The following is a 57,671-nucleotide window of genomic DNA, read 5'->3' as shown; positions in this document are numbered from 1 at the left end:
AGGGCCAAGCCTGCTTCGCGCTGCTCATTGCCAACGCCGCGCAATGAATCTTCAACATTTCGCGTTAACAGTGGCAAGTTGAAAACCGTCAATGCCAGCGCACCCGACAAAATCGAAAATCCAAACTTAAACTGCAAAACAAAAATCAGGAAACCAAACAAACCGACAACAACTGATGGCAACGAACTCAGGATTTCAATGGAAGTCCGGATCACATCCGTCAACCAGTTTTTCTTTGCGTATTCACTCAAGTAAATGCCGGCCCCCAAGGAAATCGGCGTTGAAATCAACATGGCCAGCAGTAACAAATAAAACGAGTTGAACAGTTGAATGCCAATCCCACCGCCAGCCTCAAAGCTTTGCGCCGGACTTGTCAGAAAGTGCCAGGAAATATGGGGAACCCCTTGAAACAGAATATAACCAAGCAGGCTTGCCAAAATAATAATGATGATGCCTGAGATAATGTAAAGCACTGTGGTAGCTACTTTATCCGCAATTTTCGGATTCATTTGTTCAGCTCCCCTTTCTTCCCGATCCACCGAATCAACAGGTTAAAGGCCAATGACATCAGCAGCAATAGCAACGCCAAGGACCACAACGCGTTATTGTCAAGCGATCCCATGACGGTATTACCGATGCCGCTGGTTAAAACCGATGTCAGTGTCGAGGCCGGAGACACCAGATTCTTTGGCAACAAGGCCGCATTCCCGATGACCATCTGCACCGCCAAGGCTTCACCAAACGCCCGCGCCATGCCGAAAACGATCCCGGTCAAAATGCCGGGAATGGCTGCTCGCAGAACAACCCGATAAGTCGTCTGCCAGCGAGTCGCACCCAACGCCAACGATGCCTCACGATAATGGCGCGGCACTGCTTTTAGTGCATCAACCGTCATGGACGTCACGGTTGGTAAGATCATGACGAACAAAACAAATGTCCCGGCCAGAATCCCAAAGCCGGTGCCGCCAAAAATGTGACGAATGAACGGCACGATGACGGACAATCCGATAAAGCCATAAACCACTGACGGAATCCCAACCAGCAGCTCAATGACCGGTTGCAGAATCTTTTGCCCCCATTTACGGGAAATTTCAGTCATAAAAATGCCGGCACCAACCGCAAAAGGCGTCGCGATAATTGCCGAAAGGAACGTGACGCCAAACGAGCCGACAATCATCGGCAAAGCCCCGACTTCGGGATTCCCATGAGCATCCTTAATCGAAGGGTTCCAAACACTCTTAGTCAAAAACGACCAAGGATTGATTTTGTTTTGGAAAAAGGTTGCCAGTCCTTTAGATGCAACAAAGAAAAAGATGGCCACCACCACAATCACAATCAAGGTGATACAAAATAGGCTAATCATTTTGCCGCGCCGCTCTAACTTGGCTGAACGCGATTTTTTTAACATCGCTTCTCGAATTGGATCCATCATAATCCTCCTAAAATCTCATCACCGGGGCCGTGCATGTCAATAAATGGCGCTCCTTGGCAACGATCCACGTGCTTCGGTGCCGAGCGCCACATTCACAGCGCACTCGGCTGCAAAGTGCCCGTCAAAAAGCTGCCGTTGTGCAGTTATTGCTTGCTAACATGGCCACTGGCATCACGGACGACCTTCATCTGGGTCATCGGGATATAGCCCATTTTCTGCACCAGCTTTTTTTGAATCGGTGATGACATAATATAAGCCAAGAATTGCTTGGTTAGCCCGCGCGGTTGCCCCTTCGTGTACATGTGTTCATACGACCAGATCCGCCACCGGTTGGTTGTCACATTGGTATCAGTCGGCGCAACGCCATCTACCGACAGGCTCTGAACCGTTTTATCGATATAGGAAAAGGCAACGTACGAAATAGCCCCAGGCGTACTGCCGACAATCTGCCGAACCATCCCGGTCGAATCCTGTTCTTGCGCGGCAACCGGCTGCTTGCCTTGAAGCACCCACTTTTCAAATGTTGCGCGGGTACCGGATCCTTGCGCCCGGTTAACCAAGACGATTGGCACATTCTTGCCGCCCAACTGCTTCCAATTGGTGATCTGGCCTAGGAAGATCTGTTGCAATTGGGCCATCGTGACATTCTTGACCCCGACGTCCGGGTTAACAATCGGCGCAATGCCAACAACGGCAACTTTATGGTCCACAAGCTTTTTAGCGTTAATCCCCGGTTTTTCTTCAGCGAAAAGATCCGAATTGCCAATATCAACAGCCCCTTGCTGGATCTGGCTCAATCCGGTGCCGCTCCCGCCGCCTTGGACGTTGATAAAGACGCCGAGATGTTCCGTCTGATATTGTTCACCTGCTGCTTCAACCAATGGCTGCAACGCACTTGATCCAACTGCGGTGATGGATTCACCTGACTGTTTGCTATTACTGCTGCTGCCGCATGCACTTGCCATAAACGCCAGAAGCATGATCGTAAACAGGGTCACAATTTTTTTCACACGAAATCCTCCATTTCAAGCTCCAACCATCTTATCAGCTGTGTGTAAATGTTCATGCTGTTGAATGTAAAGGTTGTGTAAACATCGATGTTAAGCCGGACGATTATTTTGGCCGACCGGTAATGTTACGGTAAAGGTTGAACCAACCCCAACCTGACTATTGACCGCGACACGGCCATCCATACTTTTTACCAGCTCGGCTACAATGGCCAAGCCCAAGCCGGTGCCACCGTTGTGCCGGCTGCGCGCTTTATCGACCCGGTAGAAGCGTTCGAAAATACGGGCCTGTTCTTCTTCCGGAATCCCGATTCCCGTATCCGCCACCGCTAACGATAAATGATCGCCCACGACTTGCGCGGTAATCGTCACGTGACCGGCCAGACGATTGTAAAAGACGGCATTATTCAAAAGATTCCGCACGATCTGGGTCAGCTTACGTTCGTCGGTAACAATCTGTAAGTCTGGTGCAATCGCGACTTCAACCCGAATCTGTTTATCTTTAATCACTTTATCCAGATTGCGCAAGGCATCATCAACCAGTTTCTTGAGGGCAACTGTCGCCTGAACCGCCTGATTGGTTTCCGGCCGGCTCAGTGTCAGAATATCATTGATTAGCTGGGTGAGTCGCTTACTTTCATCGAAAATGATGCCTAAAAATTTATCCAGAGTCGCCGGATCATTTTTAGCCCCGTTCAACAAGGTTTCCGCAAACCCGGCAATCGCGGTAACCGGTGTCTTTAATTCGTGGCTGACGTTGCCAACAAAATCCAGCTGCATTTTTTCAACTTGGCGGAGGTAGGTGACATCATACAAAATGACCAGCACCTGTAAGCGGCTAATGCCTTGATTCAACGGAATAACGGAAGCATCCACCGATTTCTGCGTCGCTAAGACGGTCAGTTCCTGATGGTGAGTCTTTTCATGGCGGAATGTATGCTCGATCATCCGAGCCAGCGCGTAAGTCTTGACATCATCGAGGTAACTGTGACGCGGTTGGGGAATCTGGTGCCCTAAAAGCTGCGACATGGCATGATTGTGTAAGATCACATCTTTGTTGGTGTCAATTAACATGACGCCTAAAGGCAGGTTGTCGATTAAGCGATCAAAGCTTGACTGACGCACGGCAACTTTTTCCCGCAAATGTGCCTGCTCGGCTGCGAGTGCATTAATTCGCTGCGCCACAGGTACAAATGGCGATTTTGGCGGTAAAATCACCGGATCGGGTTCCTTTTTTTCGCGGATGCGATCCAGATTGTGGCTCATGACGCGGATGGCTTCTTGATACTGATGTTCCGAGCGGAAAAGCCAGAGTAGAATCAACGCAATTAAGGCTGCGAAGATCAGTGTCAGAATCCAAAACTGCTCTGGTGCCGTGGTCCATACACTTGACTTATAGCGGCTAACAGCAACCCATTGCCCGTGATCCCGAAACAGATAAGCCTGCTCCGTCCGTCCATAAACGTTGACTGATGTGACAAAAGCCTTGGCGCGGCGGCCACGCAACGCATCAGCCATTACCTTCTGTCTGGTGGTCTGAGGATTATCCGGAATGATCGTGATAAAAGCAGCTTCTGATTCAGCTAGCGCCTGGCGATCAACGCCATCATGATCAGACGTCACGTAAGTTCTGGCCACTCGGCGAAGATCACGCGCCTGTTGGTGAACGATTTGTTGATTCACTGTTGTCACAAGCACAAAAAAGCCTGCCAATGATAGCAGACTAATAACAAGTGCACGGCGAAAAACCCGTTTATTCATGTGGTGCCTCCATTTGATAACCAAATCCCCGAACTGTCTTTAAATAATCCGGATGTTTGGGATCTGTTTCAATCTTATCCCGTAAATGACTGACCTGAATATCGACCATGCGGGTTTCGGCTGGATAATCAAACCCCCAGACGCCATTTAACAAAGCGTCACGAGACAAGGTCTTACCTACTCGCTGGGCAAAATAAACCAGCAACTCAAATTCCTTAGGGGTCAGTTGCAGCCGGTGACCGGCTTTGCTAGCCTTATAGTTTTCCGGATCGATGGTGATTTGGCCAACGGTAATCTGATTGTCGTTACCGGAGCGCGCCGTGGTTTGCGGCTGGCTCTGACTACGCCGTTCGATGGCCTTGATCCGTGCGATGATCTCCCGTGGCGAAAACGGTTTGGTGACATAGTCGTCGGCACCCAATTCAAGTCCCACAATTTTGTCCGTTTCATTATCCTTCGCTGTCAGGATCATGATGGGTGTCTGAATCTTATCTTCACGAATCTTGCGGGTGACATCCAGTCCGCTCAGGCTTGGTAACATGAGGTCGAGAATAATAAAATCAAACGGTTCGCTACGTACCTTGTCTAAGGCTTCTTGCCCATCGGTTGCTGTCTCCACCTGATAGTGTTCGGTTTCTAAATTATATTGCAGCAACGTCAAGATGGCTGGCTCGTCATCAACAATCAAGATCTTCTTCATGCTGTCTCCTCCGGGAATAAAATCATACCAAGTTCATGCGGCGCACCTGAAAAAATAGCGGTTTCGGCAAGACGTAACTCGCCATCTGCCTGTTGAAGCCGCAAGCGACAATAAGTGGGTTCCTTTTGAATAGCATCGTACAATTCGCTGGCGCTATTCACCGCTATGTGGTTACAGGAAAGCACCCGATCTCCTGGTTGTAAATTCATTTGTGCTGCTGGGGTATCAGGGACAACCCCGATTAAAACAACCCCACGATCAGTGCGCGTCACTGTCAGGTACACCTTATGGCCTTGCCAGAGTAACCCGATTCCAAGAATAACACTGATACATGCAGGCACGATGGCGCTCACAAGTGCTGGAAGGAACAGTAATCGTGCAGCGACGCCGTATACAACTAATGCGCCTCCAGCTCCGGCAAACCACGGCCAGCTGCGTTGCCAATGCATCTTCGCCCGATCATGCTGTGCCGTAAATGAGGCACCTAAGATCAAAGGCAGGCCGACGATTGCAAATGCTTGAATGATCACAGTCAACACCGGTGAACCGGCAACCTGAGCGGGATCCACCGGTACCAGCAACGGTACCCAGTAAAATTGCCGCAAACGAAACGCCGCACTTTTTCGCTGGCGCCGATCTGCCAAAATAACCGGCGATTCAAGTTGGTCGCCACGATTCAGCCGCGCCAATACAGCCTGGGCAAGCCAAAGCAGCCCGATCAAAAGCGCCAAATTAGCTGCTAGCTGCCCATCTGTATCTGAATAATCTGGTTGAATAAACGTGGCCAAACTTGCAAGACCTAGCCACCATGGACTAAACGACCATGCAGACAATATCAAACCAATCACGGTCAAGCCGCTTAATGCCAATAACGCAGCTAAACTGACCTGAAGTCGTGCCAAAACCGAGATGGCGGATACCACAATACCGATCAGGATACCTACCCAAAAAAACCGGGCAATCTCAATATGTTTGGGGTGAATCGCCCGCAAGTACTGGTGGCGTTCACGGCTCGTGCGCCGAACCGCAAACAAAATCGTCAACCCTAAGGCTAGCCAAAAGGCCAAACCAACTGGGCTGATAAGTAAGGCAATGATCACTGCCATTCGTAACCCTCCACTATTCACTGTAAACAGTATAGCAGAAATCAACTGCTGCTCCTATAAGGTTTGAGCAATCGGGGATGGCTCAGTGATGCGGAGGCGGTATTGAAGTCTACAAAAAAGTTTAGGTAATAAGTTCCAAGCCGTGCCAAACTCCGCAATCTCCGGCCAGCTAGGGTGGCGACGCGAAGCTAGAGCAGTGGGCACGACTTCGAGCCCGCAAAGTACGCGGTCTCGAAGCTCGGCCTCATTGTAGGCGGTAAACCGCCAACAATGACTTCACTGCTGAGCCCCATCTGGCCTACGATTGCTCCGCTTTGGCACTGTTACCCTAATGCCCTTAACGAATTATACTTGGGAAACAAAAAAAACGAACATATCCCCTTTACTGAAGAATACGTCCGTTTATATACTGTGGTCGTGAATGATGACCAGTCTATTTTGTAAATTTGATTAGATTAACTTTCATAGACTAATTAATGCTCTAGAACTTAAGGAACCGCCGCATTGAGATGACCGATCCTAAGGCGCCGATGACGATCCCGATGCCGGCTAACATCAAGTCCAGCCAGAACAGGAATGGCATATTGGCATAAAGTGAATAGCCACTGGCGCCGTTAGCCATGCTAAAACTGTGGTAGACAACGGCATAGCCGACATCGACAACGACGATCGGCAGGATTGCCCCGAACAAGCCGGTCCATGCCCCTTCAAGTAAGAACGGCCACCGAATATAGGAATTGGTTGCGCCGACTAACCGCATAATTCTGATTTCGTCGGAACGCGATAAAATCGTAATTCGGATGGTGTTGTTGATCAGGAATACGGCGACAAATAGCAGCAGGATTGTAAAGCCAAGTCCCCACTTTTGGGCAAGATCGACAGAATTAAAGAGTTTCTTCGCCGTCCGGCCGCCGTAACTGGCATCAACAACATGATCCAGCTTCTGCGCCTCTTTAGACACGGTTATCGTTGCCTTGGGGCTGGTCGTCTTAACCATATAGACGTCGCTTAACGGATTCTGATCGCCGGAGAACATCCGCCACTGAGATCCGTAACCGCCAATAATCGTATCCAATTCCTGCTGACGGGAACGGTAAGTCACTTTATTGACGTGATCAAGTTTCTTCAGCTTGTTTTTTAACTCATCCCGCTGTTTGACTGTTGTTTTTTTATCAATATAAACTCGCACCTGAACATCATTTTCAACCTGTTGCGAAATATGGTGCAAGTTGAAGATTAATGCCATAAAAATGCCGACAAGTAACAAGGTTACCGTCACGGCACTGACGGCGGCAACTGACATCCAGCCGTTACGCCGCAAACTGCGCAGAGAATCTTTGACATGGCGGAAAAAGACTTTACTCTTCATTGCCGTATGTGCCTCCTTCTTCGTCACGAACTAAACGACCACCGGCAATTTCAAGCAGCCGGTGTTGCCGTTCATTGACAATATCCTTGTTATGCGTCGCCATAATAACGGTCGTACCGTTGGCATTGATCCGTTCGAGGATATCGACAATTTCATCGGAGGTTTGCGGATCCAGGTTACCGGTCGGTTCATCAGCAATCAACACCTTTGGCTTGTTCACAATCGCACGGGCAACTGACACCCGCTGTTGTTCACCACCAGATAATTCATCAGGAAAACGGCGCAACTTCTGCTCCAAGCCAACGAGCCCCAGTACTTCGAGCACCCGGTCTTTGATTTCATCATCCGGCGCTTCGATAACCTGCATCGCATAGGCAACATTTTCATACACGGTCAATCGCGGCAAGAGTTTAAAGTCTTGAAAGACAATGCCGATATGGCGACGCAAGAATGGTACCTCTGAAGGCTTCATGGTCGAAAAGTCAAAGTTATCAATTTTAATGGTGCCGCTGGTCGGCATCAATTCATGGTATAGCATTTTAACAAGCGTCGATTTTCCGGCACCACTAGGCCCGATGACGTAAACAAACTCACCATCTTGGATCTTAAGGTTCACATCCTTGATGGCGGTGACGCCGTTAGCGTATTGCTTCGTCACGTTTTCCATTTGAATCATGCATTTTGCTCCTTTTTCTAAGCTAGAGACAGTATAACAGGCGATTAAGTCAGCAAGGTTTCAGGCAGATTACAGTTTTAATCCGGATTTTTCTGCGAAAGTTCCCACTGTAAATAAGCGTTGATAAAAGGATTGAGGTCGCCATCCATGACGGCGTTACCGTTGCCGGTTTCGTAATTGGTTCGATGATCCTTCACCATCGTGTACGGATGGAAAACGTAAGACCGAATCTGGGAGCCAAACGCGACATCTTTTTGTTCGCCTTGAATCGCCTTGGCTTTGGCGCGTTTGGCCTCTTCTTCACGCTGATACAACTTGGCTTTTAACATCGCCATCGCGGTCGCTTTGTTTTGGAATTGTGACCGCTGTGCCTGACTTGAGGTGACAATACCAGTTGGAATATGAATCAGCCGAACCGCACTGGAGGTTTTATTAATGTGCTGACCACCGGCACCGCTAGACCGGAACACTTCCATTTTGACGTCTTCCGGACGAATGTCGACCTGAATCGAATTATCGAGCTCCGGCATCACATCGACGGAGGCAAAACTGGTATGACGACGGCCGGCGGAATCAAACGGTGATATCCGGACTAGCCGATGCACACCTTTTTCGCTTTTAAGCAATCCATAGGCATTTTCACCGTTAATAAGCAGCGTCACGCTTTTGATTCCGGCTTCGTCACCCGGCTGATAATCGGCCACTTCCACCTTGAAGCCATTCTGGTCGGCCCAGCGTTGATACATGCGCATCAACATGGAACCCCAGTCTTGCGATTCCGTACCACCAGCTCCGGGATGAATTTCCAAAATAGCATTATTGTGATCATACGGGCCGTTCAAAAGGAGCTGCATTTCGTACTGATCGAGCTTGTCTTGAAGATCCTTAATCTTGGTCTCTTCTTCATGCTGCAGATCTGGATCAGGTTCGTCCTGCAACAGCTCGAGACCAGCTTCAAGATCCTCTAACTCGTTTTCAAGTGCATAAAAACGATCATGCTTTTCCTTCAACGCATTGTTGGCATCAATCACTTTTTGCGCGGCTTCAGAGTCATCCCAAAAACCCGGCTCAGCCATTTTGCCTTCGTTTTCAGTAATCCGTTCGTTCAAGGCATCGAGGTCAAAGTGACCCCCTAAATTGATTTATTTTGGTCCGCATGGCGGCCAAGGTGTTGCGCATAACATTAAGTTCCATCGTCTAAATCCTTTCCCAAATAAGTGAGCGTGAGGTGGCGCGGTTAGAAGCCGGAGTGTAAGTGGCCTTGAGCGTAATGGCCAAAGACCGGGCCATTACGCTCAAGGTCCTTACACGCAGGCTTCTGCGCCACCGAACGCGTTATGGTGAGCCAGCACGGTTAAAAACCAACTGCTTGACTATCGTTTTTCTACCGCTATCCCCAAAACACCCCAGTACCGCAAGTCAAAATTGCAGTGCCGGGGCGTCTGTTCATTGTTAACGGCGAATATTTTGCCGGATTTCGGCTTTCATGAACAGCCGGGTAACGTCATCGTCAATTGAGGCAATCATTTCTTCAAACATCCGATAGCCTTCTTCTTGATATTCAACTAACGGATTCATTTGACCGTAACCACGCAAGCCAATGGACTGACGTAGCTGATCCATGGCATCAATGTGATCGGTCCAAGCCGAGTCAACCACCCGCAAGATAACAACCTTCTCAAACTCAAGCATCTGGGCGTCATCGCCGAGCTGCTTATTCTTTTGCTTGAAGTTTGTTTCTGCCAGATCTGCCAGCAAACCAATCAATTCATCCTGTGACTTGCCGTCCAGTTCGCTGCGCTTGAATTTCTCCGGATCAACCATGTTCGCGGTGATCCACGCATACAGCGCATCCAGATTCCAGTCTTTCTGCTCGCCTTGCGTGTGGGTCTGAACAATCCGGGTAATCGTACGATTGATCATCGCCATCAAGACTGGCTTCAGCGTCTCGTTTTCATCAATGATCTGCTGCCGTTGCTTGTAGATAACTTCGCGCTGTTCACGCATCACGTCATCGTATTGCAAGGTATTCTTGCGGGTATCGTAGTTGTTCCCTTCAACCCGCTTCTGGGCAGATTCGACTTGCCGGGAAATCATGCGGCTTTGGATGACCTGATCATCATCAGCCACTTTGAATCGATCCAGCATGGCTTTGATGCGTTCAGAACCAAAACGCTTCATCAAATCATCTTCAAGACTCAAATAAAACTGCGTTGAACCCGGATCACCTTGTCGACCGGAACGGCCACGCAACTGGTTGTCAATCCGGCGGCTTTCGTGGCGCTCAGTCCCGATGACAGCAAGCCCGCCTAATTTGGTCACGCCGGGTCCTAATTTAATATCGGTACCACGTCCGGCCATGTTGGTCGCGATCGTAACCGCGCCCCGCTGGCCGGCATTCATGATAATCTCTGCTTCTTTAAAATGGTTTTTCGCATTCAAAACAGTGTGCGGAATTTTGGCTTCATCAAGCTGCTTGCTCAACCGTTCGCTCGATTCAATCGCAACGGTCCCGACCAGAATTGGCTGGCCCTTCTTGTGGCGTTCTTTAATGTCTTCAACAACGGCATTGAACTTGGCATCCAATGTCGGGTAAAGAACATCAGGCGAATCAACCCGAATGACCGGCTTATTGGTCGGCACCGAAATAACTTCCATGTTGTAAATTTCACGGAATTCTTCTTGTTCGGTCTTCGCCGTCCCGGTCATCCCAGCCAGTTTGTTATACATCCGGAAGAAGTTTTGATAAGTGATGTTGGCCATCGTCTTATTTTCATCCTGAATCTGAACGCCTTCTTTAGCTTCAATCGCCTGATGCAGGCCATCAGAATAACGCCGGCCTTCCATCGCACGACCCGTAAACTGATCGACAATCAGAACTTCGCCGTTGGAAACCATATAATCGATATCCTTGAGCATAATATAATTAGCGCGCAAGGCTTGATCGATATGATGGGTCAACGCAGTATTTTCCGTGTCATACAAGTTATCCAAGCCGAAGTTCTTTTCGGCTTTGCGGATGCCACTTTCTGTCAGGGAAATGGTCTTGGTCGGCCAGTCGATCTTGTAATCGGTATCGGCTTTCAGCGTCTTCACAAACCGATCAGCCCGAATATAGAGCCCGGTTGTCTTTTCAGCACCACCGGAAATAATCAACGGTGTCCGCGCTTCATCGATCAAGATGGAATCCACCTCATCGACAATCGCAAAGTTCAACGGACGCTGAACCATTTGTTCCTTGTAAACAACCATGTTATCCCGCAGGTAATCAAACCCGAGTTCACTATTGGTCGAATAGGTAATGTCGCAATTGTAAGCTTCGCGCTTTTCATCGCTGTTCTTGGAGTTGAGATTCAGCCCAACACTCAAGCCAAGCCAGTTGTACAACTCGCCCATTTCCGTGGCATCACGGGTGGATAGGTACTCGTTAACCGTGACAACGTGCACGCCTTTACCAGTCAAGGCATTCAAATAAACGGGCATGGTAGCGGTCAAAGTTTTACCTTCACCGGTTTTCATCTCCGCAATATTACCTTCGTGTAACACGATGCCGCCGATAATCTGAACCCGAAACGGAAACAGTCCCAAAACCCGCTTGGCACCTTCGCGAGCAGTTGCAAAGGCTTCTGGTAAAATATCGTCCAGAGTCTCGCCTGCTGCAAGCCGATCTTTAAATTTCTGGGTATTTGCTTTTAATTGTTCATCAGATAATGCTGCATATTCATCTTCATAGCGCTGAACCTGATCAGCGATTTTGCCGAGGCGACCGATCTCTCGCTTATCGCTTTCGACCCATTTTCTAAGAATATTGGCCATAAATGGATTCCTCTCTGTCGAAACCTCGTGAATCTAACACACTTTAATCATTCTAACATTGATACATTGTAACATCTTAACATTTTCACGGGGAGATTGAAAATACCATGATGACATTTCCGGTTATTTAACTCAGTTATGATGCCCAGAACATGAATGCCACCAAACTTAATGCCAGCCAATGAAAGCAAATGGTTGCCGCGCTTACCAAACAAAAACAAGACTGCCGGCAAATCAGCAGCCTTGTTTTTGTTTAAAGGGTATTTATTTATTCGTTGGTTTCGATTAGGCCGTAACGTCCATCACGACGCTTGTAAACAATGCTCGTACCATTTGTATCGGCATCTTCGAAAATGAAGAAGTTGTGGCCCAGCATATCCATTTGCAAAATGGCTTCCTGCGAATCCATTGGCTTTAATGAAACTCGCTTTGTCCGTACCACCGTCAGATTATCATCATCTTCGGCTGGCTTTGGCTCAGCTGGTGCACTGGTGTCAACATCAATTTGGCCGAAGCCTTTTTCACGGGATTTACGATTGATCTTCGTCTTGAACTTGCGAACCTGCCGCTCCAGCTTATCAGTTACAAGATCAATGCTGGCGTATAAATCAGGACTGGTTTCTTCCGCACGCAGGGTCAAAAACGAGAGCGGGATCGTCACTTCGACTTTTGCGGTCTTATCCGGATAAACCTTCAAATTGACGTGCGCCGTCGCAGTGACTGAACCTCCGAAGAACTTGTTCAGTTTGCTAATTCGCTTCTCCACGTAATTTCTGATGGCTTCGGTGACTTCGATGTTTTCGCCACGAACATTGTATGTGAGCATAAAACTTCTCCCCTTTCCTGCGTGTAACCAAATGCTTACACGCTGATTGGCTGGGATAAAACCCTTCCAATCTTCAATTTCATTATACCCGAATGTTGCAGTCAGACACAACAAAAGCCACAATTCAGCGAATTAATGTAAACGCGTCAATTGTTCCTTTAAAACCGGCTGCCACCAATGCATCACGCGCATGGTATAAAGTCCGTCCGGTGGTATATAGATCATCGAGAAGCGTGATTTGCCGGACCTTGTTTAATGCCTGTTTTGACGCCAAAACGTGAAAACTTTGCGGCGTCTTCAGTCGTTCCTGTCGGGTTTTTTGGGCTTGTGGCCGCTCGGTGGCCGTTTTACGCAACCACGACCGCAATCGTAAGCAGCCAAATAAACCGAGAATCGGATCAAAGCCGCGCAGCTCAAAGTGCTTCGGCTCACTTGGAATCGGCACGAGTGCAGTAGCATGCCGCAAGCGTGCCGCTATCAGATCCTGAAACGCCACATGCATCCGGTAGTCGCCAAGCCCCTTATACTGGTAAATCCACGCTTTCATGCTGGCATCATATGCAAATAACGCCCGATTATGTAAAAGCGTTCCTTGGCGTTCCCACTTGCGGCAATCCGAACACAGTTGCTCGGTAGGCTGCATTCGCCCGCATCCGGCACAAGTCGCCCCGGTAATCAGGCAAAAGCGACTTAAACAACTGTGGCATAGTCTCGGCGCCAGCAGCGGTCCATGCGCAAATAAAGTCGTCAATTGCAAACTGCGGTCGGTGGGTCGATCACATCCGATGCAACGCATACCATCACCTTCCGTTCATCATCACAATCTGGCGTTTAGCGGCCAATAACGCCAGCGTATAACGATCCGTGAAGAACACGACCGGATCATCAGGGCTGTCCGCCGCCCGTCCGGCTCGCCCCGCAATCTGAATCAAAGCTGCAGCCGAAAATTCCCGATCTGCGGCCGCAATCACCCCCACCGCACACTGGGTGACTGTCACCCCTCTTTCCAAAATGGTGGTCGTGACCAAAACATCGAGTTGCCGTTGCCGAAATGCCATGACTTTTTCCGCTCGCTGTGGATCGGTACTGGCTACCCCAGCAGTTTTTAAACCCAGTTGGCGAAGCACGTCCGCGACTTGTTCTGCCCAGCTGATTTTTGGTACGAATAACAGACAAACCCGCTCCGTTGCAAGCACTTGGCGAATCCATGTGATCATGGCAGTCGGAAGTTGGCGTGGCACTTTTTGCAGATTCATCAATCGAATAGTCGGAACAGGTAAGGGATGCCCATGAAATCGGCGAAACAGCCTGCTAACACCCAGACCGTTGTGCAACGCTTTTTTTAACACCCGATCCGGCGTTGCGGTTAAATATGCCACTGATCCGCGGCGTGCCTGCTGAACGGCCTGATGCAGCATTGGCGTGCCATTCATGGGAAACGAATCAACCTCATCAACAACAATCAAATCAAACGCCTGATAAAATCGCAACAACTGGTGCACCGTCGCCAATAGCAAGTCACTATCCGTCTGATCAAAATGGCCGCCATAACGCACGGTAATCGGTGTCGTTGCAAATGCTGCCCGAAATCGTGGCGCCAGTTCTCGGATAACATCAATTCGCGGCGAAACGATCGCAACGCGTTGTTGTTGCTGGATCAGACGGGCCACAGTTGGAAATAGCATCTCGGTTTTCCCTGCACCGGTGACTGCCCAGATGAGATGATCGCGGCCAGTCGTCACACTTGCCATTAACGCATCCGAAGCCGCTTGCTGGTCAGGCGTGAGTGTACCATGCCAAGTCAGTCGACCGTCTCCAACTGGCTGATGTGGTTGGTCAAATCGATAAAGGCTATCCCGGTCAGTCAATCGTCCCAGCGTCACGCATTCCGGACAATAGAAGCGGCCATCCGGCAATGCCACAGGCAACTGGCTGCGACACCGCTGACAGCACCAATGACCCTTATCTTTAACCAATGCCGGTACCACGGTGGCCTGTGCTATATTAGAGACAGCCAACCGCGCCAGTTCAGCTTGGGTGAGTTGTGCCCCAGCAAGATCCATTTTTATCACCTCAAAAGGAGATTACGCATGACCAAGCCATATCTCACTATTAAAGAAACGGGAAATTACACCCGGATCATCAAAAAATCGCGCTTCATCACCCACTTAGCCCGCATCCAAAGCGAGGATGAAGCCAAAACCATCATTGACCAAATCAGCCACGAAAATGCCAAAGCCAATCACAATGTCTATGCGTATGTACTCGGCAATGAAAGTCAGATTCAGCGGGCAAGTGACAACGGCGAGCCTTCCGGAACCGCCGGAAGTCCTACGCTGGAGGGTTTGCTGAACCACGACATCCGCGACGTGGTAGCCGTCACGACCCGCTATTTTGGCGGCATCAAACTTGGTGCCGGCGGACTGATTCGCGCCTATGCCGGCAACGTCAACAACGCCATTGAAACCATTGGCATTGTGGCGCGCATCAAGCAAAAAACGGTTACATTCCAGATCCCTTACGCCGATCTTGAACCGCTACAACACTTTTTGACCACCCATCACCTCACCATTGCCAAAATTGATTACGGCGTGAAGGTCACCATGACGCTGTACTTGGATGAAGACCAACTAGAGGCTTCATTAGCGTTGATTAATGATTTTTTGAATGGTCAGTTTTCACCGACAATCGGTCAGAGTGAGTATCGCGAAGCACCATATCCATTTGCCCAAAATAGGGAATGACGGTCGCGGACAGATCGTGACTCAAAAAATCGTCAGCAAACCAGCCGTTAATCGGGGACAAAAAGATCCGCAAGACAAGCTCATCTTGCGGATCTTTTTGACGCGACACCCAGCATCCAATCACTAGCGTTGGCTCACCGCGTGTTTATTTAGCATATTCAACGGTTCGGGTTTCACGAATCACGGTAACTTTGATGTGACCCGGATACTCTAATTCTTTTTCGATTTCATTGCGAATGTCCCGTGCCAAAATCACACTCTGGTCATCAGAGAGCTTTTCCGGTTGAACAATCACGCGTACTTCGCGACCAGCCTGAATCGCAAAACTGTGATCAACGCCAGCATGACTGTTGGCAATGGCTTCCAGTTTTTCTAAGCGATGCAGGTAATTTTCAAGCGATTCCGACCGTGCGCCTGGGCGAGCGGCGGAAATAGCATCAGCGGCGGCGACCAGCACCGAAATGACACTGGTCGGCTCAACGTCACCATGATGGGATGCAATGGCGTTAATGACCGTCTTTGGTTCCTTGTACTTTGTTGCCAGCTCAACCCCGATTTCAACGTGAGATCCGTCTACCTCGTGATCGAGTGCCTTACCAATATCATGTAATAACCCCGCACGTTTTGCTAAGGTAACATCTTCTCCTAATTCAGCAGCCATGACACCGGCCAGCTTTGCAACCTGAATCGAATGATCCAGGACATTCTGGCCATAACTTGTCCGAAAATGCAACCGACCCAAAATCTTAATCAGATCAGGATGCATGTTATGAATGCCCACGTCAAAAATGGCTTGTTCACCAATTTCTCGGATACGGTCATCCATTTCTTTGCGTGCTTTATCAACCATTTCTTCAATGCGTGCCGGATGAATCCGACCATCTTGAATGAGCTTCTCCAAAGCGATCCGGGCGATCTCCCGCCGGATCGGATCAAAACCGCTCAAAACGACGGCTTGTGGGGTATCGTCAATAATCAAGTCGATACCCGTCAAAGTCTCAAGCGTCCGAATATTGCGACCTTCACGACCGATAATTCGGCCTTTCATGTCGTCATTAGGCAAGTTCACTACGGTAACCGTTGTTTCTGCAACGATATCCGAAGCACTGCGCTGGATAGCATCCGCGATCAGTACCTTGGCTTTCTTATCCGCAGCTTCCTTAGCTTCATCTTCACTTTCTTTGATCATAACAGCGCGTTCATGCGTCAATTCCGATTGCGTTTCATCAAGGATCTGAGTCCGAGCCTGTTCATGCGTTAACTCGGCAATTCGTTCAAGCTCCGTCTGTTGTTTGCTGATTTCTGAAGAGATATCTTGTTCACGTTCATCTAACTGTTGCTGCCGCTTGTTCAAATTTGCTTCTCGGTCAGCAAGACTCTGCTCTTTACGATCGAGCGTATCATCACGCCGATCCAGAGTATCTTCCCGCTGATTCAGTCGATGTTCCGACTTCTGGACTTCCGCCCGCCGATCTTTCAATTCATCTTCAAGTTGGGTTCGATAGCGATGATTCTCATCTTTTGCTTCTAGCAGTTTCTCTTTTTTTAAAGTCGCTGCTTCTTTTTTAGCGGCCTCAATGATACCTTCTGCTGTCTGCGTCGCTCGATCCAAACTGTTCTGGTGGAGCTTCTTTTGAAGTGCAAATCCGATCAATAAACCGACCGCTAAAGCGATGACTGCTGCGAGGGTTATTGAGACCAGTGTTACTGAACTCATCATTTCACCTCCGCATCATCTAAGCGATTCAATCATCTTGTTGATCAAAATCTTTGATGCTTTTTTAAATTATTACACCTCTATCAGTTTACGTGCTGGCAATGAAGGTGTCAACAGGGCAAGAGCGTGAGCTGGCGCGTTTAGGAGCTGGAGTGTAAGCGGCCTTGGGCGTGATGGCCGGTCTTTGGCCATTGCGACCAAGGTCCTTACACGCAGGCTTCTGCGCCAGCGAACGCGTTTCCATGCAGCATCGGCCAGTAGTTATCTTCTATAACAAGTCACGGATCGGGCTTTGGCCATTTAGGGCTGAAGTCCTTACACGCAGGTTTCTGGGCCTGTGAACGCGTTTCCGAGCAGTATCGGCCAATCATCGTCCTCTATAACAAATCATGAATCGGGCTTTGGCCATTTAGGCTTGAGGTCCTTACACGTAGATTTCTGCGCCAGCGAGCGCGTTTCGAAACCGGATTGCCCCACACTCCTTATTCCCCCAACTCCAACCTCAAATCAAACAGACACTAACCCAAAAATCGCCGGTTAGTGTCTGTACAACATGAATTTCACTATTCAATTTCCGAATCATTTAACAAGTCGATACTGTCATGAAGCTCGCGCCGATTCATCCGGATCTTCCATTTCAATCACCTGATTTAACGGCATCCCGTATGCCTCACGCACTTGCCCCTCAATCTTTTTACGCATTTCCTCATGAGTTTCAAGATAAGTCTTGGCATGCTCGCGTCCTTGGCCGATTCGCTCACCTTGGTAGGCATACCACGACCCGGACTTTTCAACGATGTCTTTTTCAACCGCCATATCGACGAGTTCACCGCTTTGCGAAATGCCACGGCCATACATAATGTCCACAATCGCCACTTTAAAAGGCGGCGCCACTTTATTTTTAACGACCTTGATTTTAGTGCGATTACCGATAATCTCAGTACCGTTTTTAATCTGTTCGGAACGGCGGATTTCCAGCCGCACTGTTGCATAAAACTTTAATGCCCGACCACCCGGGGTTATTTCTGGGTTGCCAAAAACGATGCCGACTTTCTCACGAATTTGGTTAATAAAGACGGCAATAGTTTTCGTCTTACTGATGTTGCCAGACAGCTTCCGCAGCGCTTGTGACATCAGTCGCGCCTGTAGGCCAACGTGCGCATCGCCCATATCGCCGTCAATCTCGGCTTGCGGAACCAGCGCGGCCACCGAATCAATCACCAGAATATCAATTGCTCCAGAGGCCACCAGCTCGTCAGCAATTTCCAGCCCTTGTTCTCCAGTATCCGGTTGAGAGAGCAACAGTTCATCAATATTGACGCCCAGCGCGGTCGCATACTTAGGATCCATGGCATTTTCCGCATCAATATACGCGGCGGTTCCGCCATGCTGCTGCACCATTGCCACCGCATGCAAGGCAACGGTGGTTTTCCCGGAGCTTTCAGGACCGTACATCTCAACAATCCGCCCGCGTGGCAACCCACCAACGCCAAGCACTTCGTCAATCGCAAGTGAGCCACTGGAAATGGCCGAAACCCGCGTATCAGCCTTGTCCCCCATTTTCATGATGGCACCTTTGCCAAAATTCTTTTCAATCTTTTTTAGTGCTGTTGCTAACGCTTCTTGTCGTTCTGTGTCTGCCACTTCCTGCCGCCCCCTGTCATTGCTACCTATCCAACTTTTCAATCGTTCCGAAAATTAATCCCGCAAGCTCTTCAATGCGATCATCATGCCGGTCATAACCGCGCGTTTGCGAACATCATTGCGGCCACCGGGAAAATGATAGATCTGTGCAACCGGCGCTTGGCCCATCCGCGCCAAGCCGATCCAAACTGTCCCGGCTGGCTGCCCTTCCAGTGTGTCGGGCCCGGCCACGCCGGTAAAACTGACTGCAATATCGGCCGCAGCCCGCTGACGGGCGTGCTCGGCCATCGCTTTGGCGGTAAATTCACTCACCACCCCATGAGCCGCTAACTCACGCGCATCAATATTCAAAAATGCTGCTTTAGTGGCTAATGCGTACGTCACAAAACCACCTTTGAAATAATCCGAGACGCCGGGAACATCCCCCAAAGCCGCCTGGAACGCACCGGCTGTCAAACTCTCCGCTGCTGTTATTTGCTTATCGGTCGCCGCTAATGCCTTGACCAACTCTTTAGCGAGGCTATTATCATCACCATAACCATAAAAGTAACGTCCCTCGCGATCCATAATAGCGCCAATCACCGGTTCCAATTTTGCTTCAGCGTCTGCTTGGGTCTCACCGCTGGCCGTCACCCGAATAGTCACCTCATGATCCTTGATGTAAGTGGCTAATGTCGGATTCGTTTGCTTGGCAATCAAGTCACCTAAATCTGTCACCAATTGTGATTCACCAACACCAAAGAAGCGCATGACGCGGCTGACAAAAGCTTCATGATGGCCGCTATACTTGGCCAAATGAGGCAATAGCTCATGATCAACCATTGGAATAAATTCCTTAGGCGGCCCAGGCAGTAGTACATAGGCATGTTGGTGTTGTTCGACCCAGGCACCGACTGCCAGCCCGACGCGATTAACCAATATATCAGCACCTTGCGGATACATCGCCTGTAACTTATTATTTGGCGTCATCGGCCGCTGCTGTTGTTTAACCCGAGCCGCCAGTTTTGCCATGGCGTCCGCATCTTCAACCAACGGTAAATTCAGATGAGCAGCCAACGTTTGTTTCGTCAGATCATCTGGTGTGGGTCCTAAACCACCGATCAAAATCACGATATCACTGCGTTTTTCGGCTAAGCTGATCGCATCAGCCAGGCGTTGCGCATTGTCACCGACAACCTGTTGATGATAGCTGGCAATGCCTAAAGCGGCCAACTGTTTAGCCATATAGGCGCCATTAGTATTAGTAATCTGTCCCATCAGAATTTCAGTTCCGACAGCAATAATTTCTGCTTGCATATCTTTCCCACCTAACAATAGAGTTCGACTTTAATTCTTTTTTCCCTTTTTCAAATCAAAATTTTCTGGATAAAGGCCATTGCAACGTGACGCATCTCACATTAAAAACGCTGCTATTTGCTTACAATCCATTTTACTACCTGCGATTGCACAAAACAGCCTTTGCCAACAAGACTGTGTGGTCTCCTACTACCGGCTTACATAGCCCACACTGGCGCAAAAGTCTGCGTACTAAAAAACCCAGATCACCTGACCTGGGTTTTTACCAAACTTATTCATGACTCGATCCAAACGAATCGGCGAAGACAGCGCGATTTTTGTAGAAGTATTCCACGCCTGAATAGATGGTGAAGAATACGGCGACGTAGAAGAGAATCAACGCGAATGGCACATTGATGTTGTTAAACCACGCGTTGTTTAACATCAGAAAAATGATCGCAAACATCTGGGTGTTGGTTTTAATCTTGCCGGGCCACGCTGCCGCGAGAACTTCGCCTTTATTGGAAAGCAGAAGCCGCAAGCCGGTCACGGCCAATTCCCGCCAAAGAATAATCGCCGTTCCCCATGCCGGAATCTGGCCGGCAGCGGTTAAAAAGATAAAGGCCGTCATGACTAACAACTTGTCCGCCAATGGATCGGCAAACTTGCCAAAGTTGGTTATCAAGTGTTGACTGCGGGCAATATGGCCGTCCGCAAAGTCGGTGAGTGACGCAATGATGAAAATAATCAGTGCGATGAACCAGCTGACCGCCACTTTGGTTCCTGCAATGGTCAGATAACCCGCTGGCCAATTAAACGCAAGCAGCAACGTAAAAACCGGAATTAGGAAAATCCGGATCAACGTCAACTTGTTTGGAAGATTCATTCTTGGGACCCCTCGCTTTCACTGGTACTGTTTGTGAAGGTGATTGTCCGCACGATGCTGGTTCCGTTTGAAATATCAACGTCTTTGCCATTCAGTTTGATGGTTGTTGCCGTTGCATTACCAGAACGGACTTGGAAGGTTGATGCGTTATCCGGTAGTGAGACTTCTTGCGTATTGCCGGATGTTAAGGATCCTTGCCAAGTGGTCGTACCATTGACAATCACTGAAACCCATGCCGTTGCGCCATTAGCACCTAAAGTAAGCTTGTTGCCGGTAGTCGGCAGATTTTTGAGCGTAACCGCCTGTGTTGCGCCATTAGCAGCTGCGACAGAAATATCGAGTTTACCGCTCTTTTCTTTCTTCTGCTTGGACGCTTTTTCAGATGGCTTGGAGCTGCTTGAAGCGGATGCCTTGCTGGACTTTGAGGACGCTTTTGACGACTTCGATGATTTTGATGACTTTGCGCTACTGCGTTTAGACGAAACCGCAACGCTTTCAGAATCTGCCGGTATCGTCTGCTTCGGTCCTGATTGCGACATCAACATCACAGCATAAATGACAATAACCGCTACCACCACAATCCCTGCCACTGCAATTTGCGGTAAATAACGCCGCAACCGGTTGACTGGACTGGCTTCTTCAGCACGGGTTGCGCGCGTCTTATTTTCAACCGACTGAGCAGCATATTCTTTTGGCTGCGGTTCCGGAATATCCTGCTGGAACTGCGTTAGGAGCTCATCGCCGTCAAGACCGACCGTATCGGCATATTGTTTGATGAAAGCACGCACATAAAAATCACCTGGCAGCGCATCGAAATGTCCTTCTTCGATGGCAATCAGATAGCGTTTTTGGATTTTGGTGATCTGCTGCAGATCATCAATGGTATAACCCTTTTCAATCCGGGCGTCCCGTAATTTTTGCCCAATTTCATCCATATGTTTTCTTCACCCGCTATTTTTTATTAACCATTTTTAGTATAGCATGAAAAACCATCTGTAAGCCTTAAGAAATCCTTTGTTTGCTAGATGCGCCAGCCACCTGTGACGTAAAGGGTCTGGCCTGTCAGGTAAGCAGCATCTTTGGCAGTCAGCATAGTGACATAGTAACTAATATCCTGCGGGGTCGCAAACCTAGCCGCCGGAATTTCGGCCCGGACCTTGGCTAACGATGACTGATCAAACATCTGCGTATTCATTTTTGTCGACACCGCACCCGGAGCAACAACGTTAACTGTAATGCCAAGGCTTGCCACCTCTTGCGCATAAGCCTTGACAAACGCACTTTGCGCTCCTTTTACCGTACTATAAGCCACTTCCATCGCCGAGCCGGTTCCGCCGTAGACCGAACCGATGAAAATCACCCGGCCATGTCCGGATTGTGCCAGCTTATGTTCCACCTTGGTTAACAGCACCATCGGCGTCAACAAATGCACCCGCATCAACGCCGTCATTTCAGGCACGGTCGTTTCTTTGAAAAGATGATAATAAGTCATCCCGGCAGCAAAAACAACCGCATCAAGGCTGAATAGTTGCGCGGTTAATTCGCCTAAATGCTGGTCATCGGTCAGATCATACTGGAGCGGAATAAAGTCCTGCTGCGGATAGGCCGCCTGAAAGGTTTTGACCTGATCCGTTACGATTTTCTCGTGACGATAATAGTGAAGATAAAGCGACCAGCCATCTGCCGCCATTTTTGCAGCGACCGCCTGGCCAATATCACCGGAAGCGCCAACAATCAGTGCAGATCTCATGATTGCCCCTCCGGAAGCATGGTCAAAACCGTCAAGGCGTCAGATTGGAAAATTTTGGGAATCAGTTCCTTGACGTCATTGAAGCTAATACTGTTCAAAATCTGCGGAAAATCAAACAGCCGAGCCTGGCCAAAACTCAAGGCGCTCAATTGATTTGCAACCCCATTCAGGCCGTTCAGTCCAGCATAATACTTACCCAACGAAGCGCGCTTGATCAACTCAACCCGCTCGCTCGTCAAATCAGACTGTGCCGTTGCATGCAGCAAAACCTGTTTAATGGCGGCACTCAACGCTTGAGGATCATCGGTATCACCGCCGACAAGCCCGTAACTGAAACTGCGCTGATTGGTAAAATCAAAATCAAATGAATCATCAATCAGTCCCTGATCATACCATTCCTGGTATAGCTGGGATGAGTCGCCAAATAAAACTTCCAGTAACAGCCTGATGGTCAGCTGATACCGCCAACCTTCCGTTGTCTGCGAGATCGCTACCTGGCCTTTGAAGCCCACTAGCGTTTTCGGCCGACTAACCGGCATTTTCAACTCGCGATAAGGGATAATGTCAGCTGTTTGTAAATCCGCCTCGACGCCGCGCACAATGGGCTGTGGCGCCGGGAAATGCTTCTTAGCCTGATTATCGGCAACAAAGTCAATGATTTCGGTGGCATCAATATTGCCGACAATCACCAACGTCATGTTGCTAGGTTGATAAAAAATCCGATGAATCGTATAAAGCATTTCCGGTGTGATCTGCGCGATGCTGTCTGCAGTTCCTGCCACATCAACGTGTGCCGGATGATTTGGAAAAAGATTTTCCAACAGCCCAGCATAAACACGCCAGCCGGGATCGTCTTGGTACATCTGAATTTCCGAGCCGATAATTCCCTGTTCTTTGGCAACCGAACTTTTGGAGAAGAACGGTTCCTGAACAAAATCCAGCAAAATCTGCAGATTCTTGGTTAACTGCGTCGTCGCCGAGAACAGGAAACTGGTTTTGGTTGCGCTGGTAAACGCATTGGCTGAAGCCCCGGTCTCACCGAAAAGGTCAAATGCATCATGGTCTTCTTTTTCAAAGAGCTTGTGCTCCAGAAAATGCGCAATACCGGCCGGATAAGTGACCATCTTCTTGCCATCTGGGGCAAACCGCGTATCGATCGCGCCATAGTCTGTGGTCATAATCGCATAACTTTTATGATACGCCGGCCGTGGCACGACTTGCAGCCGCAAACCATTGGGCAACGTTGTCGTGACCAAGGTTTCATCAACATCGCTAAAATATTGCGTCTTCATTCGCTGTCCTCCCCAGTCAGAAAATATGTGGCTTGAAGTTGCATGCCGGCTGCTGCTTCCTGAACCGCTTGGCGATCCACCGCTTGAATACGGCGCGCAAAGCTTTCAAAATCTTGAGGCGCATCTGGCACCAATAGCTGATACAGTGCCTGATTGGTCAAAAACCGTGGGCTGTCGTACGCTGCCCGTTGATGATCCAAAATTCCGTCTTTAACCGACTGCAAAAGCTTATCGGAAAAGTCACCATTAACGACCGCTGCCAGTTGCTGCTGAATCAAGTCGGCAACCTGATCATGGGCTTTACCTTCAATCCCGGTTTGAACCAACATCAGGCCACGAAACGCGTCTAACATCGAGCTTGCGTAATAAGCCAAGCTGGCTTTTTCACGCACATTAGTGAATAAAAGCGACAGGCTGGATCCGCCAAATAATTCCTCGGCCACTAGCGCAGCAGTATACTTGGGGCCCATCAAATCCGTTGTGATATGGTAAGCCAAGTCAAATTTGGCCTGTTGTGCCACAACGGTTTTCGTCTGGGTCAGCACTTCAGGGTGCGGAGGCAGATCAAAGGCGATTGCCGGCATCGTCCGGGCACGCGCTGCCAGCGGCCAATCAGCAAACAGCTTCTCCACCTGCTGCTCCTGCACATCCCCCAGAACCGTAATAATCACCTGATCCTGACTCATCAGTTGATGATAATAGTCCGTCAAATCTGCCGCCGTCAGCGGAGCTAAATCCTCCCGCGTACCAAAACTCGGAATGGCTTGATCGGGATCAACGCCAAAATACAAGCGTTGCACACCCAATGCGGCCTGTGTCTGGCGATCATCATCCAAACTAGCCAGATAGTGATCCAGATTCTCTTTTTCCCGATCAAAGGTCACCTGATCGAATTGATCATTGTGAAAATTCGGTGCAAAAAGAACCGACCGCAAAAAGGCGACCGCTTGCGGTAACAACGGTTGATCCGTAAACCGATCATCGACCGTGCTCATTGTGACGCCGATCCGGTGCAATCGGCCTTCCCGCGCCACGCCGATACTAAAGTTGGCGCCATACAGTGCCTCTAAATGGGCCGCCATCGCCGCTTGTGTTGGATATTGCTTGCTGTTTGTTTCCAATAAACTGGTCAACAAAGTGCGCTTGGTGATCGTCGCGCGCCGCAATGGCGTCAAAAACTGAACATTAATACGTGTTGTTTTGAATTGGGTCGTTGGCAAAACAATGAGCCAAACTCCCGGCTTGATTTCTTTTTGCATAGTCTCCCTCATGACTGATTAGCATTGGTTGCCGATTCTGGTGTGGCAAAAACTTTTCGGGGTTTACTGCCTTCACTTGGGCCAACGATTTGATTAGCCTCAAGATCATCAATAAGTCGCGCGGCGCGATTATAGCCAATGCGAAAACGCCGTTGCAACATGGATGTCGACGCACTCTGCTGAGCAATGACAAACGCCTTGGCATCATCGTATAACTCGTCTTCGGAATCACCTTGTTGCTCGGTTTCGACACTTTCCGTGGGTGTCATACTTTCAACGTATGCCGGTGAAACCTGATCCGTAATCGCCTTAACGACCCGCTCGACATCAATCGATGGAATAAAGGCACCTTGAATTCGCAATGGCTTTGACGCACCAATTGGCGAAAATAGCATATCTCCGCGCCCAAGCAACTTCTCTGCACCGTTACTATCCAAAATTGTGCGCGAATCAATTCCGCTAGATGTGGCAAACGCAATCCGGGACGGAATGTTGGCCTTCATCAGTCCTGTAATCACATCCACGGAAGGGCGCTGGGTCGCAATGATGACATGAATCCCAGCGGCGCGCGCCATTTGGGCCAGTCGGACAATCGCCGTTTCAATCTCATGACCGGCGACCATCATTAAATCACTCAATTCATCGATAATGACAACGATGTAGGGCATTTTTGTCTGCCCGCTGGCCGGATCGGCGGCAACTTTTTGATTAAATTCCTTCATGTTACGGACACCAGCCGCGGCAAATCGTTGATACCGCTCGTCCATGGCCGTTAAAATTTTATTCAACGCACTTGGCGCCTTCTTGGCTTCGGTCACCACCGGCGTCAACAGATGTGGCACGCCATTATAAACCGACAGCTCAACGCGCTTAGGATCAATCAACATTAAACGGACGTCGGTCGGTTTCGCGCGCATCAGAATGCTGGTTAAAATGACGTTGATCATTACCGATTTACCCGAACCGGTTGCCCCGGCAATCAATAAATGCGGCATTTTAGTCAAATCAAACGTCACGACTTTACCGTTGACATCGCGGCCAAGCGGCAAAACCAACGGATGGTTCGGTGCTTTTGGTGTTTCGGCCATGACTTCTTTAAAGCCAACGGTCGCAATGTGCTGATTCGGCACTTCAATCCCAATCAATGATTTTCCCGGAATCGGTGCTTCAATCCGAATGTCTTTAGCAGCAAGCGCCAAGGCGAGATCATCGGATAAATTCACAATCTTGGAAACCTTCACGCCGACAGCTGGTTGAATCTCATATTGGGTAATTGACGGACCTAACGTGGCACTTTTGACAGCCACCTTGACACCGAAGCTTTCAAATGTGTCTTTTAATTTGGTTCGATTGGTTTTGATCGCCTGGTATTCAGCACTTTGATCAACTGGCGGCGTCGCGGTCAGCATGTTCAAACTCGGCAGTTGATAATCCGCTGCGGGCATGTCTGAATCTGGATCGTGAACAGCAGCGGGCTTTGGGCTTGTCGCCGAAACATGCGCAGCCGTTGAACTTGGCGGGGTAACCCTTGCCGATGTCTCGCTCTGTGGTGCTGGCGGTACCGGCGCAGGCCCGTTAATCGTAAAGTCATCCGCTCGTTCCGAAGCCGGATCTGCTTGAGTATCAGTCGATACTGCCGCTGGTTTAGGCTTTACCGCCGATGTTGTCGGTCGTGCTGCCGCTTTCTTGGCGTGTTCCTTCTTTAAATCAACGAAGCTGCTATGAATTTGAAGTACCCCTCGCTTGCAAGCCTGTCCCAATGCTTGCAACCAGTTAAAAACCTGGTTGGCACCTACTCCCAGAAATACAAGCACACCAGCGACAACACCAAACCATGCCAGAATCGTTGCACCAAGACTGCTCAACAATGGCGCTAGTAGTGAGAAAAGGCTAGCTCCGAGTAAACCGCCACCAACTTGCGAAGCGGTCGTCATCAGGCCGAAATCATTTTGCAGCAGCCGCCAAGTGGTCAAAAGATAATGGCTGTGAACATTTAAGGTCGCCATCGTGGTCGACGTCAACAAAACCAGCGCGGCAATGAGGACAATCGCCAATCCTACCCACACATGGCGGGCCAGTTTAGGTAGGCGGTCAGCTAAAAGAAACCAAATGCCGGTCACAATCGTTGCGGCACTCACAACCAGGAAACTGTCGCCGACAACTAACCGAAAAACATTCGCCAGCACTGTCCCAACCATTCCCAAACGGAAAAACGCTAGGCTTGAGAACACCACAAATAGCGCCCCAACCCAACTCAGGGTGTGCTGCTGTTGTTTAGTCGGTCGCTTTTTGCGCGGACTTCTGCGCCCGCCGCGTTTTTGTGCCATGTTGATACTCCTTCCATTCCTGCCTATTATACACGAGCTGAAGCCGCAATTAAAAAAGGCAGCCACCCAGCCGCCTTTTTTGCTTCTTTAAGTATCAACCGCCATTAATGCTGGCCGGGTTGTTCATCGCTGGCCCCGAACTGCAGATTAACTCCTTGATCCAAAGCGACCGCTGTCACTTGATAAGTTAACGTTTCAATTGTTTCGACTAACGGTCGGCTAAGCTTGCCCAGTTCCTCTTGCGGCAACTCATTGGCTTCACCAAAGTAGTCCATCACCTGAACGATCTGGGTAATCTTCCCTGAGATTTCAAAACCACTATTGTCGGGAACAACGTCAAACGGGATCATCATCTCAAAAAGATTGCCTTTTTTCAGTTCTTCCTGTCTTTTGGGATCAGACCACTGAATCTGCCGCATTGCAACCTGTAAATCATTCTTAGCCGGGGTGTCTGGTTTAACGAGATCATAATGAAATGATTCGACGGTAATTGGGTAACGTTTTGCTTCCATCTTCGCGCCTCCTAAAGGTAAGTTACTTCAGTTTGTCATGTTGGTAAGTATGAACGGTTTCCAGTCCGGCAAACTGTTGCTGCCGCAGCGCCTCATATACCACCAGCGCCGCGCAGTTCGACAGGTTAAGTGCCCGGACATTTTCCGTCATTGGAATACGCAAGCACTGGTCGGCATGTTGCCGCATAAAACCCTCTGGCAATCCGGTGGTTTCTTTGCCGAACAAAAAGTAATGATCCACATCAGTATCGGTATAATCGCGATCTGAGTACGTCTGATCGGCAAACTTAGTGATGAGATACAGGTACCGTGGATCCGCGACTGTGTCCATAAAATCATCCAGGCTGTCGTGATAAATAATCCGCACCTTCGCCCAATAGTCCAAGCCAGCTCGCCGTAAGTGCTTATCATCGGTTTCAAACCCCAACGGCTTAATCAGATGTAAGTAACTATTGGTTGCGGCACAGGTCCGCGCAATATTGCCGGTATTTGCCGGAATCAGCGGTTCAAATAAAACTATGTGATTCGCCATGTTATCGTCCCTTCAACACAAGTGCTTTCAGTGTAGCACACTTGCAGCGCACAGTCCGTCCGTATCACCACAACTTTGTGGTCAGCTCTCAATTGATTTTCGCTTTGGCATCTCAGACGTTTCATGACCCAAAGTGGCAAAACAACGAGAAGCTCTGAGCAAGGCCGTTTTTGGGCAACAAAAAAACGCATTGCTTCGGAGCGCACTCAGCGAAGCGATACGTTAGTGAAGTAATTTATCGCAAACTTTTATCAATTACCCAAAAGCTAGCCCTGATAAAAGCCCGAAATAAATAGCTTAAAAGAATATTAACACCGGCTACCCCCGTTTTCAACCCCTTTACTTGACAAGATGTGCAACGATTAACAGATCGACTTCAATGTGAATACTTGAAAGCGGATTCGCGAGCATTGCGCGGCGACGTTCAGCCGGTGCCTGCCAAGACAATGGCGTCATCGTCAACAAATCAGCAAACTGATCGGCTGCTAACGGAAAGTCATACGTAATTGGATGAATCTCTGCTTGGGGAAAAGTCGCCAAAAAGCGATCCAGCACCGGGCGATTGTCGTAAATTGCCTTGGCGGTTCCGGCGTACAACCCGGTCCGCAGTTCTTTGAGGTACCCAGCGCGGGGAATAATTTTCAACAACTGACCGTTCGGCCGCAACACCCGGCGAAATTCTTGATAGTTGCCAGGCGAGAAAATATCAGTCACCGTGTCAAAAGAAGCATCGACAAACGGCAAATGGGCCAAATCAGCCACCGCAAATAAAGCCGGCGTTGCCAAACTGCCAGCTAAGTTAATCGCTGGCGCCGAGATATCAAATCCCACGGCCACCTGCTGCTTTTGCTCTGCCAAGTAAGCTGTTGGCGTGCCTTCTCCACAGCCAACATCCAGTAAGCGTTGATGCGGTTGCAAATGCACTGCCATGGCATCCAAAAACGGCTTGAACAAACCGGCCGCAAGCATCCGCCGTCTAGCCGCCAACATCGTTGCTGTATATTCGGTTGCGACTTGCTGGCTTAAAAAGTTCACGGTCCCTTTTCGACTAAAATCACGGACGTGCCCTTGGGGACATACCAGCGAATCCTGTTCAACGCGCATGACATTGCCGCATACCGGACAGGCAAAAAGCGGCTCCTGCTGCGCGGCTAATTGAATTTTTGCTTCACGTTTTCGCATTATTTTCCCTTCTGTACATTACTAGCGCTTGTTGTAAACTAAAAGAAAAAAGCCAAGGAGCGTGCCATGCTTTCAATTTATCGCTTTGATGAGAAATCCGGTCAGCTGAATCCGCAATCGCGTATTCGCCCCGGCGTCTGGATTAATGCTGTCAATCCCACACCGGAAGAGCGTCAGCAACTTCAGGATAAAGCCAACCTTTCAGAGGCTTTCCTACTGTACGGACTTGATCCTGATGAAGGTGCCCGTTATGAATTCGACGAGGACAATGACAGCCATCTGTTTATTTTCGATATGCCCACCGTCACGCGCGATGCCCGCAAAAAAGTCGTTTATAAAACGGGGCCGCTAGCCATCATTATCACCAACATCGCCGTGATCACGATCAATGAAGAGCCGATTCCGTTGCTTAGCCTGTTTTCTGAAGGGAAGATCAGTAACTTTAACCCTGAACACCAAAGCCGGTCCGTCATTCAAATTCTTTATCAAATTTCCATTAGTTACCTGACTTATCTGCGCGACTTGAACAAAGCCCGCGAAGCCATTGAAAGTAAACTTCAGCATAACCTGCGTAACGAAGAACTTTATGGGTTGATGGGCATCCAACGTTCCCTGGTTTACTTCATGATGAGTCTTCGGACGGATCGTAATGTTTTGGAACAACTCAAACGAACCAATCCGTTAAATCTCAACGAAGACGATCAGGATTCTTTAGAAGATACCCTTATCGAAAATCAGCAGGCAGTTGAGATGGCGCAAATCAGCAATTCCATCATCAATGAAACCGCTGATACCTACTCGTCAATTATCAACAATAACATGAACGGTGTCATGAAGTTTTTAACTTCCTACTCGATTCTACTGACAATTCCGACGCTGGTCTTCTCTTTTTATGGTATGAACGTCCATTTACCGCTGGCAGATATGAAAGTCAGTTGGATCATCACTATTGCCATCTCCATCGCGCTCGCCGTTGTCCTGGCCTTTCAATTTTGGCGCAACAAGTACTTTTAAGCACATCTCACCAAGCCGGCACCGCCGGCTTTTCTTTTTCTTTAGGTAAAATCCGAACATTAAAAAGAAAATGATCTATTTTGATTGACTTTTACATTTGATTCGCGTATCTTAGCACTTGGTGTTTTGAATAACACCGAAAATGCTTAACAATGTTCGGCTTTTGCGAAAGGATGAATCCGATGAACAACGGCATGCAGATTTTTGATTATGAAGACATTCAAATGATTCCCAACAAATGTGTGGTGCGCTCACGCAAAGAGGTTGATACCAGTGTAAAATTCGGCCCCCACACCTTTAAGATTCCGGTTGTTCCTGCCAATATGCAGACCATCATTGATGAACCTTTGGCGATCTGGCTGGCCGAACACGATTACTTCTATATTATGCACCGGTTTCAACCGGAACGGCGCATGGATTTTGTCCGTGACATGAAGAAGCGCGGCCTGATTGCTTCAATCAGTGTCGGCGTCAAAGATGAAGAATTTGATTTTATCGAAGCACTGGCAGCTAATGAATTGAGCCCGGACTATATCACCATCGATATTGCCCATGGTCATGCGCAAATTGTGATTGACATGATTCAACATATCAAACACTACCTGCCAAATGCTTTTGTGATTGCCGGCAACGTGGGTACGCCCGAAGCTGTCCGCGAACTCGAAAACGCCGGTGCCGATGCAACCAAAGTCGGGATTGGCCCTGGTAAAGTCTGCATCACCAAATTAAAAACCGGTTTTGGGACCGGTGGCTGGCAGCTGGCTGCCGTTCGCTGGTGCGCAAAGGCTGCCCGCAAACCGATTATCGCTGACGGCGGTATTCGCAACAATGGCGATATTGCCAAGTCCATTCGGTTTGGTGCAACCATGTGCATGATCGGCTCCTTGTTTGCCGGTCATGAAGAAACACCGGGCAAACACGTCACGATTGATGGCAAAGAATACCAGGAATATTACGGTTCCGCATCGGAATATCAAAAAGGTACCCACCATAACGTTGAAGGTAAGAAGATTCTTTTGCCGGTGAAGGGTAAGATCGGTGACACGTTAAAAGAAATGCAGGAAGATCTGCAGTCTGCTGTTTCCTATGCTGGTGGTCGCGACCTTGAAGCCTTAACCAAAGTTGATTACGTGATCGTTAAAAACTCAATTTTTAATGGTGACCAATACTGAAAAGCTTACCTTTTGTAAGTATTGCGAGTCGACTGCGGCTGTGCTATGCTAAGTGGGTTGAACTGTTCGAATATAACCGTTAAAAAACAAACCACAAACAAGGAGTGATAGCATACATGGCTAAAAAGTCAAAGATTGCCAAAGAAAAAAAGATTGAAGCGACGATTGCCAAATACGCACCGCTGCGTGCCAAGTATAAGGCTGAGCACAATTATGCCGCATTGCAGGCGTTACCGCGAAATGCGTCCCCTGTTCGTGCCCATAGTCGTGATGAGCTTGATGGTCGGCCGCATGCTTACATGCGTAAATTCAAGATGTCGCGCTTGAACTTCCGCGATTTGGCCCATAAAGGTCAGATCCCCGGCGTTCGCAAGGCATCATGGTAAAAAAAAAGACACCTAGCTGGCTTGTCTCCCAAATCTTGGCGGAGCAAGCCGTGCTAGGTGTTTTTTTATGAGCGCGTTATGGAGAAACCGCTTAGGCTAATCCTGTGTTTCGTACAGCAAGGTCGTACCAACTTTAAAGGTCGGCCGGTGCGTAGGCTTGAGATAAATCGCGTTTTGCATCGGCTTATCTGCAGGTACATCCTGAAACAATAAGGTCACATGCCCGATTGCTTTCAGATTGCTAACAGCCAGTTGCCCGACATAGGTCATCGTAAAGGTTGTCTCGTCAATCGTTATCCGATCGCCTGCTTGAATCGAAAACTGCGCAAGTGATGCGGGGTCAGCAAATTGCTGAATTACGGCCACATCACGCAATGCGTCCGTTGCTTGCGGCCCAAACAAAATAATCATGGGATCTTTTGAGCTCAAGGCATCCTTGCCAATTGCTGTTACTGTTGCCTTAAATTGCATATTAAAGCCTGCTTTCCATTATTGTTGAGCGTGAACTGGCACGTTATGACAGTCACGGTAAATAGCCATAAAATTTTGCACGTTCTTAAAGTGTGAAATACTCATTTTGACATCCTGGGAGAAATAACGCTGACGACTCAAGTACGCTAATCAACCCTTGCCGCCACACCCGGTACCCGCTATTTCCATTCAAGTCACGCTTTATATCATAGCATAAGCAAAGTAAAAACATGCTATACTCAACTTAAATTCGAAAGGAGCATTCGGTTCATGAAGCAAAGACTCTTATTAGGCGGTTATACGCGCCATGGCGGTGCCGGTATTTACGCAGGTACTTTTGACGATACTCAGGGACAATTGGCTGCGCCTACCCCACTGATTTCCGATTTAGGCTCACCGACCTACTTAGCGGTGTCTGATGACAATATTTTATATGCCGTCGATGCAGAAGGTGATGAAGGCGGGGTTGCCAGCTATGATCTGAATACTAATCCTCCCCGTTTGATCAACCGGGTTTTGGCACCCGGCTCATCACCCGCCCATGTTTCCATCGATGAAAATCGCCAGCTCGTTTATGCCAGTAACTACCACGAAGGCCGCATCAATGTTTATAAAATCAACCGCGATCACAGTCTAACGGCAACAGATGAGGTCATTCATTCAGGCAACGGCCCCCGTCCGGAACAGGACAGTGCGCACGTCCACTTTGCGGCAGTCACACCGGATTTTCAGCGACTCGCAGTTGTAGATCTTGGTAACGACACCTTGACGACCTATGCCGTTAGCGATGCCGGCAAACTCAGCGATCCCGTCGTCTTCCATACCGAACCCGGATTTGGCCCGCGGCATATTGCCTTTAATCACAATCAGCCAATCGCCTATCTGCTTGGTGAGTTATCCAGCAAAGTCAGTGTTTTAAGCTACGACGCCGCTACCGGCAGCTTTGAGCTTATTACAACATTGCCAACCATCCCGGCCGACTATACCGACCACAATGGTGCAGCCGCGATCCGCCTCAGCAGTGACCAACGTTTTCTTTACGTCTCTAACCGTGGTTTTAACAGTTTGACGGTCTTTGCTGTCAGCCCCGACGGGCGTAATTTGACGCAATTGCAGCAAATCAGCACAGCCGGTGACTTTCCGCGCGACTTTAATTTTGATCTGACTGAACATTACATCCTTGCCGTCAACCAAAATACCAGCAACGGAACCTTATACAGCCGCGATCCGAAAACCGGCACACTCACAGAACAGCAACGCGACATTCCAACACCAGAAGCAGTTAATGTCTTGTTCTTGGCGGATAAGTAGCGGATTTTTTAACTCGCGTGGGACTTGCTTAATTACCACATATTATGAGTGGCTGAGTCATGATTCATACAACAATATAAAAGCAAACGCACTCCAACGGTTGTTGTGAGCGCGTTTGCTTTTTGCTTTCCCAGGAGTAATTCGTTAGTAATGTTAAGATATCAGTGCCAAAGCGGAGCAATCGTAGGCCAGATGGGGCTCAGCAGTGGAATTGTTGTTGGTGGGGCGCTCTTTGCCCCGCCTACAACAAGGCCGAGCTTCGAAACCGCGGGCTTTGCGGGTTCGAAGTCGTGCCCACAGCGTTCCAGCCTCATCTGGCCGGAGATTGCGGAGTTTGGCGCGGCCCTTTTTGAAGACATCCATCCTTAACCATCTTCGATCACCGCCTTTTCAGTCGACCAACACAGCCTAATAATGCCACCGGATTATGTAAGATCCCAATAAATTGCGGCTTCAATGTGGCAAGCGGGCTAAAACCTTGTATACTGTTAACATTGAGAATTGGAGGGTTATTATGTTTGATATTATTAAAGCCGTGATTATCGGGATCGTCGAAGGGCTGACGGAATTTCTCCCGATAAGTTCCACCGGCCACATTGACCTGGTTGATCAGGTCGTTAAGTTGTCCCAGGGACGCGAATTCATGAACGTGTTTGAATACGTCATTCAGTTCGGTGCGATTTTGGCCGTCATTCTATTATATTTCAATAAGCTGAATCCATTTTCTAAGCCCACTGTTAAGGAACAAAACGCAACTTGGCAGCTGTGGGCAAAAGTCATCATTGCGGTTTTGCCTTCCGTCGTCGTTGGCCTGCCGCTCAACGATTGGATGGATAAACATTTACATACACCACTTGTCGTTGCCACTACTTTAATCGTCTACGGGGTTTTGTTCATCATCGTTGAAAACTACCTCAAAAATAAACCGTCACACATCACGACATTGGCTGACATCACTTACCAAACAGCGCTGTTGATCGGGCTTTTCCAGGTTCTGTCAATTGTCCCTGGCACTTCCCGCTCCGGTGCAACGATCCTGGGGGCCTTATTAATCGGTACATCCCGCTACGTTGCGACCGAGTTCTCTTTCTTCTTGGCGATTCCGACCATGGTTGGGGTGTCGATTCTAAAAATCGGCAAGTACTTGCTACAAGGCAACGGCTTCACCGGTGAGCAGTGGATGGTCTTGTTAACCGGCTCCGTCGTTTCATTCCTGGTTGCCATCGTCGCCATCAAGTGGCTGCTTAAATTCGTCCAGACGCATGACTTTAAACCCTTTGGCTGGTACCGAATCGCGCTCGGTGCTATCGTGTTGCTTGTGATGTTCCTTTAAAATTGCCATAGGAGGCTAACATGTTACGAGAAGTTGCTGTTGAAAATTATACGCATATTCCCCAGGCCTTAGCTGCCGGCGCCGATCGCATTGAGCTTAACGATAATCTAGCGGTAGGCGGCACAACGGTTTCAAAAGGCGTTATGGCGGAAAGTGCAAAATATGTCCATGAACACGGTCGCAGTCTTGTGACCATGATTCGGCCACGGGGCGGGAACTTTGTTTACAATGACACCGAATTAAAAATAATGGAAGCCGACTTGTTTGAAGCCCAGGCACTTGGTGTTGACGGCGTTGCTTTTGGCGCCTTAACCGCAGATGGCCTGATCGACGAAGACGCGATGACCAGCCTGATTGCAGCGAGTGCCGGCATGAGTGTGGTTTTCCACATGGCCTTTGATGCCATCCCCGAAGACCAGCAACCGGCCGCTATCGACTGGCTGGCGGCCCATCATGTTGACCGCATCTTAACGCATGGCGGACCGCTCACGAGCCCAATCGAGTCCACTCTGCCCCATTTACAAACGCTGATCGCTCACGCCGCGGATCAAATCACGATTCTTCCCGGCGGCGGGATCACCAGTCAAAACGCCGCGGCGATTGCTGACAAGTTAGGCGTCAAAGAATTGCACGGTACTAAGTTGATTCAATTTTAAACCAAACCCGATCGCTTCTCACCTGTGCTAGACGCGATTGAATAAGGCTACACCAAAATCGGTTCTCGGAACAAAAGGCACACCAACACGCCTTTCGTCTCGGAACCGATTTTTTGATACATTGATAAACTGCTTCGAACTAGCTCAAACCGGTTTTTCTTTTTAGATAACGCGCGGTATGATACTAGAGGGAAAAATGAAACGAGGGTTACGCATGATGCGAAAATTTTTTATCGGTATAATAGCGTTTTTCGGCCTTTTGACCTTATCCGGCTGCCAGAAAAAGGCCCAGCCGACTTACCTCAAAACGCCATATACCCAAAACGAATTTGTGATGGGTACGACTTGTACTTTGACGATTTATGATAAGGGCAAAAAATCGGCGCTCAAAGACGGTTTTGACATGATTCATCATGTTGACGACGAAGCAACGCTGACACGCGGTGGGTCGGTGCTTGATAAAATCAATGACAATGCCGGCATTAAACCGGTCAAAGTGCCAAAAGACTTCATGCCGCTATTGGAGAAAGCTTATTATTTTTCCAAAAACTCAAATGGCAGTTTTGATATGGCGATCGGTGCAGTGACGAATCTGTGGCAAATCGGCTTACCAGGGGCGCGGGTACCAGCGCAAAGCGAGATCGACCAAGCATTACCGCTGGTTAACTGGCGCGATGTCAAGCTTGATTCAAAGAACAACACCGCCTATCTCACCAAAAAAGGTATGCGCCTTGATTTCGGCGGCATCGCTAAAGGCTGGGTGGCTGATAAAGTCCGCGAAGTGTTACGCAAAGATGGCGTCACCGCGGCCATTATCGATCTTGGCGGTAACGTGGTTGTCATGGGCCACTCGCCACTGGGTGCCAAACGCGACTGGCATGTAGGCATCCAGGATCCGACTGCCGCGCGCGGCACCGCTGTCGGCACCATTCCGGAAAGTGACGAATCGATTGTCACTGCCGGCACTTACGAGCAATATCTGATTTCCCACGGCCATAAATACATTTACCTTTTTGATCCCAAAACCGGCTATCCTTATGACAACAATCTAGCTTCAGTCACCATTGTTTCCAAAAAAAGCGTGGATGGCGATGCGCTGTCAAATGCCGCTTTTGATAAGGGATTGAAAGATGGCTTGCAGTATATGAATGCTAAAAATAGTCAGCACATCCAAGCCATTTTCATCACCAATGACAAAAAAATCTACTTAACCAACGGACTCAAGAAACAATTTAAATTTGATGCTGATTCGGGTTATCATAAAGGCAATTTCTAAAGTTTCGCGCTAAATACAAATACGTCCAAAGTCGATGACCGTTTAAAGCCGGCTTTGGGCGTATTTATATACAAAAATAGATGAATTTATTAATTGGAAATGTGTAAAATTTTCCCACTCATCTCCGCAGCGGCAACTGCAAACGCTCAGCCAGCTCCGTCATATCATCGGGCAACGGTGCCTGTAAATCCAGCCATTTCTTTTTCAGTGGCTGCCAGAAGCGCAGATGAGCGCAATGCAACGCCTGCCGTTCAAAGCTGACAGGTTGCCGGCTGTACAAATCGTCCCCGAACAACACGTGCCCGATCGCCGCAAAATGCACCCGAATCTGGTGCGTCCGGCCGGTGTGCAGCGTGACCAACACCGCCGCTGCCTGCGAATTCTGCGCCAGCGTTCGATATTCGGTCACGGATGGCTTGCCAGTCGTGCTCACGATTCGCCGCATATAAAAGCCTTGACTAACCCCAATCGGCAACACGATCCACCCATGGGCAGGCAACGGCGACTTAGCAGTGACAATTGCCACATATTGCTTCAGGAACGCCTCACTATGCAGTTGTCGATCCAGCAGACTATGCGCCAGACTGTGCTTGGCAAATACCATTAAACCACTGGTATCCCGATCTAGCCTAGTGACAACGTGGACCGCCTGACTTTCCGCATGGGTTTTGATCAAATACGCCTTGACCATATTAGCCATACTGTCATTCTTGCGACCGATCGCCGGAATTGATGCCACGCCGGCTGGTTTGTTGACGACTAGATAATCATCATCCTCATAACAAATTGTCAGATCATGCGGGTACGGAACAACACTGTCTGCCGCTTGCTCGGGAGCGGTTTGAACCAGGATTCGGTCGCCCGTGCGAATCCCATACGCGGTATTGCGCTGCCGCTTATTGACAAAAATAAAACCGCCTTGATAGTGGAGCTTTTTGAGTTGGGCACGGGAAAAGCCCTGTTGTCTTAAAAAAGCCCCCAACTTAAGCGGCGGCCCTTCGTAATGCCATTCAAAACGCATTAATGTTTCGCTCCAATAAAAGCATCTTCGACCCGATCCCAAAAATGCATGTGCCGATAACGGGCAAAATGAATCCGTTCTTTGGCAATCTTATAACGAATCTGTTTGATCGTTGGCGGATTGATGACGAACTGATCGACTGTCATCACATAATCATCCCGACCAGTCGGCTCCAGCGTCACCCATTCATCAGGCGCCGTAATGATCGGTGAGCTGAGCGTTCGAAACACCCGATTATTAATCGATGCGATTTCGGTCACCTGAAGTGCGTCCAACCGCGGATGCATGACGGCACCGCCGTTTGACTTGCTGTAAGCTGTCGAACCGGTCGGCGTGGAAACGCACAAGCCATCGCCTCGAAAGCTCTCGAAGAAATCGCCCTTGATATAAACTTCTGTCCGCATCGTACCGTTTAATCGCTTCAAAGTTGATTCATTAAGCGCCAGATAATGGGCACTCGTAGCATCCGCATACATGGCACGAACATCCAAAAGCGGATAGCTCACACTTTGTCCGGAATCTTCTTTTAAGGCAATGACAAGGTCTTCAATTTCAAAATCACGCCAATCCGTGTAAAATCCCAGATGACCGGTATGCACGCCAATAAAGCGAATGGTATCCAGTTGGTCAGCGTACCGATGAAAGGCCGACAACAACGTGCCATCACCACCGATTGTGATGACAACATCGGGGTGCCGTTCATCCAGTTCAAAATGGCCGTTTTTTAACAGTTTAATTAACTTTTGGGCTGCCGTGATGGAGGCAGGTATGCTATTATGAAAAACCGTTACGCGCATCTTATTCATCCTTTTTACTGTCAGGCTTTTTTTCGTCAGTCGCATCGGGATACGGTTGTTGTCCCTTGCCATAAACAAATAAATGTTGGGCTTCCTGAATTTCTTCGCGAATATCGGACATTTCCTTGTCAAGCATGAAGGAAGCTTCCGCCGCTCGCTTAAGCCGGGCTTTTAGCGTGTCCGGAAACTCGCCATTGTATTTGTAATTCAGGCTATGCTCGATCGTTGCCCAAAAATTCATCGACATGGTGCGAATCTGAACTTCGGCTAGAATCTTTTTTTCGCCATGAATCAGCTGCACCGGATATTCAATCACAACATGGTAGCTGCGGTAGCCGGAAGGTTTCACATTGGTCACGTAATCCCGTTCTTCGACGATCTTCATATCCGTCCGTTGACGAAGTAGATCGACTACCTGATAAATGTCTTCCACAAATTGGCACATAATTCGCAGACCAGCAATGTCTTGCATATCCTGTTCCAAAAGCTCATCGCTAATGAACCGGCGACTCTGCTTCTCAATAATCGAACTGACCGGTTTAACCCGTCCCGTCACGAATTCAATGGGCGTATGCTCATTGGCCTGTTGAAATTGTTTACGCATGCCACGAAATTTAATCTTTAATTCCCCGACCGCTTGTTCATATGGCATTAAGAAACTGTCCCAGTCTCTTTGCATTACTGGCCCTCCCATACTAAACTACTAATAATGTGGTATGTTTGTCAGCCAACAAGTCAAAGCTAAATCGTTTGACTTGCTGATAGTTGCCGACAGCACTCACGACCACCATTCTATCATATTTTTGGCATGTAACCGGTGCCGTTGCGTTTGGAGGCAACCCATGGCTATTTCCCGCGAACAGGAATTTAAAACTTGTTTAACCAAAACCGCATTTCTGGCGATTTTGAATCATTTTGAGTTTGACCCGGCTTTTTCCCAAATGAACACCTATTATGACACAGCTGACGGCGCTGTCAAAGCGGCACGTCTTGGCTTGCGCATTCGCCAGTTTACCGACCACGCCGAGCAAACGCTGAAGGTTTCCAACAACAGTCAGCATCGTGATCTTCAGGAAATTACCGATCCGCTCACATCGATGGAAGCTCAAAATTTAATTGAGCGGGGTGAGCTTAAGCCCGGCCAGGTCACCCAAGCATTGGCAGCCCGCCACATTGACCCGGCAAGCGTCCATCCGCAAACACAAGCCAAAACAACCAGACGACTTTCACATCTGCCGGCTGGCTTGTTAACACTCGATCAGACCTTTTATATCGACCAAACCTCCGATTTTGAATTGGAAATGGAGTATCAAAACCTAGATGAAGCCAAAAAATTCTACGATAACTTGCTACAGAATTTTCACATAAAAAAACAACCTGTCATCAATAAAGTACAACGTGCATATGAGCATGTGCATGATTCACAAGCTAAATAATTGTTACTTGCGCGATTTCTGATAAAGTAAGTGTAGAAATTTGTTGCCAGCACATTGGAGGCCAAGACCGTGTTAGAAATCTTTCTTTTTTTCAATCCGATTGGCAGTATCTGTCTGAGTACAGAACAAAAGCTGCTACACCAACTGGATAAATTCCAACAAGAGGTAAAAGTTCATTTTGTCCCGGTTCTCAATCTGGACATTATTGAACAATTCATGCAGTACGAACAATTAAACGTTCACAGCCTTGCCAAACGAAATCAATTGTTGCGTGCCGCTTATAACCTCGCATTGGATTATAAAGCGGCCCAGTACCAAGGCAATAAGAAGGCGCGCATGTTGCTGTTGCGATTACAACAACACGCGCCGCTGGTTCAGTATCAATACGATGCCGCCTTCGTTGCCAAAATGCTGACGAAATGTCATTTAGATCATGAAATGTTTTACGAGGATCGGCAGCGCACCGAAGTCAAAATGGGGTTTGATTCCGATCAGCGTACTGCCAACCAGATGGGTATTACGCAGACCCCTTCCCTTGTCATTGTGGACACGGATCGCGCCGTTGATGACGGTCATGCTGTCTTAATCGAGCAAATCAGTGACGCCGATCTCATTCCGCAACTCTGTGACCTCATCAGAACAGATCCAGCGCGATTCTTCACTGAACAACCGGAAAATATGGGCGGTCATTTTCGATTCTTTTAAACGCCTCTAACATCGTCACCCACCTTCTCGATTAAACGACCTAGCTTGATAACTGGCAGGTTTCTTAGCTGATCGGTTTCATCTGGCAGCAAACAGTTTAGCTGAATAGTTCTATGGTGTACTTGGGGCCTTGCGATCATGCAAGGTCCTTTTTATATGAGCGTGAGCCAGCCCGGTTAGAAGCCGGAGTGTAAGTGTCCTTGAGTGTGATGGCCCGGGTTTAGGCCATTTAAGCGCTAACCCCCTCATCCGCAATCTTTTCCTGATAAGCGCGTTATGTTGGCCAGCTTCCGATCAATATCTGCAAACCATTGGGGCAATTGACGCCACCGACAACGCGAACCATCAAAACCGATGAGGCCAGCATCTTTGATTAACGCCAGCCAATGGTCAGCAAGCACCTTAGCAAGCGTCCCGGCTGGTAACAAAGGCGTCCAGACATCTGGTAACGCGCTTACCCAAAAACGCCGGCTTTGCGCTGCTGTGAAGCTCCGACCTTCAAATGTCAGTAGCCACTGAATCCGCAACCGTAATTCCGGCACGCCAAAATGCCGCAGCGGATGCGGTTGATCATGAACCACCCAGGGGGCACCTTGCAAATTATGCCGCCTTTCATATGCCAATGCTTGGAGCCTCATCCATGGACGAGCGCGCTTCTGCAAGCTTAAAGCGATTTGTCTAGCCTGTCGATAGCCATCAACTGGTTCGGACTGCCATTGTTGGCTTGGCGAGTGGTCATGTGCATAGTGCGTCCAAAGCCGACCTTTTTCTTTTAGCTGTAACCGCGACAAAGTTCCGATTTGTACGTTTAAGTACCACAACGTTAACCGATCTTTTTCCAGCGTCAAGAATTTGCGGGCTTGTCTTTTCCCTTGCGAATCGTGGTACCGACGTCCTAAGATCCAACTCACTTGCCAGCCACGGCGATGATACATCGTCGTCCGTTTCTTTAAGTCAGGAATACTCAACGGACTCGCCTGAAATTCCAACACTTTAGGTGGTTGTTGGTGAATCAGAATATCGGCACGCTGGCGGATCGCGGCATCATAGTATTCCAGTGTTGCCGATCGCTCATGCTGACGCAGCCAGGTTGCCAACCAGCTTTTCCCGGCCAGATGTTCGGCACTTTCCGGTTCGCCTTCACCAACTGGACGGTGGCGATGAGCAAAGTGTGCCGGGAGTACGACGCCATTTTTGATGAACACCCGCTGTTGGCAAAGCGGACAATGAAAACGACCGCCAGCCAATTGACGGGCCTGCTGATGACTGGTTAATGTGATGCGGCGATTGTTCTCGTCTAACGCTACAAACATCATCTTCACCTCGTCTACAGATTACGCCAACAATCAAAAATGCCTTGTCCTTCCGCTAATCGTCGGTTGGACAAGGCATTTTGGTTACGAGCTATTGAATTAGGCACTTTTTGCAAAGTTAAAATTGACACCCAAATTAATTTTTAAAACTATGAATCGGTGCCGGAATCCGCCCGCCGCGGTTGATAAACTGATTGGCATCACCGTCATTAACTGCCATGATCGGAGCCGTACCGAAAAGCCCGCCGAATTCTACCTGCTCACCCACGTGTTTGCCTGGCACGGGAATGACGCGAACGGCCGTGGTTTTATTATTGATCATGCCAATCGCTGCCTCATCGGCAATCATGCCGCTAATCGTAGTATCCGGTGTATCACCCGGAACTGCCACCATATCCAGTCCGACCGAGCAAACAGCCGTCATTGCTTCTAACTTTTCCAAACTGATCTGGCCGTTAGCTGCGGCCGTAATCATGTTTGCGTCCTCGGATACCGGAATAAAGGCGCCTGACAAACCGCCGACCCGTTCTGCTGCCATAATGCCGCCTTTTTTCACGGCATCATTAAGCAAAGCAAGCGCCGCCGTTGTTCCCGGTGTGCCAACATGGCTGAGGCCCATCGTCTCTAAAATCTGAGCCACCGAATCGCCTTTGGCTGGGGTTGGCGCGAGACTTAGGTCAACAATATTAAACGGTACATTCAACCGTTCAGCTGCCACCTTACCCACAAATTGTCCCATTCGTGACACTTTAAACGCGGTCTGTTTAATGGTTTCACAGACGCCTTCAAAGCTGGCGTCCGGTTCGGCGGCCAACGCCCGTTGCACGACTCCGGGACCGGAAACCCCAGTATTAATCGCCACATCGCCTTCAGAAACACCCCAAAAGGCGCCAGCCATAAACGGATTATCCTCAACGGCATTGCAGAAGATCACCAGTTTCATCGCATTCTGTGGCTTACGAGCGGCGACCTGCTTGACCACCGTACCCATTAGCTTCACGGCATCCATGTTCAAGCCACTGCGAGTGCTGCCAATATTGACCGAGGCACAAACCCGCTCGGTCGTTGCCAGCACCTCCGGCAAACTTTTCATCAAAGCGACTTCCGCGTCTGTGCTGCCATTTTGAACCAAAGCCGAATAGCCGCCGATTAAGTCGACGCCCAGGTCTTTCGCTGCCCGATCCATTGCCTTGGCAACCGGACGAAAATCCAACGTTGGGTCAGCACCCGCCAATAGACTAACCGGCGTCACACTGATACGTTTATTGACAATCGGAATGCCGTACTCATCACTAATGGCCTCGGCAACCGGAACAAGTTTGGCGGCTTTGCGCATAATTTTGGCATACACGTGATCGGCCGTTGTCTGTAAATCGCCGGTCACACAATCCAACAAGGAAATTCCCATCGTGATGGTACGAATATCCAGGTTTTCCTCGCTGATCATTTCAATTGTTTCTTTAATCTGTTGCGTTTCCATGACTACTCCCTCATTGAGCTGATTGATGGTGATTAAAGCCGATGCATGGCATCAAAAATTTCTTGGCGGGAAACTTTAATCTCCACACCGATCTTGTCGCCTAAAGCCGTCAGATGCTGCTTAACGGACTTGAAGCTGGCATCATCCGGGATCTTGGCAAGCAGCATCATGGTAAAAGCCCCTCGCATGATGGTTTGCGATACATCCAAAATATTGACGTTCAGGTCGGCCAATGCCGTTGTCACTTGGGCAATGATCCCGACTTTATCAGTTCCAATAACGGTTACGATGACTTGCATGATTTGTCCTCTCTCTAAAAGCTTCATTTTGATTGGTGCTTAAAACGATGTCTCATTTTACCATAATCTGCTTCGCAACTTTGGGAGATCTTCAAGTACTTAGACCTTGGCATCGACAAATTATTTTTTCAATCAAACTATCTTAAGATTCAAGGCAGCACTGAACAAATGCCGTGATAAACTAAATCGTGGAGGCAGAAAATGAAAGTCGTTAAATATTTTGCGGCACTGCTTGGCATGGTGCTGTTCGCATTCGTGTTAAGTCAGGTACATCCGGATCACAACGCGCCTTTAACCAATGATACTCGCGCCAACATTTGGGTGCTGAGCGATACCCACTTCATCGCGCCTAGCCTGCACGATGAGCGCACCGCTTACACTGAAATCAAGAAATCCGCTGCCGGTAAGGACATGGATTATCAACCGGTAGCCATTCATGCCTTGGTACAAAGCGCGCTTAAGGCGCGGCCAACAGCTTTGATCATCACCGGTGACGTGACATTTAATGGCGAAAAAGCCAGCGCGGAAAGCTTGATGCGGCGCTTGCAACCGCTTGTCGACAATGGCACCAAGGTTTTGATCATTCCGGGTAACCATGACATTTACGACGGTTGGGCACGTGCTTACAAAGGCAAGCAGCAACTGATGACAGAGCAAATCAGTCCCAGCGACTGGCGGCAGATTTTTCATACCAGTTATGCACAGGCGGCGGCTCAGGATTCGAACAGTCTGAGCTATCGCGTGAATCTGAACCACCAATACCAGCTACTGCTTCTCGACAGCAATATTTACACGATAGAGCCATCCAATCGCCCGCCTAACACAGGTGGCAAACTCTCGCCGCAAACATTGAGTTGGGTCCGTCAGCAGCTTGCCATTGGCGCCCATGCCCATCGCAAGTCAATCGTTTTCATGCACCACAACCTTTATAACCACAATGAGGCTGTGAATGAGGGCTATGTTTTAGACAATAGTGATGCGTTAAAGAAGTTACTGACCAAATATCATGTTCCGCTGCTGTTTTCCGGTCATATCCACGCCCAGGACATCAGTCGTGATCCGACTGGTCAGTGCCCAACGATTGAAGTCGTCAGCGGGGCTTTTTCAATCAGTCCGGCAAGTTATGGCATTGTTAGTTTCAGTCCGAATAAAATTACTTATCAGAAAAAAGCCACGAACTTGACGCCTTACCTGACACCTGCGCAACGAAAAAATCCTAATCTGTTGCACTATCAACGATACTTAAAACGTCTCTTCCTTCAAGATGGTGAAGGTTTGGCATATGGTGATTTGATGGACAACGGTGTGACCAATGAACACGATTTAGATGCGGCGGCCAGACTGATGGGGATCCTTAACTGGCGCTTTTTCACAGGTGATGATCACCCAAGCAAAGCTGAACTCAATCGCCTCCATGCCGACCCGGGCTGGGCAGTCCTCGAACGCTCGCCGATGTTGCGTCGCTATCTTAAAACCATTGTGCAGGACCACAATCTGAATGATCAACATCTTGTCATCAAGCATCCCTAATACTGTTCATCGGCAATGTTTTATTTTCTAAAAAGCAGGCCTTAGCGTCAACGCCAAAAGCGTTACTCTAAGGCCTGCTTTTATCAGTATTGATGAACGAATGGCTTCTTGAGACTAGGATCACAACTGCGGCTGGCTTAAATGCTCCGTTAATCGAGTGATCGCTTTGGTAACAAGTTTCGGATCAGTAGCTAGGTTCAAGCGAATATACGTCGCCGTTTTGGGCGAGAACCATGCACCGTAGTCAACTGCCAAACCACAGATGCCCTCAACAAAGGCTTTGATGTGGTCAGGTGCCACGTACGCGCCAATATCAACATAGGCTAAATAAGTCCCTTGAAGATCGGCAACGGTCGCTTTGGGGGCCGCCTGCGCTAAGCCATCCAACAATTGCCGGTAGTTAAACCGAACCACCTGAAGGACCTGATCCAGCCACGCAGCGCCATGCCGATAAGCAGCCTCGCCGGCAACTTGGCCCATCAGGCTGGTATCAACTGGATGCAGCTGCTTGATAAAATCGTCATACTTGGCGCGCAGTTCTTCATCCGGAATGATGATATGGGAATTCAGCAACGCAGCAAGATTGAACGTTTTTGAAGGGGCATTCAACACCACGAGATTTTGGCGGGCTTTGCCTTCCGCCACCTGCAAGGCTGACGTAAATTTAGGGCCGCTGACTTCAAGGTCACCGTGGATTTCATCGGAAACCACCGTGATATCATGCTGACTGGTAATCGCAAACAGCCGGTTCAATTCGTCCCGGGTCCAAATCCGGCCGACCGGATTATGCGGGGAACACAGAATCATCGCTTTAATGTGGGTTGTTGCCAGCGTCTTTTCCAGTTGATCGAAATCCATTCGCCAGCCATCGGCAGTTAATTGCAGATCAACTGAAACCACGCGGCGTCCGAGGTCTTTGATCGCATTCATGAATGGATAATAAACCGGCTGCATGATTAAAACCGGATCGCCGGGGTCGGTCAGCCAGTTGACCATGGCATATAACGACTTCACCACGCCGACGCCAAACCGCATCCATTCCGGTTCGACTGTCACGCCATGGCGCTCTTTTTGCCAATTAATGAACGCATCATAATACGATTGCGGGCGGATGGAATAACCAAACGTCCCTTCTTGCACACGGGCGGTTAGTGCATCCAAAACCGCTTGCGGCGCCTTGAATTCTGTATCGGCAATCCACATTGGCAACAAATCATCCCGGCCAAATTCTTCTTTTAAGCCATCCCACTTGACGGCGTTACTATTTCGCCGATCAACCAAGTGCGCATCAACAAAGGCTGCAACGTCAGCTGGCAATTCTTCCATCAACGATCCCTGCTTTCTTGCTTTTGGTGTCATTGTACGCATCCTGTCAGGGTGTGTCCACCACGGTCAGACCGAATTCTTGCTATCGACTTACAGCTGATGCACTTAAGCAAGAACCTGTTTCAACGCCGGCTCAATCGCTTCAGGCGTTGTTTTCGGTGCGAATCGTTTCACAACCCGGCCATCGCGATCAACGAGAAACTTCGTGAAGTTCCATTTAATCGACTTCCCCAATTCACCAGGCGCTTCGGTTTTAAGGTATTTGAAAAGTGGGGCCGTGTGCGCACCGTTAACTTTGATAAGCTGATGCATCGGGAAACTAACCCCATACTTCATTCGGCACGCCTCCGCCGCTGCATGACCATCTGCCAACTCCTGTTTGAATTGATCCGATGGGAACCCTAAGATGACTAATCCTTGATCTTTGTACTTTTTATACAGTTTTTCCAAACCGTCAAACTGAGGGGCAAACCCGCATTTAGTCGCCGTATTCACGATCAGCAACGGTTGCCCCTTATATTTGCTTAATGAATACGCTGCGCCATCTTCCAAAGTTACATCGAAATCATAAATTGACATAGTTGGTCCGCCTTTCTTAATCAAAGTTGATGCCTTATACTAACACTTTTGGCGAAACAAACGGTACCGAAAAAATTCTTAAAACTTTTGCTTGCGTGGCCTACGCGCTTCCGCTATAATCATCTATGTTGTTGCCGCGATGGCGGAACTGGCAGACGCGCAGTGTTCAGGTCGCTGTGGGATTTATTCCCGTGCAGGTTCGATTCCTGTTCGCGGCATTATAAATACTCACTTTCTTGAGTATTCAATGTCCGGGCAACATACAATTGGTCTTCCCAAGATGATTGGGAGGGCTTTTTTTATTTTAACACCACATTGCCCCTGCACAACCCCCGTGCTAACCTTAAAAGATGGAGGCGAACCAATGACACATAAGACGCACCGTGCGTTTGGCTGCTATGGGATTGCAACCATTGATCAGCACTTGATCGTCATTCGTAAAAATGGCGGTCCTTACATCCACCGCTTTGATCTTCCCGGCGGCAGCTTAGATGGCCCTGAGCCGCTTGAGCATGATGTTTTGCGGGAGTTCAACGAAGAAACGGGGCTCACCGCCACAATTGATCGTCAGTTGGGCGCTACCAGTTTTGTTTATCCTTGGCGGTATGAGCACTGGACCATTAATCAACATATTTGCGTTTTCTACACACTCACGATCACCGGTGGTCAATTAGCTAAAACCGTACCGCAATTCATCGGTCAGGATTCACTTGGCGCACAGGCCGTCCCACAGGAAAAATTAACTTGGGATAATGCTTCGCCACTGGTCATGTTTGCAAAAAGCTTTTTACAAACCGGCCAGGCGGATTTAACCACCAAAACATTCAGTGAATGGACTGTCTTGAAGGAGGACTCTGATTCATGAAGCAATTAACGGAACAGTTAGCGCAGGCAGTCGTGCGGCCGCGGCAACGCAATACTTACAAAGGTAGTTTTGGCAAAATCCTTATTGTCGGGGGCAACGCCCAATTCGGGGGTGCCGCGATCATGAGTGCCAGTGCGGCGGTTTATGCTGGTGCCGGACTGGTCAGTGTGGCGACCGATCCGGTCAACCGCAGCGCCTTGCACGCCCGCTTGCCTGAAGCCATGATTCTCGATGCTGCCTCATCTGCCCTAGAAACGGCTATTCGTCAAGCCACGGTAATTGTCGTCGGTCCGGGATTGGGAACCGATAACGCTGCCTTGGCGATTTTAAAGCGAGTCTTTGCGGCAGTTGAGCAGACGCAGGTTCTAATCATTGATGGTTCTGCCATTACCCTTGTGGCTGCGCATCATCTCGACTACCCGAACGCGCAGCTCATTTGGACGCCTCACCAGGTTGAATGGCAGCGATTGTCTGGCCTCGCACTCCCCGACCAAACTGTCACCGCCAGTCAACAGGCAGCCAGACGCATCCCTGGCATCGTTGTGGCCAAAAGTTCCCAGACGCATGTTTTTGTTGGCGATGACGTTTACGAAAATATGGCCGGTGGTCCGGCAATGGCCACAGGCGGCTCTGGCGACACGCTAACCGGCATCATTGCTGCGTTTGCGGGTCAATTTCAGCCACTGAAGCAAGCGGTGTTGGCAGCCGTATTCGTCCACTCACACGTCGCTGATATTGTCGCTATGAATAGCTACGTGGCATTACCCACGATGGTGATTCAGGAGCTGCCTGCCTATCTGAAACAATTGTCTGAATCTTAAAAAGGTTGCCAACCAGTTCCGGGCATTTCCTTCATATAATTAGGCAAGTCAGACTAAAAGCGGCGGCAAGAGCAGATTTTTCCACTCTTGCCGCCGCTTTTTATTAACGCCAGCCTATTTGGTACGCAGAACGCACCAAAACAATCTAGCCGCTATTGGGATATCTGCGCCAACTTTGCCCGTTCTTCATCCGTCAACGCGCGATAGTCGCCAGCTGCCATATTTTCCGGTAAACGCAGCGGTCCCATCGCGATGCGGGTCAAAGCCAGCACCTCATTATCGACCGCCAGCAGCATCCGCTTGATTTGATGATACTTACCTTCCGTGATCGTCATTTGGATCACTTTATTATCAGTTGCCGGCACCACCGTTACTTCTGCCGGGGCTGTCGTAAAATCCTCTAAAACAATGCCTTGTTCTAGCTGGCGCTTCATGTCATCAGTGAGCGCTTTTGCCAGTGTAGCCGTATAGGTTTTGGCAACGTGATGATTCGGCGCCAAGAGTCGATGCCCTAAATTGCCGTCGGTGGTCAGTAATAATAGTCCCGTCGTGTCTTTATCCAACCGGCCAACCGGGTATAAACCAGGCCGGTAATCATGCGGCCGAATCAAATCAAGAACAGTCGGTTGTACCGGATCCTCGGTTGCTGTAATGACCCCTGCCGGCTTATTCATCAAATAATCGACTTCAAGTGGCCCATCGGCTTGAGCATCGTTCACTTCCACTGCAACGCCCGGTAAAATATTGTAGCCCGGATCCGTTACGAGTTCCCCGGCAACCCGAACGCGTTTATCACGAATGAGCGCCTTGACTTCTTTTCGACTGCCAAATTGCAAATGACTTAAATACTTATCTAATCGCATAACATCACCGAATGTGTAAAATTTCGCGTAACCGACTGACTCGTTCGCCAATAATCATATCTGCCAAGCGCGTTTTTAAAATTAAATAACCATAAATCAGTACCCCGACACCAACCGCTACCAACAAAACCAAAGCAGCGCCAAACTGACTTTGCGGGTTGATGATCATGCCGGAAAGGTTCACGATCAGGTAGCAAACGGCGCACATGATCAATGAAAACGCCAGAATACCGATACCGCGACGAATCGTTTGACGCACGTGAATATTGTACATCCGATTCGTCGAATACAGCATCAGCAGGCTTGATACCGTCATGCCAAGCATCGTTGCGATAATCGGCCCATAGACATCGAAAAAGAAAATCATCGGCCACTGCGCGATGACTTTGACCGCCATCCCCACCAGCATTTCCTGAATTGCCAGACGATTGTTGAACAGGCCCTGAAGAATCGCAGCTAACACCGTAAATAGGCCCAGTAAAATTGCTAAAATTGATGACCACTGTAATAACCTGATGCCCAACCAATCCATATCACGATAAAACAAAACATATAAGGGACGCGCAACCGCCACCATCCCAAAGGCTGAAGGAATCATTACAATAAAGAACAGCTGTAAGGTGTTCGTGATTTGCCGAGCCAACCCCGCAACATCACCACGCGTTTTGGCACCGGCCAGCAAGGGCACAACGGTAATGGCCATGGCAACCGCCAAGCTAACAATAATCATAATCAACTTATTCGCATTACCGGCAAATAAGGCGTAGAACCGATCCAGTTGGTCCTCACTTACGCGATAAAAAGCCTTCATCATCGGGTTAAACGTATATTGATCAATGATGTAGTAAATGTTAATCGTCGAATCCATGATGATGAATGGAATTGCCTGACGCACCACATCCAACAAAATCTCGTTGACGCTGATGTTCAGAGCCTGCTTACTTTGCGCCTCTAACGCATCTAAGCGCGGCTTTTGCTGAACGAAATACACAACCAATAGACCGAGTCCAAAAACTGCGCCAATAAACGCCGCAAATGTTGAATGAACCACCGCATCTAAGTAATGATGATTGCCGGCAACCATAATCGCATACGTCATCACCAGCATGTACAAAATTCGGGCGACCTGTTCAACAAACTGGCTGATCGCGCTTGGTGCCATTTCATTGTACCCTTGGAAAAAGCCGCGAATCAGACTCAACGATGGGATTAGCAACAACGGCCACGCCAACGACCGGAAAACCGGGATCATCCGCGCATCCCCTGCCGCTAATAACGGTGCCAAAAGCCACATCGCACCGCAAGACAAAACACCCATAAGCAGCATGGCGATTGTTCCATGATAAAAGAGCCGCATGCCCGTTTTATACTCGCCCATCGCGTTGTACCGGGCAACTTGCTTGGAAACCGCCCCTGGAACACCCGCGGTTGAAATAATCAAAAACAGACTATAAATCTGATAGCCCTTGGTAAATAAGGCATTTGCCGTTAGAAAAGCTGCACCGAGCCAAATACGCCACGGAATGACATAGATGGCTCCTAAAATCCGTGAAAAAACACTGCCGGCAGTCATCCACGCCGAACCGCGGATCATTTTTTCCTTGTCTGAACGTGGCGGCTGATTGCCGCTGCCCAGCAAATTTTCCATGATAAGCTCCTGTCGTGTTGCGTAATCCTTTATATTTTAGGCAATCCACGCCTCACTTGCAATCTTTCCCGGATTTCTTTGGTGAATCAAAAGAAAACTTTGATAATTCTGGATAAGGCAATTATTAATATGATACCACGCCAAAGGAGGTTTAAAGACCGACTTGGCGTAATAGTCTGGGATAGTCTGGAATGACGGGCTTTGCTTGGGGGGTTAACTTGTGTTTATAGTTGTTAGGGGGATGGTTGATGCTCGCCATAACGCGCTCGCCAGCGCAGAAGCCTTGCGTGTAAGGACCTTGGACGCAATGGCCTAAGCCCGGGCCATCACGCCCAAGGCCACTTACACTCCGGCTTCTAACCGCGCTGACTTGCGCTCAAAAAAATCAGTCCCATCGACCCTCTCAGTCTTTGGCACCGATTTTGTTTCGCTGGAACCTAACGTTGAATGGTTGTCGTAAGATCTTGACGTCACGGATCTTCAATAACTCGCAATATCATCTCATTACTTGGCCACGATGTTGATGATTTTTCTTGGAACCACGATGATCTTTTTAATATCCTTACCGGCCGTGAACTTCTGAACGTTTTCATTGGCCAGTGCAGCTTGCTTGATATCGTCGTCGGATTCGTCGACATTGGCAGTAATGGAGCCGCGGAGCTTGCCGTTGACTTGGACCATCATGTCGTACGTATCGGTCTTGAGCTTGCTTTCATCGTAAGTCGGCCATGGCGCGTATGTCAGGCTGTGATCGTGACCGAGCCGCGACCAGATTTCTTCCATCAAGTGCGGGGCAATCGGCGCGAGCATTTTGACAAAACCTTCGACATATTCAAGCGGCAAATCATCGTCTTTACGTGCCGAATTGATGAAGACCATCATTTGAGAAATCGCAGTGTTAAAATGCAAGGCTTCGTAGTCTTCGGTTACCTTTTTAACGGTTTCGTTGTAAACCTTATCCAAACGGCCGTCGTTGATGGTTGTGATGCGATCACGAAGTTTGCCTTCGTCATCGATAAAGGCACTCCAGACGCGATCCAGGAACTTGCGCGCACCGGCCAAGCCCTTTGTGGACCACGCAATGCCGGCATCCAGTGGACCCATGAACATTTCATAAAGGCGCAGCGTGTCGGCACCATATTCGTCGACCACATCGTCAGGGTTGACGACATTGCCTTTGGATTTACTCATTTTTTCATGATTGTCGCCCAGAATCATGCCTTGGTTATACAGGCGCTGGAATGGCTCTTTATTCGGAATCGCGCCAATATCATAAAGGAACAGGTTCCAGAAGCGCGCGTACAAAAGATGCAGGACGGCGTGTTCAGCGCCGCCAATATAAAGATCAACCGGCATCCACTGCTTGAGCTTGTCGTAATCGGCAAGTGCTTCTTTATTGTGCGGATCGACAAAGCGCAGGAAATACCATGAAGAACCGGCCCATTGCGGCATCGTGTTGGTTTCCCGCTTGCCTTTGCGCCCGTTTTTGTCGACAACATTGACCCAATCTGTCAAATTGGCCAATGGACTTTCACCAGTCCCGCTTGGCTTGATATCGACTTCTTCAGGCAATACCAGTGGCAGTTCATCTTCCGGTACCAGTGTGGTTTCGCCGTCTTCCCAATGAATCACCGGAATCGGCTCGCCCCAATACCGCTGACGGGAAAAGACCCAATCGCGCAACTTATAATTAACTTTGGCGTGACCAATCTCCTTGTCTTCCAACCAGCTAATCATCCGATCAATGGCATCCTGCTCGTTTAAACCATCCAAAAATTCAGAATTGATGTGAACCCCATCGCCAGTGTAGGCCGCTTCGTCAATGTTGCCACCTTCGATAACGGGCTTGATTTCGATCCCAAACTTTTTGGCGAAGGCATAGTCACGATCATCATGCGCCGGCACCGCCATGATTGCCCCAGTACCATACGTCGCCAGGACATAATCCGAGATCCAAATTGGCAGTTTCTCGCCATTAACCGGATTGGTAGCATAGGCACCAGTCCAGACGCCGGTTTTTTCTTTATCCAGCGCAGTCCGATCCAGATCAGACTTATGCGCAGCTTCCTCCACATAGGCATCGACAACTGCCTGCTGTTCTGGTGTCGTAATCTTTTCAACCAATTCGTGTTCAGGCGCCATCACCACATAGGTCGCGCCAAAAAGGGTGTCCGGACGCGTTGTGAACACGTCGAATTTTTCCTGACTGTCGGTGACTGCAAAGGTAATCTGCGCACCGGTGGATTTGCCGATCCAGTTGCGTTGCATCTGTTTGATCGATTCCGGCCAGTCTAGGTCATCGAGATCAGCAAGCAGCTTATCCGCATACGCCGTAATCTTCAGCATCCACTGCCGCATTGGTTTGCGAATGACCGGAAAGCCGCCGCGTTCGGTTTTGCCATCGATAACTTCCTCATTGGCCACAACGGTTCCTAAGTCCGGACTCCAGTTAACCGGCACTTCGGCTTCATAGGCCAACCCATGTTTATACAGTTGTTCAAAAATCCATTGCGTCCACTTATAATAATTTGGATCCGTCGTATTAATTTCGCGATTCCAATCGTATGAAAAGCCAAGACTATTAATTTGACGCTTGAACGTTTCAATGTTTTGCTTGGTGAAGGTACGCGGATTGTGTCCGGTATTCAAGGCATATTGCTCAGCCGGCAAACCGAATGCGTCCCAGCCCATTGGATGCAACACGTTGAATCCCTGCATCCGTTTCATTCGCGCAACAATATCGGTTGCCGTATACCCTTCCGGATGCCCAACATGCAGGCCTTGGCCTGACGGATATGGAAACATGTCCAATGCATAAAAATTCGGTTTTTTCGGATCAGTCGTGGTATTAAACTCGTTATGCTCTGCCCAATAACGTTGCCACTTCTTATCGATCTCATGATGATCATATGCCATTTCTTTACCTCCTGATTATTTTGTGAGCGTGAACCGGCGCGCTTAGGAGCTGAAGTATAAGTGGCCTTGGGCGTGATGGCCCGGGTTTAGGCCATTGCGACCAAGGTCCTTATACGCAAGCTCCTGCGCCGGTGAACGCGTTAATGTGAGCGTGAACCGGCGCGTTATAACGTGAACTAGTTCACTAATTTTTCAAACAAAAAACCGCCCTATCTTCATTAGGACGGCTCAGCCGCGGTACCACCTAAGTTCTGTTTGCACAGCGCTCAAAGGAGATAACGGTCCGACCGGCTGCGATTACTGGCTTCACCGCAGCAACTTCAAAGGCCAGTTCAGTCTTAGCATCGTCAGGCTCGCACCACCGCCTGCTCTCTGATCCCCGCATCGACTTACTACTCCTTTGTTCGTTTGATGATTGCGTCAATCATAGCAAAAACCTTAGATGTGTTCAATGGTCATTATGCTATTCTATTTATATTAGGCATTTTCTTAGCGCATTCGTTACAGTCGATTGTGCTTATTTTGGGAGGTTTGTTTTGGCACAACGTCGTTCACTACCACTTTATCTATCAGGATCTGCATTAATCATTTTCATCACCTTACTAGTCGGCATTGTTAACAACGCAAACTGGATTCATACGGTCGATCAGCGCGTTATCGCCTTTGTGACCCACTTTCACGCAGCAACGCTTAAACCGCTGCTTCTCGTCATTACCGAATTAGGAAACCCCAGCATTTTAATTGTTTTAACCATGGTCTTGGCGGCAGGGCTTTTACTTTGCCGTTATCGGAGTGCAGCCGTGTTTACAGCCAGCGTTGGCGCCATCATGGGGGTGCTCAATGTCAGCATCAAATATCTGATCCAACGGCCGCGGCCGTTCATCGCCGATCCGCAAATTCGCGCCTTAGTCAAAGCCAGCGGATTCAGTTTCCCCAGCGGGCATTCCAGTGGCACCATGATGTTTTATGGCACGATTATTCTTTTGGCATGGACATTGTTCAAACATCCAACTGGCAAATGGCTGATCACGATCCTGGCAGTCTTGATGATCGGCTTGACCGGCTATTCACGCATCTTTGTCCGTGTCCACTATCCGACCGATGTCTTTGCCGGCTTTTCGTTGGGATTCGCCTTGTTAATGCTGAGTTGGTGGTTTTTCAATCCCTACTTATCTCGCCAGCATCAACGTAAGCAAAAAGCAGATCGCTGAGAGAAAACTCGCCATCTGCTTTTTTAATGCCTTGAGTTGACTATTGTGCGTGCGGCACTGCACCACATACATTGTCATTAACTATTTATGTGCCTGCACATCCTGCACGGCTTGCTGGATCAGCTCTTGTTGCACGGCTTTTTGAGCCTGCTTCATTAGCGTGGTCTGATCCGTCGCCAACTTCGGATCGGCTTTGACCAATTCTGCTGCTTTGGCTTTCACCTTTGTCGCCAAGGCGGCTTTTTGCTGCGCAGTTGGGTGCTGCAACGCTTTTAACTTGGTGCTCAGCTGCTTGGCCTGCGTCGTGGTCAAAACGAACCAGCTTTTGGGAATGGCGAGTTGGTTATGCTGAGAGACGAACTGGTCGGCACCTTCATGATTGAATAGTGCACCATAAAAGCCATTTTGATATTCCCACTGTGTCGTCTTACTCGTTAATGAAGCGGTCGTATCAGACGTTCTGGAAACTTTATTATGCACGGCTAGGTCGGCTTTGGTATGCACGGCCTTTTTCTTAGGATCCGTTTTGTAAATATAAACGGCGTGTTTGCCGGCAGTTCCCACGGTTTGCTTCAAAAGCATCGGCATTTGCGCATTAGGCGATGCGGTATAAATGGTCTGCTCGTCGGTCGTTGTCCGCTTAACCATCCCAAAATGGGCATTATCATTCAGCGTGATGAGCAATAAACTGCCCACGACGCCGATACCAAACACAATGATCAATGCGGTGCGTTTAAGCGAACGGTGCATCATGATGAAACTAAGATAAAGGCCAACGACCATTAACCCTAAAAGCCAAAGAATCATGCCTTCACCTTCTTTTCGTCTTTAATTGTCACTTCTTGCGACATGGCATGACTATTCAGGAAGAATGTCAGAATCCAGCCGACAAGACTAAACCCGACTGCCAGTAAAAAGGCCGCGTGATAACCGTTGAGTGTAGCATTGAAAAAGTCTTGCTTATACTGCAGCGGATTACTTTTTACCAGGCTGGCTGCCGGTTTAGTGAGATTGGTGACGTTTGACAGGACTGAGATCAAAACCGCCGTCGTCATCGAAGTCGCAACCTGTCGTACCGTGTTGTTCACCGCCGTGCCATGGCGAATCATGTCAGGCGTCAACGCATTCATCCCATTGGTCGTCAATGGCATCATGACCATTGAAATCCCAAACATCCGTACCGCATAAATCACTGTAATGAAGATTGACGGGGTGTTTGTCGTCAAGAAGAAATATGGCAGTGTCGCAATCGTGAGGAGAAAAAGCCCCAATTGCGCCAACCGTTTGGCACCGATACGGTCGAACACTTGGCCAGTAACAGGGCTCATGACCGCAATCAAAAGTGCCCCCGGCAGCAGTGTCAAGCCAGATTCTAGCGCACTTTTACCGTGAATAATCTGTAAATATAGTGGAAGAATCATTTCAACAC

The 57,671-nt window shown here is 48.9% G+C and carries 53 protein-coding genes, 1 tRNA gene and 1 other annotated feature (2 of these 55 only partly in view); of the genes, 15 read left to right on the top strand and 39 right to left on the bottom strand.

Features of this window, described 5'->3' with window-relative positions; translation table 11 throughout:
* From pstA to LACSTY_RS04400, 13 genes are all read right to left on the bottom strand, one after another.
* Positions 1-509 carry the 5' portion of a phosphate ABC transporter permease PstA gene (pstA, locus tag LACSTY_RS04460; protein WP_010489412.1) on the bottom strand. Its footprint begins 376 nt before the window's first position, so 509 of the gene's 885 nt are visible here — the first part of the coding sequence; the start codon lies at positions 507-509; the stop codon falls past the left edge of the window.
* Positions 506-1,429 (bottom strand): phosphate ABC transporter permease subunit PstC, encoded by a 924-nt coding sequence (gene pstC / locus LACSTY_RS04455; protein ID WP_025012523.1) that lies wholly within the window; start codon positions 1,427-1,429, stop codon positions 506-508. Before pstC ends, pstA begins: the two co-directional genes overlap by 4 nt.
* 146 nt (positions 1,430-1,575) lie before the next feature.
* A complete protein-coding gene (locus tag LACSTY_RS04450) occupies positions 1,576-2,442 on the bottom strand; it encodes a phosphate ABC transporter substrate-binding protein PstS family protein (protein ID WP_087911836.1) in 867 nt (288 codons plus the stop codon).
* A 90-nt stretch (positions 2,443-2,532) separates the two neighbouring features.
* A complete protein-coding gene (pnpS, locus tag LACSTY_RS04445; RefSeq protein ID WP_010489425.1) occupies positions 2,533-4,200 on the bottom strand; it encodes a two-component system histidine kinase PnpS in 1,668 nt (555 codons plus the stop codon).
* The gene (locus LACSTY_RS04440; RefSeq protein WP_010489426.1) at positions 4,193-4,900 is read right to left on the bottom strand and encodes a response regulator transcription factor; all 708 of its coding nucleotides are present in this window, start codon (positions 4,898-4,900) and stop codon (positions 4,193-4,195) included. Before LACSTY_RS04440 ends, pnpS begins: the two co-directional genes overlap by 8 nt.
* Entirely contained in the window at positions 4,897-6,006 is a 1,110-nt protein-coding gene (locus LACSTY_RS04435) for a PDZ domain-containing protein (protein ID WP_087911835.1), read from the bottom strand. Before LACSTY_RS04435 ends, LACSTY_RS04440 begins: the two co-directional genes overlap by 4 nt.
* A 481-nt stretch (positions 6,007-6,487) precedes the next feature.
* Entirely contained in the window at positions 6,488-7,375 is an 888-nt protein-coding gene (gene ftsX, locus LACSTY_RS04430; RefSeq protein ID WP_039638830.1) for a permease-like cell division protein FtsX, read from the bottom strand.
* The gene (gene ftsE / locus LACSTY_RS04425; RefSeq protein WP_025012520.1) at positions 7,365-8,051 is read right to left on the bottom strand and encodes a cell division ATP-binding protein FtsE; all 687 of its coding nucleotides are present in this window, start codon (positions 8,049-8,051) and stop codon (positions 7,365-7,367) included. Before ftsE ends, ftsX begins: the two co-directional genes overlap by 11 nt.
* 77 nt (positions 8,052-8,128) lie before the next feature.
* A protein-coding gene (gene prfB / locus LACSTY_RS04420; RefSeq protein WP_107750272.1) for a peptide chain release factor 2 occupies positions 8,129-9,245 on the bottom strand; the annotation gives its coding sequence in 2 pieces (ribosomal slippage) (positions 8,129-9,172 and positions 9,174-9,245; 1,116 coding nt in all).
* A gap of 258 nt (positions 9,246-9,503) precedes the next feature.
* Positions 9,504-11,867: a preprotein translocase subunit SecA gene (secA, locus tag LACSTY_RS04415; protein WP_039638826.1), complete on the bottom strand. Its 2,364-nt coding sequence runs from the start codon at positions 11,865-11,867 to the stop codon at positions 9,504-9,506.
* Positions 11,868-12,135: 268 nt separating this feature from the next.
* A complete protein-coding gene (gene hpf / locus LACSTY_RS04410) occupies positions 12,136-12,693 on the bottom strand; it encodes a ribosome hibernation-promoting factor, HPF/YfiA family (protein WP_010489439.1) in 558 nt (185 codons plus the stop codon).
* A gap of 124 nt (positions 12,694-12,817) precedes the next feature.
* A complete protein-coding gene (locus LACSTY_RS04405) occupies positions 12,818-13,336 on the bottom strand; it encodes a ComF family protein (RefSeq protein WP_087911834.1) in 519 nt (172 codons plus the stop codon).
* A 157-nt stretch (positions 13,337-13,493) separates the two neighbouring features.
* Positions 13,494-14,756 carry a DEAD/DEAH box helicase gene (locus LACSTY_RS04400; protein WP_151466805.1) on the bottom strand — a complete coding sequence of 421 codons (1,263 nt, stop codon included), beginning with the start codon at positions 14,754-14,756 and terminating at the stop codon, positions 13,494-13,496.
* Positions 14,757-14,783: 27 nt separating this feature from the next.
* On the opposite strand from LACSTY_RS04400, the gene LACSTY_RS04395 reads away from it, so the two are divergent.
* Positions 14,784-15,437 carry a YigZ family protein gene (locus tag LACSTY_RS04395; protein WP_049169075.1) on the top strand — a complete coding sequence of 218 codons (654 nt, stop codon included), beginning with the start codon at positions 14,784-14,786 and terminating at the stop codon, positions 15,435-15,437.
* Positions 15,438-15,582: 145 nt separating this feature from the next.
* Here LACSTY_RS04395 and rny read toward each other — a convergent pair whose 3' ends face one another.
* From rny to LACSTY_RS04335, 12 genes are all read right to left on the bottom strand, one after another.
* Positions 15,583-17,154: a ribonuclease Y gene (rny, locus tag LACSTY_RS04390; protein WP_010489446.1), complete on the bottom strand. Its 1,572-nt coding sequence runs from the start codon at positions 17,152-17,154 to the stop codon at positions 15,583-15,585.
* A gap of 600 nt (positions 17,155-17,754) precedes the next feature.
* Positions 17,755-18,798, bottom strand: coding sequence for a recombinase RecA (recA, locus tag LACSTY_RS04385; protein ID WP_087911832.1), 1,044 nt, complete (start codon positions 18,796-18,798; stop codon positions 17,755-17,757).
* Between the two features lie 54 nt (positions 18,799-18,852).
* The gene (locus LACSTY_RS04380; protein ID WP_087911831.1) at positions 18,853-20,094 is read right to left on the bottom strand and encodes a competence/damage-inducible protein A; all 1,242 of its coding nucleotides are present in this window, start codon (positions 20,092-20,094) and stop codon (positions 18,853-18,855) included.
* A gap of 271 nt (positions 20,095-20,365) precedes the next feature.
* Positions 20,366-20,959 carry a CDP-diacylglycerol--glycerol-3-phosphate 3-phosphatidyltransferase gene (gene pgsA / locus LACSTY_RS04375; protein WP_025012513.1) on the bottom strand — a complete coding sequence of 198 codons (594 nt, stop codon included), beginning with the start codon at positions 20,957-20,959 and terminating at the stop codon, positions 20,366-20,368.
* Positions 20,956-21,894: a helix-turn-helix domain-containing protein gene (locus LACSTY_RS04370; RefSeq protein ID WP_087911830.1), complete on the bottom strand. Its 939-nt coding sequence runs from the start codon at positions 21,892-21,894 to the stop codon at positions 20,956-20,958. The genes pgsA and LACSTY_RS04370 overlap by 4 nt, the downstream gene beginning before the upstream one ends.
* Before the next feature lie 86 nt (positions 21,895-21,980).
* Entirely contained in the window at positions 21,981-22,709 is a 729-nt protein-coding gene (ymfI, locus tag LACSTY_RS04365; protein ID WP_087911829.1) for an elongation factor P 5-aminopentanone reductase, read from the bottom strand.
* Positions 22,706-24,001, bottom strand: a complete 1,296-nt coding sequence (gene yfmH, locus LACSTY_RS04360; RefSeq protein WP_087911828.1) for an EF-P 5-aminopentanol modification-associated protein YfmH — start codon at positions 23,999-24,001, stop codon at positions 22,706-22,708. The genes ymfI and yfmH overlap by 4 nt, the downstream gene beginning before the upstream one ends.
* Complete coding sequence (gene yfmF / locus LACSTY_RS04355) at positions 23,998-25,260, bottom strand: EF-P 5-aminopentanol modification-associated protein YfmF (protein WP_087911827.1); 1,263 nt, start codon at positions 25,258-25,260, stop codon at positions 23,998-24,000. Before yfmF ends, yfmH begins: the two co-directional genes overlap by 4 nt.
* A gap of 8 nt (positions 25,261-25,268) precedes the next feature.
* Positions 25,269-27,587 (bottom strand): FtsK/SpoIIIE family DNA translocase, encoded by a 2,319-nt coding sequence (locus LACSTY_RS04350; RefSeq protein WP_087911826.1) that lies wholly within the window; start codon positions 27,585-27,587, stop codon positions 25,269-25,271.
* Positions 27,588-27,691: 104 nt separating this feature from the next.
* A complete protein-coding gene (locus tag LACSTY_RS04345) occupies positions 27,692-28,099 on the bottom strand; it encodes a DUF1149 family protein (RefSeq protein WP_087911825.1) in 408 nt (135 codons plus the stop codon).
* Between the two features lie 22 nt (positions 28,100-28,121).
* Positions 28,122-28,631, bottom strand: coding sequence for a tRNA (uridine(34)/cytosine(34)/5-carboxymethylaminomethyluridine(34)-2'-O)-methyltransferase TrmL (gene trmL / locus LACSTY_RS04340; RefSeq protein WP_025012508.1), 510 nt, complete (start codon positions 28,629-28,631; stop codon positions 28,122-28,124).
* A 339-nt stretch (positions 28,632-28,970) separates the two neighbouring features.
* Entirely contained in the window at positions 28,971-29,813 is an 843-nt protein-coding gene (locus LACSTY_RS04335) for a methyltransferase domain-containing protein (protein WP_087911824.1), read from the bottom strand.
* 66 nt (positions 29,814-29,879) lie between these two features.
* Here LACSTY_RS04335 and LACSTY_RS04330 point away from each other — a divergent pair, with 66 nt between their 5' ends.
* From LACSTY_RS04330 to rpsN, 3 genes are all read left to right on the top strand, one after another.
* Positions 29,880-30,827 (top strand): magnesium transporter CorA family protein, encoded by a 948-nt coding sequence (locus LACSTY_RS04330; RefSeq protein WP_010489474.1) that lies wholly within the window; start codon positions 29,880-29,882, stop codon positions 30,825-30,827.
* Between the two features lie 194 nt (positions 30,828-31,021).
* Positions 31,022-31,999: a GMP reductase gene (locus LACSTY_RS04325; protein WP_032958395.1), complete on the top strand. Its 978-nt coding sequence runs from the start codon at positions 31,022-31,024 to the stop codon at positions 31,997-31,999.
* A gap of 116 nt (positions 32,000-32,115) precedes the next feature.
* Entirely contained in the window at positions 32,116-32,385 is a 270-nt protein-coding gene (rpsN, locus tag LACSTY_RS04320; protein ID WP_003564153.1) for a 30S ribosomal protein S14, read from the top strand.
* Between the two features lie 96 nt (positions 32,386-32,481).
* Here the strand turns inward: rpsN and LACSTY_RS04315 are convergent, their stop codons facing one another.
* Entirely contained in the window at positions 32,482-32,856 is a 375-nt protein-coding gene (locus tag LACSTY_RS04315; protein ID WP_010489512.1) for a PTS glucitol/sorbitol transporter subunit IIA, read from the bottom strand.
* 270 nt (positions 32,857-33,126) lie between these two features.
* Here LACSTY_RS04315 and LACSTY_RS04310 point away from each other — a divergent pair, with 270 nt between their 5' ends.
* From LACSTY_RS04310 to LACSTY_RS04295, 4 genes are all read left to right on the top strand, one after another.
* Positions 33,127-34,167 (top strand): lactonase family protein, encoded by a 1,041-nt coding sequence (locus LACSTY_RS04310; RefSeq protein ID WP_087911823.1) that lies wholly within the window; start codon positions 33,127-33,129, stop codon positions 34,165-34,167.
* A gap of 514 nt (positions 34,168-34,681) precedes the next feature.
* Positions 34,682-35,500 (top strand): undecaprenyl-diphosphate phosphatase, encoded by an 819-nt coding sequence (locus tag LACSTY_RS04305; RefSeq protein WP_151466806.1) that lies wholly within the window; start codon positions 34,682-34,684, stop codon positions 35,498-35,500.
* A 20-nt stretch (positions 35,501-35,520) separates the two neighbouring features.
* The gene (locus LACSTY_RS04300; RefSeq protein ID WP_087911821.1) at positions 35,521-36,156 is read left to right on the top strand and encodes a copper homeostasis protein CutC; all 636 of its coding nucleotides are present in this window, start codon (positions 35,521-35,523) and stop codon (positions 36,154-36,156) included.
* A gap of 217 nt (positions 36,157-36,373) precedes the next feature.
* A complete protein-coding gene (locus LACSTY_RS04295; protein ID WP_087913235.1) occupies positions 36,374-37,432 on the top strand; it encodes an FAD:protein FMN transferase in 1,059 nt (352 codons plus the stop codon).
* 118 nt (positions 37,433-37,550) lie between these two features.
* On the opposite strand, the gene LACSTY_RS04290 is transcribed toward LACSTY_RS04295, so the two are convergent.
* The 3 genes from LACSTY_RS04290 to yjbM are packed head-to-tail and all read right to left on the bottom strand — an operon-like array spanning position 37,551 to position 39,929.
* Positions 37,551-38,453: an RluA family pseudouridine synthase gene (locus tag LACSTY_RS04290; RefSeq protein WP_087911820.1), complete on the bottom strand. Its 903-nt coding sequence runs from the start codon at positions 38,451-38,453 to the stop codon at positions 37,551-37,553.
* The gene (locus tag LACSTY_RS04285; protein WP_010489527.1) at positions 38,453-39,250 is read right to left on the bottom strand and encodes an NAD kinase; all 798 of its coding nucleotides are present in this window, start codon (positions 39,248-39,250) and stop codon (positions 38,453-38,455) included. The genes LACSTY_RS04290 and LACSTY_RS04285 overlap by 1 nt, the downstream gene beginning before the upstream one ends.
* Before the next feature lies 1 nt (position 39,251).
* On the bottom strand, positions 39,252-39,929 hold the full coding sequence (gene yjbM, locus LACSTY_RS04280; RefSeq protein WP_049169090.1) for a GTP diphosphokinase: 678 nt from the start codon (positions 39,927-39,929) through the stop codon (positions 39,252-39,254).
* Positions 39,930-40,092: 163 nt separating this feature from the next.
* Here yjbM and LACSTY_RS04275 point away from each other — a divergent pair, with 163 nt between their 5' ends.
* Positions 40,093-40,686, top strand: coding sequence for a CYTH domain-containing protein (locus LACSTY_RS04275; RefSeq protein WP_087911819.1), 594 nt, complete (start codon positions 40,093-40,095; stop codon positions 40,684-40,686).
* Between the two features lie 69 nt (positions 40,687-40,755).
* Positions 40,756-41,391, top strand: coding sequence for a DsbA family protein (locus LACSTY_RS04270; protein ID WP_025012499.1), 636 nt, complete (start codon positions 40,756-40,758; stop codon positions 41,389-41,391).
* Positions 41,392-41,636: 245 nt separating this feature from the next.
* Here LACSTY_RS04270 and LACSTY_RS04265 read toward each other — a convergent pair whose 3' ends face one another.
* From LACSTY_RS04265 to LACSTY_RS04255, 3 genes are all read right to left on the bottom strand, one after another.
* Positions 41,637-42,704 (bottom strand): competence protein CoiA, encoded by a 1,068-nt coding sequence (locus tag LACSTY_RS04265; protein ID WP_087911818.1) that lies wholly within the window; start codon positions 42,702-42,704, stop codon positions 41,637-41,639.
* A gap of 136 nt (positions 42,705-42,840) precedes the next feature.
* On the bottom strand, positions 42,841-44,184 hold the full coding sequence (locus tag LACSTY_RS04260; protein ID WP_087911817.1) for a PFL family protein: 1,344 nt from the start codon (positions 44,182-44,184) through the stop codon (positions 42,841-42,843).
* Positions 44,185-44,216: 32 nt separating this feature from the next.
* Positions 44,217-44,483 carry an ACT domain-containing protein gene (locus tag LACSTY_RS04255; protein ID WP_010489536.1) on the bottom strand — a complete coding sequence of 89 codons (267 nt, stop codon included), beginning with the start codon at positions 44,481-44,483 and terminating at the stop codon, positions 44,217-44,219.
* A 201-nt stretch (positions 44,484-44,684) separates the two neighbouring features.
* On the opposite strand from LACSTY_RS04255, the gene LACSTY_RS04250 reads away from it, so the two are divergent.
* Positions 44,685-46,013 (top strand): metallophosphoesterase, encoded by a 1,329-nt coding sequence (locus tag LACSTY_RS04250; protein ID WP_087911816.1) that lies wholly within the window; start codon positions 44,685-44,687, stop codon positions 46,011-46,013.
* A 120-nt stretch (positions 46,014-46,133) separates the two neighbouring features.
* On the opposite strand, the gene LACSTY_RS04245 is transcribed toward LACSTY_RS04250, so the two are convergent.
* Both LACSTY_RS04245 and LACSTY_RS04240 read right to left on the bottom strand, forming a co-directional pair.
* Positions 46,134-47,339, bottom strand: coding sequence for a MalY/PatB family protein (locus LACSTY_RS04245; protein WP_087911815.1), 1,206 nt, complete (start codon positions 47,337-47,339; stop codon positions 46,134-46,136).
* Positions 47,340-47,444: 105 nt separating this feature from the next.
* Positions 47,445-47,918: a glutathione peroxidase gene (locus LACSTY_RS04240; protein WP_087911814.1), complete on the bottom strand. Its 474-nt coding sequence runs from the start codon at positions 47,916-47,918 to the stop codon at positions 47,445-47,447.
* 133 nt (positions 47,919-48,051) lie between these two features.
* Here LACSTY_RS04240 and LACSTY_RS04235 point away from each other — a divergent pair.
* The 3 genes from LACSTY_RS04235 (at position 48,052) to LACSTY_RS04225 (ending at position 49,604) form a co-directional block, all read left to right on the top strand.
* Positions 48,052-48,136, top strand: a tRNA-Leu gene (locus LACSTY_RS04235).
* A gap of 146 nt (positions 48,137-48,282) precedes the next feature.
* Positions 48,283-48,783, top strand: coding sequence for an NUDIX domain-containing protein (locus tag LACSTY_RS04230; protein WP_087911813.1), 501 nt, complete (start codon positions 48,283-48,285; stop codon positions 48,781-48,783).
* The gene (locus LACSTY_RS04225; protein WP_087911812.1) at positions 48,780-49,604 is read left to right on the top strand and encodes an NAD(P)H-hydrate dehydratase; all 825 of its coding nucleotides are present in this window, start codon (positions 48,780-48,782) and stop codon (positions 49,602-49,604) included. Before LACSTY_RS04230 ends, LACSTY_RS04225 begins: the two co-directional genes overlap by 4 nt.
* Positions 49,605-49,756: 152 nt before the next feature.
* On the opposite strand, the gene LACSTY_RS04220 is transcribed toward LACSTY_RS04225, so the two are convergent.
* From LACSTY_RS04220 to leuS, 3 genes are all read right to left on the bottom strand, one after another.
* Positions 49,757-50,467: a pseudouridine synthase gene (locus tag LACSTY_RS04220; RefSeq protein ID WP_087913234.1), complete on the bottom strand. Its 711-nt coding sequence runs from the start codon at positions 50,465-50,467 to the stop codon at positions 49,757-49,759.
* A gap of 4 nt (positions 50,468-50,471) precedes the next feature.
* A complete protein-coding gene (locus tag LACSTY_RS04215) occupies positions 50,472-52,115 on the bottom strand; it encodes a putative polysaccharide biosynthesis protein (protein WP_025012494.1) in 1,644 nt (547 codons plus the stop codon).
* Positions 52,116-52,619: 504 nt separating this feature from the next.
* Positions 52,620-55,031, bottom strand: a complete 2,412-nt coding sequence (leuS, locus tag LACSTY_RS04210; protein ID WP_049169101.1) for a leucine--tRNA ligase — start codon at positions 55,029-55,031, stop codon at positions 52,620-52,622.
* Between the two features lie 216 nt (positions 55,032-55,247).
* Positions 55,248-55,441, bottom strand: a binding site (T-box leader).
* 126 nt (positions 55,442-55,567) lie between these two features.
* Here leuS and LACSTY_RS04205 point away from each other — a divergent pair.
* On the top strand, positions 55,568-56,242 hold the full coding sequence (locus tag LACSTY_RS04205; RefSeq protein WP_087911811.1) for a phosphatase PAP2 family protein: 675 nt from the start codon (positions 55,568-55,570) through the stop codon (positions 56,240-56,242).
* A gap of 81 nt (positions 56,243-56,323) precedes the next feature.
* Here LACSTY_RS04205 and LACSTY_RS04200 read toward each other — a convergent pair whose 3' ends face one another.
* Together LACSTY_RS04200 and LACSTY_RS04195 are read right to left on the bottom strand one after the other, a co-directional pair.
* Positions 56,324-57,049, bottom strand: a complete 726-nt coding sequence (locus LACSTY_RS04200) for a DUF4811 domain-containing protein (RefSeq protein WP_087911810.1) — start codon at positions 57,047-57,049, stop codon at positions 56,324-56,326.
* On the bottom strand, positions 57,046-57,671 hold the 3' end of the coding sequence (locus LACSTY_RS04195; protein WP_087911809.1) for an MDR family MFS transporter. 853 nt of this gene lie beyond the right edge of the window; the window shows 626 of its 1,479 coding nt (coding positions 854-1,479); its start codon lies beyond the right edge, outside the window; it ends in the stop codon at positions 57,046-57,048. The genes LACSTY_RS04200 and LACSTY_RS04195 overlap by 4 nt, the downstream gene beginning before the upstream one ends.

This window comes from Lacticaseibacillus styriensis (assembly GCF_030770295.1).
GTDB classification, from domain to species: domain Bacteria; phylum Bacillota; class Bacilli; order Lactobacillales; family Lactobacillaceae; genus Lacticaseibacillus; species Lacticaseibacillus casei.
The sequence above is the reverse complement of the archived record's forward strand: the minus strand, read 5'-3'. Positions and strand labels throughout refer to the sequence as shown.

Excerpts from the sequence above, each read along its gene's own strand:
- pstC (WP_025012523.1), bottom strand. The coding sequence starts at position 1,429 with ATGGATCCAATTCGAGAAGCGATGTTAAAAAAATCGCGTTCAGCCAAG.
- pnpS (WP_010489425.1), bottom strand. The coding sequence starts at position 4,200 with ATGAATAAACGGGTTTTTCGCCGTGCACTTGTTATTAGTCTGCTATCA.
- LACSTY_RS04440 (WP_010489426.1), bottom strand. The coding sequence starts at position 4,900 with ATGAAGAAGATCTTGATTGTTGATGACGAGCCAGCCATCTTGACGTTG.
- LACSTY_RS04435 (WP_087911835.1), bottom strand. The coding sequence starts at position 6,006 with ATGGCAGTGATCATTGCCTTACTTATCAGCCCAGTTGGTTTGGCCTTT.
- ftsX (WP_039638830.1), bottom strand. The coding sequence starts at position 7,375 with ATGAAGAGTAAAGTCTTTTTCCGCCATGTCAAAGATTCTCTGCGCAGT.
- ftsE (WP_025012520.1), bottom strand. The coding sequence starts at position 8,051 with ATGATTCAAATGGAAAACGTGACGAAGCAATACGCTAACGGCGTCACC.
- secA (WP_039638826.1), bottom strand. The coding sequence starts at position 11,867 with ATGGCCAATATTCTTAGAAAATGGGTCGAAAGCGATAAGCGAGAGATC.
- hpf (WP_010489439.1), bottom strand. The coding sequence starts at position 12,693 with ATGCTCACATACAATGTTCGTGGCGAAAACATCGAAGTCACCGAAGCC.
- LACSTY_RS04405 (WP_087911834.1), bottom strand. The coding sequence starts at position 13,336 with ATGCAGCCTACCGAGCAACTGTGTTCGGATTGCCGCAAGTGGGAACGC.
- LACSTY_RS04400 (WP_151466805.1), bottom strand. The coding sequence starts at position 14,756 with ATGGATCTTGCTGGGGCACAACTCACCCAAGCTGAACTGGCGCGGTTG.
- LACSTY_RS04395 (WP_049169075.1), top strand. The coding sequence starts at position 14,784 with ATGACCAAGCCATATCTCACTATTAAAGAAACGGGAAATTACACCCGG.
- rny (WP_010489446.1), bottom strand. The coding sequence starts at position 17,154 with ATGAGTTCAGTAACACTGGTCTCAATAACCCTCGCAGCAGTCATCGCT.
- LACSTY_RS04380 (WP_087911831.1), bottom strand. The coding sequence starts at position 20,094 with ATGCAAGCAGAAATTATTGCTGTCGGAACTGAAATTCTGATGGGACAG.
- pgsA (WP_025012513.1), bottom strand. The coding sequence starts at position 20,959 with ATGAATCTTCCAAACAAGTTGACGTTGATCCGGATTTTCCTAATTCCG.
- LACSTY_RS04370 (WP_087911830.1), bottom strand. The coding sequence starts at position 21,894 with ATGGATGAAATTGGGCAAAAATTACGGGACGCCCGGATTGAAAAGGGT.
- ymfI (WP_087911829.1), bottom strand. The coding sequence starts at position 22,709 with ATGAGATCTGCACTGATTGTTGGCGCTTCCGGTGATATTGGCCAGGCG.
- yfmH (WP_087911828.1), bottom strand. The coding sequence starts at position 24,001 with ATGAAGACGCAATATTTTAGCGATGTTGATGAAACCTTGGTCACGACA.
- yfmF (WP_087911827.1), bottom strand. The coding sequence starts at position 25,260 with ATGCAAAAAGAAATCAAGCCGGGAGTTTGGCTCATTGTTTTGCCAACG.
- LACSTY_RS04350 (WP_087911826.1), bottom strand. The coding sequence starts at position 27,587 with ATGGCACAAAAACGCGGCGGGCGCAGAAGTCCGCGCAAAAAGCGACCG.
- LACSTY_RS04345 (WP_087911825.1), bottom strand. The coding sequence starts at position 28,099 with ATGGAAGCAAAACGTTACCCAATTACCGTCGAATCATTTCATTATGAT.
- trmL (WP_025012508.1), bottom strand. The coding sequence starts at position 28,631 with ATGGCGAATCACATAGTTTTATTTGAACCGCTGATTCCGGCAAATACC.
- LACSTY_RS04335 (WP_087911824.1), bottom strand. The coding sequence starts at position 29,813 with ATGCGAAAACGTGAAGCAAAAATTCAATTAGCCGCGCAGCAGGAGCCG.
- LACSTY_RS04330 (WP_010489474.1), top strand. The coding sequence starts at position 29,880 with ATGCTTTCAATTTATCGCTTTGATGAGAAATCCGGTCAGCTGAATCCG.
- LACSTY_RS04325 (WP_032958395.1), top strand. The coding sequence starts at position 31,022 with ATGCAGATTTTTGATTATGAAGACATTCAAATGATTCCCAACAAATGT.
- rpsN (WP_003564153.1), top strand. The coding sequence starts at position 32,116 with ATGGCTAAAAAGTCAAAGATTGCCAAAGAAAAAAAGATTGAAGCGACG.
- LACSTY_RS04315 (WP_010489512.1), bottom strand. The coding sequence starts at position 32,856 with ATGCAATTTAAGGCAACAGTAACAGCAATTGGCAAGGATGCCTTGAGC.
- LACSTY_RS04310 (WP_087911823.1), top strand. The coding sequence starts at position 33,127 with ATGAAGCAAAGACTCTTATTAGGCGGTTATACGCGCCATGGCGGTGCC.
- LACSTY_RS04305 (WP_151466806.1), top strand. The coding sequence starts at position 34,682 with ATGTTTGATATTATTAAAGCCGTGATTATCGGGATCGTCGAAGGGCTG.
- LACSTY_RS04300 (WP_087911821.1), top strand. The coding sequence starts at position 35,521 with ATGTTACGAGAAGTTGCTGTTGAAAATTATACGCATATTCCCCAGGCC.
- LACSTY_RS04295 (WP_087913235.1), top strand. The coding sequence starts at position 36,374 with ATGCGAAAATTTTTTATCGGTATAATAGCGTTTTTCGGCCTTTTGACC.
- LACSTY_RS04290 (WP_087911820.1), bottom strand. The coding sequence starts at position 38,453 with ATGCGTTTTGAATGGCATTACGAAGGGCCGCCGCTTAAGTTGGGGGCT.
- LACSTY_RS04285 (WP_010489527.1), bottom strand. The coding sequence starts at position 39,250 with ATGCGCGTAACGGTTTTTCATAATAGCATACCTGCCTCCATCACGGCA.
- yjbM (WP_049169090.1), bottom strand. The coding sequence starts at position 39,929 with ATGCAAAGAGACTGGGACAGTTTCTTAATGCCATATGAACAAGCGGTC.
- LACSTY_RS04275 (WP_087911819.1), top strand. The coding sequence starts at position 40,093 with ATGGCTATTTCCCGCGAACAGGAATTTAAAACTTGTTTAACCAAAACC.
- LACSTY_RS04265 (WP_087911818.1), bottom strand. The coding sequence starts at position 42,704 with ATGTTTGTAGCGTTAGACGAGAACAATCGCCGCATCACATTAACCAGT.
- LACSTY_RS04260 (WP_087911817.1), bottom strand. The coding sequence starts at position 44,184 with ATGGAAACGCAACAGATTAAAGAAACAATTGAAATGATCAGCGAGGAA.
- LACSTY_RS04255 (WP_010489536.1), bottom strand. The coding sequence starts at position 44,483 with ATGCAAGTCATCGTAACCGTTATTGGAACTGATAAAGTCGGGATCATT.
- LACSTY_RS04250 (WP_087911816.1), top strand. The coding sequence starts at position 44,685 with ATGAAAGTCGTTAAATATTTTGCGGCACTGCTTGGCATGGTGCTGTTC.
- LACSTY_RS04245 (WP_087911815.1), bottom strand. The coding sequence starts at position 47,339 with ATGGAAGAATTGCCAGCTGACGTTGCAGCCTTTGTTGATGCGCACTTG.
- LACSTY_RS04240 (WP_087911814.1), bottom strand. The coding sequence starts at position 47,918 with ATGTCAATTTATGATTTCGATGTAACTTTGGAAGATGGCGCAGCGTAT.
- LACSTY_RS04230 (WP_087911813.1), top strand. The coding sequence starts at position 48,283 with ATGACACATAAGACGCACCGTGCGTTTGGCTGCTATGGGATTGCAACC.
- LACSTY_RS04225 (WP_087911812.1), top strand. The coding sequence starts at position 48,780 with ATGAAGCAATTAACGGAACAGTTAGCGCAGGCAGTCGTGCGGCCGCGG.
- LACSTY_RS04220 (WP_087913234.1), bottom strand. The coding sequence starts at position 50,467 with ATGCGATTAGATAAGTATTTAAGTCATTTGCAATTTGGCAGTCGAAAA.
- LACSTY_RS04215 (WP_025012494.1), bottom strand. The coding sequence starts at position 52,115 with ATGGAAAATTTGCTGGGCAGCGGCAATCAGCCGCCACGTTCAGACAAG.
- leuS (WP_049169101.1), bottom strand. The coding sequence starts at position 55,031 with ATGGCATATGATCATCATGAGATCGATAAGAAGTGGCAACGTTATTGG.
- LACSTY_RS04200 (WP_087911810.1), bottom strand. The coding sequence starts at position 57,049 with ATGATTCTTTGGCTTTTAGGGTTAATGGTCGTTGGCCTTTATCTTAGT.